At 68.7% G+C, this 54,646-nt stretch carries 59 protein-coding genes (2 of these 59 cut by a window edge); 37 read left to right on the top strand and 22 right to left on the bottom strand.

What is annotated here, in order from left to right; genetic code table 11:
- Positions 1 to 736: the 5' portion of a carbohydrate kinase family protein gene (locus SNE34_RS09670; RefSeq protein WP_332616773.1), read on the bottom strand. The gene continues 197 nt to the left of window position 1, outside the view; the window shows 736 of its 933 coding nt (coding positions 1-736); it begins with the start codon at positions 734 to 736; its stop codon lies off the left edge, out of view.
- A 323-nt stretch (positions 737 to 1,059) separates the two neighbouring features.
- Here SNE34_RS09670 and SNE34_RS09665 point away from each other — a divergent pair, with 323 nt between their 5' ends.
- The 12 genes from SNE34_RS09665 to SNE34_RS09610 all read left to right on the top strand — a co-directional run bounded on the left by SNE34_RS09665 (position 1,060) and on the right by SNE34_RS09610 (position 15,186).
- Positions 1,060 to 2,106, top strand: coding sequence for a rod shape-determining protein (locus SNE34_RS09665; protein ID WP_332616772.1), 1,047 nt, complete (start codon positions 1,060 to 1,062; stop codon positions 2,104 to 2,106).
- 76 nt (positions 2,107 to 2,182) lie between these two features.
- Positions 2,183 to 3,247: a rod shape-determining protein MreC gene (gene mreC / locus SNE34_RS09660; protein WP_425604497.1), complete on the top strand. Its 1,065-nt coding sequence runs from the start codon at positions 2,183 to 2,185 to the stop codon at positions 3,245 to 3,247.
- Positions 3,244 to 3,729 carry a rod shape-determining protein MreD gene (mreD, locus tag SNE34_RS09655; protein WP_332616771.1) on the top strand — a complete coding sequence of 162 codons (486 nt, stop codon included), beginning with the start codon at positions 3,244 to 3,246 and terminating at the stop codon, positions 3,727 to 3,729. Before mreC ends, mreD begins: the two co-directional genes overlap by 4 nt.
- A 3-nt stretch (positions 3,730 to 3,732) precedes the next feature.
- Positions 3,733 to 5,682: a penicillin-binding protein 2 gene (gene mrdA, locus SNE34_RS09650; RefSeq protein ID WP_332616770.1), complete on the top strand. Its 1,950-nt coding sequence runs from the start codon at positions 3,733 to 3,735 to the stop codon at positions 5,680 to 5,682.
- On the top strand, positions 5,679 to 6,797 hold the full coding sequence (gene rodA, locus SNE34_RS09645; RefSeq protein ID WP_332616769.1) for a rod shape-determining protein RodA: 1,119 nt from the start codon (positions 5,679 to 5,681) through the stop codon (positions 6,795 to 6,797). Before mrdA ends, rodA begins: the two co-directional genes overlap by 4 nt.
- A gap of 99 nt (positions 6,798 to 6,896) precedes the next feature.
- Positions 6,897 to 8,048, top strand: coding sequence for a lytic murein transglycosylase B (gene mltB / locus SNE34_RS09640; protein ID WP_332616768.1), 1,152 nt, complete (start codon positions 6,897 to 6,899; stop codon positions 8,046 to 8,048).
- Positions 8,045 to 9,187 (top strand): septal ring lytic transglycosylase RlpA family protein, encoded by a 1,143-nt coding sequence (locus SNE34_RS09635; protein WP_332616767.1) that lies wholly within the window; start codon positions 8,045 to 8,047, stop codon positions 9,185 to 9,187. The genes mltB and SNE34_RS09635 overlap by 4 nt, the downstream gene beginning before the upstream one ends.
- 103 nt (positions 9,188 to 9,290) lie before the next feature.
- Positions 9,291 to 10,511, top strand: coding sequence for a D-alanyl-D-alanine carboxypeptidase family protein (locus SNE34_RS09630; RefSeq protein ID WP_332616766.1), 1,221 nt, complete (start codon positions 9,291 to 9,293; stop codon positions 10,509 to 10,511).
- Positions 10,512 to 10,561: 50 nt separating this feature from the next.
- Positions 10,562 to 10,840 (top strand): DUF493 family protein, encoded by a 279-nt coding sequence (locus SNE34_RS09625; RefSeq protein WP_332616765.1) that lies wholly within the window; start codon positions 10,562 to 10,564, stop codon positions 10,838 to 10,840.
- Positions 10,828 to 11,526 (top strand): lipoyl(octanoyl) transferase LipB, encoded by a 699-nt coding sequence (gene lipB / locus SNE34_RS09620; RefSeq protein ID WP_332616764.1) that lies wholly within the window; start codon positions 10,828 to 10,830, stop codon positions 11,524 to 11,526. The genes SNE34_RS09625 and lipB overlap by 13 nt, the downstream gene beginning before the upstream one ends.
- A gap of 28 nt (positions 11,527 to 11,554) precedes the next feature.
- The gene (lipA, locus tag SNE34_RS09615; RefSeq protein ID WP_332616763.1) at positions 11,555 to 12,565 is read left to right on the top strand and encodes a lipoyl synthase; all 1,011 of its coding nucleotides are present in this window, start codon (positions 11,555 to 11,557) and stop codon (positions 12,563 to 12,565) included.
- Positions 12,566 to 13,041: 476 nt separating this feature from the next.
- On the top strand, positions 13,042 to 15,186 hold the full coding sequence (locus SNE34_RS09610) for a carboxy terminal-processing peptidase (RefSeq protein WP_332616855.1): 2,145 nt from the start codon (positions 13,042 to 13,044) through the stop codon (positions 15,184 to 15,186).
- A gap of 125 nt (positions 15,187 to 15,311) precedes the next feature.
- Here the strand turns inward: SNE34_RS09610 and SNE34_RS09605 are convergent, their stop codons facing one another.
- From SNE34_RS09605 to SNE34_RS09545, 13 genes are all read right to left on the bottom strand, one after another.
- Positions 15,312 to 16,673 (bottom strand): ABC transporter permease, encoded by a 1,362-nt coding sequence (locus SNE34_RS09605; protein ID WP_332616762.1) that lies wholly within the window; start codon positions 16,671 to 16,673, stop codon positions 15,312 to 15,314.
- Positions 16,674 to 16,683: 10 nt separating this feature from the next.
- Positions 16,684 to 17,841, bottom strand: coding sequence for an ABC transporter permease (locus SNE34_RS09600; protein WP_332616761.1), 1,158 nt, complete (start codon positions 17,839 to 17,841; stop codon positions 16,684 to 16,686).
- Between the two features lie 10 nt (positions 17,842 to 17,851).
- Positions 17,852 to 18,544 (bottom strand): ABC transporter ATP-binding protein, encoded by a 693-nt coding sequence (locus SNE34_RS09595; protein WP_332616760.1) that lies wholly within the window; start codon positions 18,542 to 18,544, stop codon positions 17,852 to 17,854.
- A 79-nt stretch (positions 18,545 to 18,623) separates the two neighbouring features.
- Complete coding sequence (locus tag SNE34_RS09590; protein WP_332616759.1) at positions 18,624 to 19,895, bottom strand: efflux RND transporter periplasmic adaptor subunit; 1,272 nt, start codon at positions 19,893 to 19,895, stop codon at positions 18,624 to 18,626.
- A 140-nt stretch (positions 19,896 to 20,035) separates the two neighbouring features.
- Positions 20,036 to 20,332, bottom strand: a complete 297-nt coding sequence (locus tag SNE34_RS09585) for a transcriptional regulator (protein ID WP_332616758.1) — start codon at positions 20,330 to 20,332, stop codon at positions 20,036 to 20,038.
- Positions 20,329 to 20,901: a hypothetical protein gene (locus SNE34_RS09580; RefSeq protein ID WP_332616757.1), complete on the bottom strand. Its 573-nt coding sequence runs from the start codon at positions 20,899 to 20,901 to the stop codon at positions 20,329 to 20,331. The genes SNE34_RS09585 and SNE34_RS09580 overlap by 4 nt, the downstream gene beginning before the upstream one ends.
- 226 nt (positions 20,902 to 21,127) lie before the next feature.
- Positions 21,128 to 22,507, bottom strand: a complete 1,380-nt coding sequence (locus SNE34_RS09575; RefSeq protein ID WP_332616756.1) for a leucyl aminopeptidase family protein — start codon at positions 22,505 to 22,507, stop codon at positions 21,128 to 21,130.
- The gene (locus SNE34_RS09570; protein WP_332616755.1) at positions 22,504 to 23,235 is read right to left on the bottom strand and encodes an HAD family hydrolase; all 732 of its coding nucleotides are present in this window, start codon (positions 23,233 to 23,235) and stop codon (positions 22,504 to 22,506) included. Before SNE34_RS09570 ends, SNE34_RS09575 begins: the two co-directional genes overlap by 4 nt.
- Positions 23,236 to 23,376: 141 nt before the next feature.
- Positions 23,377 to 24,426, bottom strand: coding sequence for an AI-2E family transporter (locus SNE34_RS09565; protein WP_332616854.1), 1,050 nt, complete (start codon positions 24,424 to 24,426; stop codon positions 23,377 to 23,379).
- Between the two features lie 101 nt (positions 24,427 to 24,527).
- The gene (locus SNE34_RS09560) at positions 24,528 to 24,980 is read right to left on the bottom strand and encodes a hypothetical protein (RefSeq protein WP_332616754.1); all 453 of its coding nucleotides are present in this window, start codon (positions 24,978 to 24,980) and stop codon (positions 24,528 to 24,530) included.
- 38 nt (positions 24,981 to 25,018) lie between these two features.
- Entirely contained in the window at positions 25,019 to 25,612 is a 594-nt protein-coding gene (locus tag SNE34_RS09555) for a phage holin family protein (protein WP_332616753.1), read from the bottom strand.
- Positions 25,613 to 25,621: 9 nt separating this feature from the next.
- Positions 25,622 to 26,008 (bottom strand): hypothetical protein, encoded by a 387-nt coding sequence (locus SNE34_RS09550; RefSeq protein ID WP_332616752.1) that lies wholly within the window; start codon positions 26,006 to 26,008, stop codon positions 25,622 to 25,624.
- 61 nt (positions 26,009 to 26,069) lie between these two features.
- A complete protein-coding gene (locus tag SNE34_RS09545; protein WP_332616853.1) occupies positions 26,070 to 27,500 on the bottom strand; it encodes a Do family serine endopeptidase in 1,431 nt (476 codons plus the stop codon).
- Between the two features lie 595 nt (positions 27,501 to 28,095).
- Here SNE34_RS09545 and SNE34_RS09540 point away from each other — a divergent pair.
- The 4 genes from SNE34_RS09540 (at position 28,096) to SNE34_RS09525 (ending at position 32,582) form a co-directional block, all read left to right on the top strand.
- Positions 28,096 to 30,255 carry an adenosylcobalamin-dependent ribonucleoside-diphosphate reductase gene (locus tag SNE34_RS09540; protein ID WP_332616751.1) on the top strand — a complete coding sequence of 720 codons (2,160 nt, stop codon included), beginning with the start codon at positions 28,096 to 28,098 and terminating at the stop codon, positions 30,253 to 30,255.
- 148 nt (positions 30,256 to 30,403) lie between these two features.
- A complete protein-coding gene (locus tag SNE34_RS09535; RefSeq protein WP_332616750.1) occupies positions 30,404 to 31,111 on the top strand; it encodes a histone H1-like repetitive region-containing protein in 708 nt (235 codons plus the stop codon).
- A 98-nt stretch (positions 31,112 to 31,209) separates the two neighbouring features.
- Complete coding sequence (locus SNE34_RS09530) at positions 31,210 to 32,004, top strand: TSCPD domain-containing protein (protein WP_332616749.1); 795 nt, start codon at positions 31,210 to 31,212, stop codon at positions 32,002 to 32,004.
- Positions 32,005 to 32,042: 38 nt separating this feature from the next.
- Complete coding sequence (locus tag SNE34_RS09525; protein ID WP_332616748.1) at positions 32,043 to 32,582, top strand: hypothetical protein; 540 nt, start codon at positions 32,043 to 32,045, stop codon at positions 32,580 to 32,582.
- Between the two features lie 42 nt (positions 32,583 to 32,624).
- On the opposite strand, the gene SNE34_RS09520 is transcribed toward SNE34_RS09525, so the two are convergent.
- Positions 32,625 to 33,014, bottom strand: a complete 390-nt coding sequence (locus tag SNE34_RS09520; protein ID WP_332616747.1) for a hypothetical protein — start codon at positions 33,012 to 33,014, stop codon at positions 32,625 to 32,627.
- A gap of 272 nt (positions 33,015 to 33,286) precedes the next feature.
- Between SNE34_RS09520 and SNE34_RS09515 the strand changes: the two genes are divergently transcribed.
- The 5 genes from SNE34_RS09515 to SNE34_RS09495 all read left to right on the top strand — a co-directional run bounded on the left by SNE34_RS09515 (position 33,287) and on the right by SNE34_RS09495 (position 36,094).
- Positions 33,287 to 34,051, top strand: coding sequence for a TerC family protein (locus tag SNE34_RS09515; protein WP_332616746.1), 765 nt, complete (start codon positions 33,287 to 33,289; stop codon positions 34,049 to 34,051).
- Between the two features lie 101 nt (positions 34,052 to 34,152).
- Positions 34,153 to 34,680 (top strand): DUF1993 domain-containing protein, encoded by a 528-nt coding sequence (locus SNE34_RS09510; RefSeq protein ID WP_332616745.1) that lies wholly within the window; start codon positions 34,153 to 34,155, stop codon positions 34,678 to 34,680.
- Between the two features lie 132 nt (positions 34,681 to 34,812).
- Positions 34,813 to 35,190 (top strand): VOC family protein, encoded by a 378-nt coding sequence (locus tag SNE34_RS09505; RefSeq protein WP_332616744.1) that lies wholly within the window; start codon positions 34,813 to 34,815, stop codon positions 35,188 to 35,190.
- Positions 35,191 to 35,198: 8 nt separating this feature from the next.
- The gene (locus SNE34_RS09500; RefSeq protein WP_332616743.1) at positions 35,199 to 35,519 is read left to right on the top strand and encodes an NAD(P)/FAD-dependent oxidoreductase; all 321 of its coding nucleotides are present in this window, start codon (positions 35,199 to 35,201) and stop codon (positions 35,517 to 35,519) included.
- Positions 35,411 to 36,094 (top strand): NAD(P)/FAD-dependent oxidoreductase, encoded by a 684-nt coding sequence (locus tag SNE34_RS09495; RefSeq protein ID WP_332616742.1) that lies wholly within the window; start codon positions 35,411 to 35,413, stop codon positions 36,092 to 36,094. The genes SNE34_RS09500 and SNE34_RS09495 overlap by 109 nt, the downstream gene beginning before the upstream one ends.
- On the opposite strand, the gene SNE34_RS09490 is transcribed toward SNE34_RS09495, so the two are convergent.
- Both SNE34_RS09490 and SNE34_RS09485 read right to left on the bottom strand, forming a co-directional pair.
- A complete protein-coding gene (locus SNE34_RS09490) occupies positions 36,091 to 37,374 on the bottom strand; it encodes an APC family permease (protein ID WP_332616852.1) in 1,284 nt (427 codons plus the stop codon). The two genes, SNE34_RS09495 and SNE34_RS09490, sit on opposite strands and share 4 nt — an antisense overlap.
- 191 nt (positions 37,375 to 37,565) lie before the next feature.
- Positions 37,566 to 38,099: a porin family protein gene (locus SNE34_RS09485; protein ID WP_332616741.1), complete on the bottom strand. Its 534-nt coding sequence runs from the start codon at positions 38,097 to 38,099 to the stop codon at positions 37,566 to 37,568.
- 245 nt (positions 38,100 to 38,344) lie between these two features.
- Here SNE34_RS09485 and SNE34_RS09480 point away from each other — a divergent pair, with 245 nt between their 5' ends.
- Positions 38,345 to 39,181, top strand: coding sequence for an N-acetylmuramoyl-L-alanine amidase (locus tag SNE34_RS09480; protein ID WP_332616740.1), 837 nt, complete (start codon positions 38,345 to 38,347; stop codon positions 39,179 to 39,181).
- Between the two features lie 121 nt (positions 39,182 to 39,302).
- Positions 39,303 to 39,992, top strand: coding sequence for an EF-hand domain-containing protein (locus SNE34_RS09475; RefSeq protein WP_332616739.1), 690 nt, complete (start codon positions 39,303 to 39,305; stop codon positions 39,990 to 39,992).
- An 84-nt stretch (positions 39,993 to 40,076) separates the two neighbouring features.
- Here the strand turns inward: SNE34_RS09475 and SNE34_RS09470 are convergent, their stop codons facing one another.
- On the bottom strand, positions 40,077 to 41,288 hold the full coding sequence (locus SNE34_RS09470) for a PQQ-dependent sugar dehydrogenase (protein ID WP_425604501.1): 1,212 nt from the start codon (positions 41,286 to 41,288) through the stop codon (positions 40,077 to 40,079).
- Between the two features lie 56 nt (positions 41,289 to 41,344).
- On the bottom strand, positions 41,345 to 41,842 hold the full coding sequence (locus SNE34_RS09465) for a hypothetical protein (protein ID WP_332616738.1): 498 nt from the start codon (positions 41,840 to 41,842) through the stop codon (positions 41,345 to 41,347).
- A 188-nt stretch (positions 41,843 to 42,030) separates the two neighbouring features.
- On the opposite strand from SNE34_RS09465, the gene SNE34_RS09460 reads away from it, so the two are divergent.
- Positions 42,031 to 42,213, top strand: coding sequence for a CPXCG motif-containing cysteine-rich protein (locus SNE34_RS09460; RefSeq protein ID WP_332616737.1), 183 nt, complete (start codon positions 42,031 to 42,033; stop codon positions 42,211 to 42,213).
- A gap of 93 nt (positions 42,214 to 42,306) precedes the next feature.
- Here the strand turns inward: SNE34_RS09460 and SNE34_RS09455 are convergent, their stop codons facing one another.
- Positions 42,307 to 42,468: a hypothetical protein gene (locus SNE34_RS09455; RefSeq protein ID WP_332616736.1), complete on the bottom strand. Its 162-nt coding sequence runs from the start codon at positions 42,466 to 42,468 to the stop codon at positions 42,307 to 42,309.
- 461 nt (positions 42,469 to 42,929) lie between these two features.
- On the opposite strand from SNE34_RS09455, the gene SNE34_RS09450 reads away from it, so the two are divergent.
- From SNE34_RS09450 to SNE34_RS09415, 8 genes are all read left to right on the top strand, one after another.
- The gene (locus SNE34_RS09450; RefSeq protein WP_332616734.1) at positions 42,930 to 43,295 is read left to right on the top strand and encodes an EF-hand domain-containing protein; all 366 of its coding nucleotides are present in this window, start codon (positions 42,930 to 42,932) and stop codon (positions 43,293 to 43,295) included.
- 103 nt (positions 43,296 to 43,398) lie between these two features.
- On the top strand, positions 43,399 to 44,148 hold the full coding sequence (locus SNE34_RS09445; RefSeq protein ID WP_332616733.1) for an HAD family hydrolase: 750 nt from the start codon (positions 43,399 to 43,401) through the stop codon (positions 44,146 to 44,148).
- 89 nt (positions 44,149 to 44,237) lie between these two features.
- On the top strand, positions 44,238 to 44,945 hold the full coding sequence (locus SNE34_RS09440; protein WP_332616731.1) for a hypothetical protein: 708 nt from the start codon (positions 44,238 to 44,240) through the stop codon (positions 44,943 to 44,945).
- Positions 44,946 to 44,949: 4 nt separating this feature from the next.
- Positions 44,950 to 45,603: a helix-turn-helix transcriptional regulator gene (locus tag SNE34_RS09435; protein WP_332616730.1), complete on the top strand. Its 654-nt coding sequence runs from the start codon at positions 44,950 to 44,952 to the stop codon at positions 45,601 to 45,603.
- Between the two features lie 125 nt (positions 45,604 to 45,728).
- On the top strand, positions 45,729 to 46,205 hold the full coding sequence (locus SNE34_RS09430; RefSeq protein ID WP_332616729.1) for a hypothetical protein: 477 nt from the start codon (positions 45,729 to 45,731) through the stop codon (positions 46,203 to 46,205).
- A 130-nt stretch (positions 46,206 to 46,335) separates the two neighbouring features.
- Positions 46,336 to 46,779 (top strand): hypothetical protein, encoded by a 444-nt coding sequence (locus SNE34_RS09425; protein ID WP_425604496.1) that lies wholly within the window; start codon positions 46,336 to 46,338, stop codon positions 46,777 to 46,779.
- A gap of 110 nt (positions 46,780 to 46,889) precedes the next feature.
- Positions 46,890 to 47,663, top strand: a complete 774-nt coding sequence (locus SNE34_RS09420) for a hypothetical protein (protein ID WP_332616728.1) — start codon at positions 46,890 to 46,892, stop codon at positions 47,661 to 47,663.
- Positions 47,664 to 47,686: 23 nt separating this feature from the next.
- Positions 47,687 to 48,178: a GNAT family N-acetyltransferase gene (locus SNE34_RS09415; RefSeq protein WP_332616727.1), complete on the top strand. Its 492-nt coding sequence runs from the start codon at positions 47,687 to 47,689 to the stop codon at positions 48,176 to 48,178.
- Positions 48,179 to 48,205: 27 nt separating this feature from the next.
- On the opposite strand, the gene msrA is transcribed toward SNE34_RS09415, so the two are convergent.
- Complete coding sequence (gene msrA, locus SNE34_RS09410) at positions 48,206 to 48,919, bottom strand: peptide-methionine (S)-S-oxide reductase MsrA (protein ID WP_332616726.1); 714 nt, start codon at positions 48,917 to 48,919, stop codon at positions 48,206 to 48,208.
- 2 nt (positions 48,920 to 48,921) lie between these two features.
- The gene (gene msrB, locus SNE34_RS09405; protein WP_332616725.1) at positions 48,922 to 49,446 is read right to left on the bottom strand and encodes a peptide-methionine (R)-S-oxide reductase MsrB; all 525 of its coding nucleotides are present in this window, start codon (positions 49,444 to 49,446) and stop codon (positions 48,922 to 48,924) included.
- Positions 49,447 to 49,668: 222 nt separating this feature from the next.
- Between msrB and SNE34_RS09400 the strand changes: the two genes are divergently transcribed.
- The 5 genes in view from SNE34_RS09400 to dusA are tightly spaced (at most 53 nt apart) and all read left to right on the top strand, a layout consistent with a single transcriptional unit that may run on beyond the window.
- The gene (locus SNE34_RS09400; RefSeq protein ID WP_332616724.1) at positions 49,669 to 51,825 is read left to right on the top strand and encodes an FAD-dependent oxidoreductase; all 2,157 of its coding nucleotides are present in this window, start codon (positions 49,669 to 49,671) and stop codon (positions 51,823 to 51,825) included.
- Positions 51,826 to 51,837: 12 nt separating this feature from the next.
- Complete coding sequence (locus SNE34_RS09395; RefSeq protein ID WP_332616849.1) at positions 51,838 to 52,542, top strand: glycosyltransferase; 705 nt, start codon at positions 51,838 to 51,840, stop codon at positions 52,540 to 52,542.
- Complete coding sequence (locus SNE34_RS09390; protein WP_332616723.1) at positions 52,539 to 53,216, top strand: TIGR04282 family arsenosugar biosynthesis glycosyltransferase; 678 nt, start codon at positions 52,539 to 52,541, stop codon at positions 53,214 to 53,216. The genes SNE34_RS09395 and SNE34_RS09390 overlap by 4 nt, the downstream gene beginning before the upstream one ends.
- The gene (gene arsS / locus SNE34_RS09385; protein ID WP_332616722.1) at positions 53,209 to 54,183 is read left to right on the top strand and encodes an arsenosugar biosynthesis radical SAM (seleno)protein ArsS; all 975 of its coding nucleotides are present in this window, start codon (positions 53,209 to 53,211) and stop codon (positions 54,181 to 54,183) included. Before SNE34_RS09390 ends, arsS begins: the two co-directional genes overlap by 8 nt.
- Before the next feature lie 53 nt (positions 54,184 to 54,236).
- A protein-coding gene (gene dusA, locus SNE34_RS09380) for a tRNA dihydrouridine(20/20a) synthase DusA (RefSeq protein ID WP_332616721.1) crosses the window boundary here: on the top strand, positions 54,237 to 54,646 show its 5' portion. Its footprint extends 619 nt past the window's final position; only the first 410 of its 1,029 coding nucleotides appear in the window; the start codon lies at positions 54,237 to 54,239; its stop codon lies off the right edge, out of view.

Here is a 54,646-nt window from a genome sequence, read left to right as displayed (position 1 = left end):
CGGTGACCCGGCGCTCGTGCGCCGGCGCCACGTCGAAGGTCTTGCCGTCGGCATGGATCACCGCGCCCTGCGGCCCGCGGGTGGTGACGTAGGCCTTGACCTTGCCGGCGATCTCCTTCTCGCTCCAGCCGGTGCGCTGCTGCAGCAGGTTGGACTCGTAGTCGTTGACGGTGACGTAGTCGGACTGCTCGATGAAGGTGCGCAGTTCGTCGCCGTTGAACAGCGGCATCGCCTGCCCCGGATCGAAGATGAAGGGGATGCCGGCGTCGGCGAACTCGCTGGCGTTCTGCAGCATCCCCTCGCGGCCGTCCGGACTGACGATGCCGAAGCTCACGCCGGCCACGTCGCGCACGTGGTTCTCGTAGCTGCGCATCATCGCGCCGGGGTGGAACGCAGTGATCTGGTTGTTGTCCAGGTCGGTGGTGATGAACGCCTGCGGGGTGAACAGCTCGGGGATCTCCTTGACCTGCGCCAGCGGGATCTCCAGCTCCTCGAAGTACTCGCGGTACGGGCCGAAGTCCTGGCCGACGGTCGCCATCGGGATCGGATCGCCGCCGAGCAGTTTGAGGTTGTAGGCGATGTTGCCGGCGCAGCCGCCGAACTCGCGGCGCATCCGCGGCACCAGGAACGAGACGTTCAGGATGTGCACCTTGTCCGGCAGGATGTGGTTCTTGAACTGGTCCTGGAACACCATGATGGTGTCGTAGGCCAGCGAGCCGCAGATCAGGACGGACATGGACGTGGGCACTCCGGTGACGCCGGCCGTGGGGCCGCGTTGGTCTGGTTGGGAGGGAAATCCGCGCACAGGTGTGCAGGCGGATCAGGCTACGAATACGATGCGCCCCCGGGCGCACGGCGGCTAGGGTAGCGGCTGCCCCGGCCGACCACCAGCCGTGCCCGCCCCGGCCCGGGCATCCCGGCCAGTCGTGACGGCGGTCCCAGCGTCTGACGCGGTGCGGCGGAAAACGCCGAAACCGCGTCGTTCCAGCTTGCCCGGCCGGGGGGCGGTTGCTACGCTAGCCGATCGCTCCCGGCAGCCCTTTCGACGGCAATTCGACGATGTTCAAGAAGTTTCGCGGCATGTTCTCCAACGACCTGTCCATCGACCTGGGCACGGCCAACACGCTGATCTACGTGCGCGGGCAGGGCATCGTCCTCAACGAACCGTCGGTGGTCGCGGTGCGCCAGGACCGGCTGATCGGCGGCAACCGCTCGGTCGCCGCGGTCGGCGCCGAGGCCAAGCAGATGCTCGGCCGCACCCCGGGGCACATCACCACGATCCGGCCGATGAAGGACGGCGTCATCGCCGACTTCACCTACACCGAGGAAATGCTCAAGCATTTCATCCGCAAGGTGCACAAATCGCGCTTCCTTCGGCCGAGCCCGCGGGTGCTGGTGTGCGTGCCGTGCGGCTCGACCCAGGTCGAGCGCCGCGCGATCAAGGAATCGGCCGAGGAGGCCGGCGCGCGCGAGGTCTACCTGATCGAGGAGCCGATGGCCGCGGCGATCGGCGCCGGCATGCCGGTGACCGAGGCGCGCGGCTCGATGGTGGTCGACATCGGCGGCGGCACCACCGAGGTCGCGGTGATCGCGCTCAACGGCATCGTCTATTCGGCCTCGGTGCGGATCGGCGGCGATCGTTTCGACGAGTCGATCATCGGCTACGTGCGCCGCACCTACGGGACGTTGATTGGCGAGGCCACGGCCGAGCGGATCAAGCTCGACATCGGTTGCGCCTACCCGCAGGACGAGCCGCGTTCGATCGAGGTCTCCGGCCGCAACCTCGCCGAGGGCGTGCCGAAGATGATCACCCTGCACGCCAACGAGGTGCTCGACGCGCTGCGCGAGCCGCTGTCGGGGATCGTCACCGCGATCCGCCTGGCGCTGGAGCAGACCCCGCCGGAACTGTGCGCCGACGTCGCCGAGCGCGGCATCGTGCTGACCGGCGGCGGCGCGCTGCTGGCCGACCTGGACCGCCTGATCAGCGAGGAGACCGGCCTGCACGTGCAGGTCGCCGACGACCCGCTGACCTGCGTCGCCCGCGGTGGCGGGCGTGCGCTGGAGCTGGTCGACATGCACGGCAACGAGTTCTTCGCGCCGGAGTAGGGTTGCGATCGGGGTCATCCATGGCCCGACGGGCCACCACGCGCCATCTTTTTCGTAGTCACCAGACCCGCCTTTCGTGCCTTCCTACGCCGGTCCCACCACGCCCAACCGCGGCGGCGATGTCGCCGGGACCCTGCGCCTGCTGGCCTACCTGGCACTGGCGGTGGTGCTGGTGGTACTCGACCACCGCGGCGGCTGGCTGAGCCAGGTCCGCGGGCAGGCCTCGCTGCTGGTGCAGCCGTTGTGGACCATCGCCGGCTGGCCCGGGCGGGTCGCCGAGACCCTGTATGACGACGCCGGCACGCTCAGCCAGCTGACCGAAGAGAACGAGCGGCTGCGCAACGAACTGCTGGTCAACAGCGCCCGGATCGCCCGTCTGCAGACCCTGGCCGCCGACAACGCGCGCCTGCGCGAACTGCTCGGCGCGGCCCAGCGCGGCAACCTCGACGTGCAACTGGCGCCGATCCTCGACATCGACCTGGACCCGACCCGCCAGCGGCTGGTGCTGGATTCGGGCAGCAACGACGGCGTGCGCATCGGCCAGAGCGTGATCGATGCCGGCGGCGTGGTCGGCCAGATCATCGCGGTCAAGCCGACCCACGCGATCGTGCTGCTGCTGACCGACCCGTCGCATGCGGTGCCGGTCGCGGTCGCGCGCAGCGGGGTGCGGCTGGTCGCCTATGGCGATGGCCGCACCGACGTGTTGCGGCTGCCGAGCATCCCGCTGTCGAGCGACATCAAGGTCGGCGACAAGCTGGTCACCTCGGGCCTGGGCGGACGCTTCCCCGCCGGCTTCCCGGTCGGCACGATCATCTCGCTGCGCCCCGACGACAGCCGCGCGTTCCTGCTCGGCGAAGTGCGCCCGGCCGCGCAGCTCGACCGCGGCCGCGACGTGCTGTTGCTGCGCACGGTGCCGGCACGGCCGCCGATCGGCATCGCCGAGCCGCTGGCGGTCGACGATCCGGCGATGACCCTGCCGGCCGGCGGCGACAACGCGTCGGCCGTGCCAGCAGGCGGCGATGCCGCGGCCCCGGTCGTCCCGGCCGAGGTCCCCGCCGCGCCGCGCACCGGCGACGTTGATGCCGATGGCGATCCCGACGTCGATGCCGAGCCCGCGCCACCCGCCGAGGCCCGCCGATGAGCCGCCAGCGCCCATCCTGGTTGTTGCCGGCGAGCGTCGTGGTCGCGTTGCTGCTCGGCCTGCTGCCGCTGCCGCCGGATTTGCAGCCGCTGCGGCCGTACTGGCTGGCGCTGGTGGTGGCGTACTGGGTGATCGAGGACCCCGACCGCAGCGGCCTCGGCTTCGCCTTCATCGTCGGGGTCATCGCCGACCTCACCTTCGGCAGCCTGCTCGGCGAACAGGCGCTGCGACTGGTGGTGATGGCCTTCATCCTGCAGCGGTTCCGCGCGCGCCTGCGGTTCTTCCCGATGTCGCAGCAGGCGCTGGCGATCGGCGGCCTGCTGCTCAATGACCGCATCGTGGTCGCCGCGATCCACGTCGCCCTCGGCATCACGCCGGGGCCGGCGCTGTCGTGGCTGGCGCCACTGGTCGGCATGCTGTTGTGGCCGCCGGTGTTCGTGCTGATCGACGCCTTGCGCCTGGGCCACTGGCGGAGGCGTTGAGCGATGCGCCGCTCGCGCCGCCTGCTGAAGAACACCGTCGCCGAAGCCGAGCAGTTCCGCCGCCGCGCCGCGCTGGCATTCCTTGGCGTGGTGCTGGCGCTGGCCGGGCTGTCGCTGTGGTACTTCCGCCTGCAGGTCTGGCAGTACGACGATTACGCGCTGCGTTCGGAGCAGAACCGGGTCAAGCTGCGGCCGGTGGTGCCCGGACGCGGTCTGATCTACGACCGCAAGGGCCGGATCCTGGCCGACAACGTGCCGGCGTTCCGGCTCGAGGTCACGCCCAGCGAGGCGGGTGACCCGAAGGACTGGTTGCCGGCGCTGGCCGGGTTGATCGAGTTGTCGCCCGAGGAGATCGCCGAGTTCCACGAGACCCGCAAGGTCACCCGCGGCTTCAAGCCGATCGCGCTGAAGCTGCGGCTGAGCCCGGAGGAGGTCGCGCGCTTCGCGGTCGATCGTTGGCGCTACCCGGGCGTGGAGGTCGTGTCCTACCTCAACCGGCGCTACCTGCACGGCCCGCTGTTCGCCCACGTGATCGGCTATGTCGCCCGGGTCGATGCCGGCGATGTCGAGGCGATGGGCGAGGACATCGCCAACTTCAGCCATACCGGCAAGACCGGGCTGGAACTTTCCTACGAGCAGGCGCTGCGTGGCGAGATCGGCTTCGAGCGGGTCGAGACCAACGTCGAGGGCCGGCCGATGGGGCTGGTCGGTCGGGTGCCGGCGGTGCCTGGCGCCGACCTCAAGCTGTCGATCGACCTCGACCTGCAACGCGCGATCGTCGCCGCGTTCGGCGACGCCGACGGCTCGGCCGTCGCGATCGACCCGAAGACCGGGCAGGTGCTGGCGATGGTCAGCAAGCCGTCGTACGACACCAACCTGTTCGTCAACGGCATCTCCCACAAGGCCTACAACACGCTGCTCAACGATCCCTCGCGGCCGCTGTACAACCGCAACGTGCTCGGAGGTGGGCCGCCGGGCTCGACGGTCAAGCCCCTTGTCGGCCTGGCCGGGCTCGATAGCGGCCTGCGCGAGGCCGAGGACGAGACCCTGTCGACCGGCGAGTTCCACATCGCCGGCCAGCGCCGCGGTTACCGCGACTCGCATCGCGGCGGCCACGGCTCGGTCGACCTGCGCGAGTCGATCGCGCAATCGGTCAACACGTACTACTACAAGCTCGCCCTGGAAATGGGCATCGAGACGTTCGCCAAGTACATGCACCGCTACGGCTTCGGCGAGCAGACCGGGATCGACCTGGCCGGCGAGAACGAAGGCGTGGTGCCGTCGCGCGACTTCAAGCGCTCGATCAGCAGCGAGCCGTTCTACCCTGGCGAGACCGTGATCGCCGGCATCGGCCAGGGCTACTGGATCGCCACCGCGCTGCAGCTGGTGCGGGCGACGGCGGCGATCGCCAACCATGGCGACATGCACGAGTTGCGGCTGGTGGAGGCCCGCCGCGACGGTTACCGAGAGCCGTGGCGCGAACTGCCCGGCACCGCCAGCGAGCTGATCAGCGACAACCCCGAGCACCTGCAAGCGATCCACGAAGGCATGGTGATGACCGTCAACGGTCCGCGCGGCACCGCGAAGGCCATCGGCGTCGGCGCGCCGTACACGATCGCCGGCAAGACCGGCACCGCGCAGCGTTCGAGCCGCAAGGGCAACATCAGCGCCGATCCGCATTCGCTGCCGTACCACCTGCGCCACACCGCGTTGTTCGTCGGCTATGCACCGGCCGAGGATCCGAAGATCGCGATCGCGGTGGTGGTCGAGCATGGCGGCTATGGCGGCAGCGCCGCCGCACCGATCGCGCGCGCGGCGTTCGATGCCTGGCTGCTCGGCAAGATGCCCGAGGGCATCGAGGACGTGGACGATCCGACCCCGTTGCCGGCACCGGCAACGGATCCGGCGGTGACCACGGCCGCGAGCCCCGTGGCGACGGAGCCGACCCCATGACGATCATCCTGCGCTGGCTGCTGGACCTGCTGTCGCGCTTCCTGCGCACCCTCGACCTGCCGCTGCTCGGCGCCCTGCTGGCGTTGATGGTGATCGGGCTGGCGGTGTTGTACAGCGCGGGCGGCCAGTCGATGTCGCTGGTGATCGCCCAGGGCGCGCGGTTCGGCATCGGCCTGGCGGCGATGTGGGGACTGTCGCGGCTGCCACCCAACCAGCTGCGCAACTGGAGCCCGCTGATCTACGGCGCCTCGTTGCTGCCGTTGCTGCTGGTGCTGGTGCCGGGCATCGGCCAGGGCCGCCACGGGGCCCACTGGATCAACCTGGGCGTGTTCTTCTTCCAACCGTCCGAACTGCTCAAGCTGAGCCTGCCGATGATGGCGGCGTGGTACCTCAATCGCCAGCCGCTGCCGCCGCGGCTGGCGACGGTGCTGGTCGCCGGGGTGCTGATCGGCCTGCCGACCGGGCTGATCCTGCTGCAACCGGATTTCGGCACCGCGATGCTCGTCGGCATCAGCGGCGCGTTCGTGCTGTACCTCGCCGGGCTGCCGTGGTGGTGGTTCGGCGCCGCCTTCGCCGGGGTCGCCGCGGCCGCGCCCGCCGCCTGGTTCTGGATGCTGCGCGACTACCAGAAGGACCGCATTCTGACCTTCCTCAACCCCGAATCCGACCCGCTCGGCGCCGGCTGGAACATCATCCAGAGCAAGATCGCGATCGGCGGCGGCGGCCTGACCGGCAAGGGCTGGGGCGAGGGCACCCAGGCCCACCTGAACTACATCCCCGAACACACCACCGACTTCATCTTCGCCGTGCTCAGCGAGGAGTTCGGCTGGATCGGCGTGGTGGTGACGCTGGCGCTGTACCTGTTCGTGGTCGGCCGTTGCCTGTGGATCGCCGCGAGCGCCCGCGATGGTTACTCGCGCCTGGTCGCCGGTGCCCTCGGCCTGGCGTTCTGCGTCTACGTCGTGGTCAACGGCGGCATGATCGCCGGCCTGCTGCCGGTGGTCGGGGTGCCGATGCCGCTGCTGAGTTATGGCGGCACCTCGGCGGTGTCGCTGCTGGCAGGGCTTGGTGTGGTGATGGCAGTGCGGGCACATCGGCCGGTGCACGGGCACTAGCGACTTCACCACCCTGAACGACAACGCAACCTGACTCGGATTTTCCCATCGCCGCGCACGCGGTTTTGGGCCTCGCACACGCGTGCTAACCTCATTCGAATGACCCCGACCCACGCCAGACGCGCCCTGATTTGTGCGCTCCCGCTCGCGTTGGTGGCCTGCGCCACGCAGACCCCGCCGCCGCCGACCCCGCAGCCCGAAACCCCCGCGGTCACCGAACCGGCGCCCGCGCCGACCCCGCCACCGGTGTCGACCGCGCAGCCGATCGAGGACGCCCGCGCCGAGTTTGTGCGCACCACCGCGGCGCGTTATGACATCGAACCCGAGACCATCGAGTCGGTGCTGGCCCAGGCCGAGATCCGCGACAGCATCGTCAATGCGATGTCGCGCCCGGCCGAAGCCAAGCCGTGGAGCGAGTACCGGCCCATCTTCATCAGCCAGGCCCGGATCGACGGCGGCCGCGCGTTCCTCGCCGAGCACCGCGAGGCGCTGGCGAAAGCCGAGGCCAACACCGGGGTGCCGGCCGAGATCATCGTCGCGATCCTCGGGGTCGAGACCAGCTACGGCGGCAACATGGGCAGCTACCCCGTGGTCGACGCGCTGTACACGCTGGCGTTCGCCTACCCGCGCACCAACGAGCCGGAGAAGATCGCCCGCGAGAACCAGCGCGAGGCGTTCTTCCGCGACGAGCTGGCGCAGGTGTTCGCGCTTGGCAAGGAGAACGACTTCGACATCACCACGCTCAAGGGCAGCTACGCCGGGGCGATGGGCTGGGGCCAGTTCATGCCGTCGAGCTACCGCGACTACGCGGTCGACGGCGATGGCGATGGCAAGGTCGACCTGTTCGACAACCTCGACGACGTGTTCGCCTCGGTCGCCAACTACTTCGTCAAGAAGGGTGGCTGGCAACGCGGCGGCCTGGTGACGGTGCCGGCGGTGCGTACCGACGATGCCGCCGATTTCGATCCCGACGGCCTGGAGCCGCGCTACACGCTGGAGCAGCTGGCCGCGCGGGGTTATCGCCCGGCGGCGCCGCTGACGGCCGAGACCGGCAGCGAACCGCGGCAGGCGACCCTGTTCACCCTCGACGGGGTCAATGGCAAGGAATACTGGCTCGGGTTCCAGAACTTCTACGCGATCACCCGCTACAACAACTCGCGGCATTACGCGATGGCGGTGTACGAGCTGGCCGAGGCGATCGCCGGCCGCGAGATGCCGCTGGCCGCCACTGACGACCCGTCGGGCGCATGAGGCGGCTGCTGGCCGCGACCCTGGTATTGGGCCTGGCGGCCTGCGCCAGCGCCCCCGACAAGCCGGAGCCTGCACCGGCGGCTGCCGACGGCGTCGCGGCGGCTGAGGGCGAACGCAAGGTCTCGCCATACGCGCCTGCCAAGGAAGACCCGAGCAAGCGCGGCAATTACACCGCCGGTGGCCTGTACGCGCCCGGTGTCGCCGACTCGGCGCCGACCGGCGGGATCGACGTCTCGCTGATCCCCGAGCCGGAGATCGTCGCCGAGCCGCGCTCGCGTTACGGCAACCGTTCGACCTACAGCGTGCTGGGCAAGAAGTACCACGTGCTCGACAGTGCCGAGGGTTATGTCGAGGAAGGCCTGGCCTCGTACTACGGCAAGAAGTTCCACGGCCGCCGCACCTCCAACATGGAGGTCTACGACATGTACGCGTTCACCGCCGCGCACAAGTCGCTGCCGCTGCCGAGCTTCGCCCGCGTCACCAACCTCGACAACGGCAAGTCGGTGGTGGTCCGGGTCAACGATCGCGGGCCGTTCCACAAGGGCCGGATCATCGATTTGAGCTACGCCGCGGCGGTCAAGCTCGGCATTACCCGCGCCGGCACCGGCCGGGTCGAGGTGCGCGCGCTGCTGCCGGGCGAGGCTGCGCCGGTGCTCGCCGGTTCCGACGAGGACAGGTCCGACGAAAGCCGGTCCGACGAAAGCCGGTCTCCGGCAGCGGTCGAGACCCGCATCGCGGCCGCCGTTCCGGCCAGCCGCATGGACAGCCTGGTCGCGGCGTTGCCGCTGGACGGCGCCGGTGCCGGCGCGTTGCAGCTGCCGCCGGGCGTGCGCATCGCCACCGGCAAGCCGACCCGGCTGGATGCGGCCACGGCGCCGGCAACACCCGAGACGCCGGCCACGAGCACCGGCGGCATCATCCTGCAGGTCGCCAGCTTCTCCACCCGCGACAACGCCGATCGCGCGCTGGCGAAGCTGCATGGCGCCGGCATCGATGCCGCCCGGCTGCACGACGCCACCGCCAACGGCGAGCAGGTCTGGCGTCTGCGGGTCGGCCCGCTCGATGCCGCCGCGGCGCCGGCGCTGGCCAGCCGCATCGCCGGCCTCGGCCTCGGCACCCCGCAGCGCGTCAGCGAATGAACGTAACGCGCGCCACCGAATTTCCCGGCATCCCCGGTTTCCCGACTTCCTGTTTTCCAGCACCAACAGTTACCGGCCCAGCGCCGGCCCGGAGTTTTGAACGATGAAATACCCAGCTGTCTTCCGCTCGATTGGTCTTGCCGCGCTGACCACCTTCGCGCTTGGCGTCGCCGTCGCCCAGACCCCGGTGCCGCTGCCGACCCCGGGCGCGCAGCCGGCGGCCAGTGACGCGCTGCCGGTGCCGCCGCCGCCGGAAACCGAGGCCGCCGCGTGGATCGTGATGGACGCCGCCAGCGGCAACGTGCTGGCCGGCGAGAACATCGACCAGCCGCTGGAGCCGGCCAGCATCACCAAGGTCATGACCAGCTACGTGATCGCCGCCGAGATGGCCGCCGGCAAGATCAAGGAAGACGACCAGGTGATGATGACCGAGCACGCCTGGCGCACCGGCGGCGCCGGCACCGACGGCAGCTACTCGGGCTTCGAGGTCAACAAGACCGCGCCGCTGATCCAGATGGAGAAGGGCATGGTGGTGCAGTCCGGCAACGACGCCGCGATCGCCCTCGCCCAGCACGTCGCCGGCAGCGTCGATGCGTTCGCTGCGCTGATGAACATGTATGCCGAGCGCATCGGCATGAAGAACAGCCACTTCGTCAACCCGACCGGGCTGCCGGCCGAGGGCCACGTGTCGACCGCGCGCGACCTCGCGCTGCTCGGCCGCGCGCTGATCCACAACTTCCCCAAGGCCTACTCCTACAACAAGATCAAGGAGTTCACGGTCGGCCCGATCACCCAGCCCAACCGCAACGTGCTGCTGTGGCGCGACAAGAGCGTCGACGGCATCAAGACCGGCCACACCTCCGGCGCCGGCTACTGCCTCATGGCCTCGGCCCAGCGCGGCGACCAGCGCCTGATCACGGTGGTGCTCGGCTCGGGCTCCGAGGAGCAACGCGCCGACCAGAGCCAGGCCCTGCTGAACTGGGGCTTCCGCTTCTACGAAACCCACAAGCTGTACGACGCCGGCAAGCAGATCGCCGCGCAGAAGGTCTGGAAGGGCGCGGTCGACCAGGTCCAGCTCGGCGTCGCCGCGCCGTTGCTGGTCACCGTCCCGCGTGGTCGCTACGAGCGCCTGAAGCCGATGATGGACGTGCCCAAGACCCTGGTCGCGCCGATCGAGAAGGGCCAGGAGATCGGCATGGTCAGGGTCATGCTCGACGACAAGGTGGTCGCCCAGCGGCCGCTGGTCGCGCTCAACGCGGTCGAGGAGGGCGGCTTTTTCAAGCGCCTGTGGGACGAGTTCTGGATGTGGTGGGAGTCGGTCTGATCGGCGCCTGACCGCTTGGGTTGGTCGGGTGCCGGACCCATAATTGGTCCATGGAAATCAAATCCGACAATCCCGAGCACGGCTTCCAGTTTCCCGGCGAGTTCCAGCTGAGCGCGCTCGGCCCGGCCGGCGCCGGGCTTGAGAACGACCTGTCGCAGCGGCTGATCGACGCCGGCATCGACGTCAAGACCGAGCAGGTCGAATGGAAACACTCGGCCAACGGCAAGTACGTGTCGGTGCGGATCGCGTTTCGCGCGGCCAGCCGCGAACAGTACGACCTCGCCCACCAGGTGCTGCGTGACCATCCGGAAGTGAAGTGGACGCTGTAACCAGCGCCGCTGCCGCCTCTCCCGTGAAAGCGGCGCTGCCACCGGCGCAGCTGCGCGACCTCGTCCGACAGCCGTACGAGCCGGTCTGGCGCGCGATGCAGGCCTTCACCGACGCCCGCGACGAAGCCACGCCCGACGAGCTGTGGCTGGTCGAGCACGAGCCGGTGTTCACCCTCGGCCAGGCCGGCAAGCCCGAGCACGTGCTCGCCCCGGGCGACATCCCGGTGATCCACGTCGACCGCGGGGGGCAGGTGACCTACCACGGCCCCGGCCAGATCGTGCTGTACCCGCTGCTGGACCTGCGCCGGCTCAAGCTCGGCGTGCGCGAGTACGTGTGCCGGATCGAGCAGTCGATCATCGACACCCTCGGCGACTGGAACATCGAGGCGGTCCGCCGCGAAGGCGCGCCCGGGGTCTACGTCGCCGGCGCCAAGATCGCCGCGCTTGGCATCCGGGTGCGCCGCGGCTGCACCTTCCACGGCCTCGCCTTCAATATCGCGATGGACCTGTCGCCGTTCCTGCGGATCAACCCCTGCGGTTACGAGGGGCTGCGGGTGACCTCGATGGTAGACTTGGGCGGCCCTTCCGGGCTCGACGCGGTCAAGCCGGCGCTGGTCGGACACGTCGCCGCGCAGTTCGGCCTGGACGTCGAGAACGCGCCGCCGCCGAGCCTGCCGACGCCCTGATGCCCCCCTCCTTCCGCAAGCTCTCGCCATGACCGATACCGCCACCAAGACCATTCCGCTCGCGGTCGTGAGCGGCGATTCGCCTGCCTCGCTGCAGCCGGGCGTGAAGCAGGTCGCCGGCGACAAGATCAGCCGCTCGCCGGTGCAGTTCGCCGACGCCCCGGTGCTGCGCAAGCCGTCGTGGATACGGGTCCGGATCCCGTCCGGCAACGCCGTGCAGAAGCTCAAGGAAAAGCTGCGCGAGAACCGACTGGTCACGGTCTGCGAAGAGGCCAGCTGCCCCAATATCCACGAGTGCTTCAGCCACGGCACCGCGACCTTCATGATCCTCGGCGAGGTCTGCACGCGCCGCTGCAGCTTCTGCGACGTCGCCCACGGCCGGCCCAAGCCGCCGGACCCGGCCGAGCCGCTGACGTTGGCAAAAACCGTCGCCGACATGGCGCTCAAGTACGTGGTGGTGACCTCGGTCGACCGCGACGACCTGCGCGACGGCGGCGCCGCCCACTTCGTCGACTGCATCGTCGCGATCCGCGAGTTCAGTCCGCGCACCAAGATCGAGATCCTGACCCCGGACTTCCGCGGCAAGGGCCGGATGGAGCGCGCGCTGGAGATCCTTGCCCACAGTCCGCCGGACGTGTTCAACCACAACCTCGAGACCGTGCCGCACCTGTACCGCAACGTGCGTCCCGGCGCCGACTACCAGTGGTCGCTGACCCTGCTGCAGAAGTTCAAGGCGCAGCATCCCGAGGTCGCGACCAAGTCGGGGATCATGCTCGGCCTCGGCGAGACCATGGAGCAGGTGCAGGACACCCTGCGCGACCTGCGCGCGCACGACGTCGACATGATCACCATCGGCCAGTACCTGCAGCCCAGCGCCCACCACCACCCGGTGATGCGCTACTGGACGCCCGAGGAGTACAAGCAACTGGAGGAGTTCGGCATGGCGCTGGGCTTCAGCCACGTCGCTTCGGGCCCGCTGGTGCGCTCGTCGTACCACGCCGACCGATCGGCGATCGAGGCCGGCTACGCCAGCGCCTGATGACCGTCTTGGCGCGGTCTTCGCGTCGACCATGGTGTGATGCCGCGTGCGGATTCATGGGTGAATGCGCGGCAAGCTGAACCGCAACCCCGACGACGGCCGGAAACCCGCCGGTTTGTGCGCTGTCGACGTGACAGCCGCCGCAACTTTCGGCACTGTCGGGTGGTCCAAGCTTGCTGCAACCCTGACCCAGTCCTCACGTCCCAGCTCCAATGCGTGGCTCTCCCTCGACGCATCCCGGACCGCGGCCGGCACCCTTCCTCCGGGCCCGCCGTGACCCCCAACGCGCACCACCTGTCGCGACCTATCCCATGATCAAGAATCCCCTGTTCGCCCTCCTGCTCACCGCCCCGCTGGCCCTGCTGGCGCGTGCCGACACCGGTGCCCCCGTCGGGCAGGCCGGCGCGGCCGACGCGCAGGCCCAGGTCGAGGCCCCGGCGCCGAAGAGCTCCGAGCTGCCGCCGGCAACCCTGCGCATGCCGGTCGAACCAGCCAAGGCGGACGAGGCGAAGGTGCCGGCCGAACTGCCGAGCGGGCCGACCGAATACCAGACCACCGCGGCCAAGTTGGTCTACGGCCTGCTGTCGGACAGCCGCTACGCCTACCGTCCGCAGGCGCTCGACGACGCACTGTCGGCCGACATGTACACCCGTTACCTGGAGGCGCTGGACGGCGGCAAGCAGTTCTTCACCGCGGCTGACATCGCCCGCTTCGATCGCTACAAGACCCGCCTCGACGACGCGATCAAGAGCGGCGAGCTGGACCCGGCATACGCGATCTTCGCGACCTACCGCGAACGCGTGAACGAGCGCGTCGCCTATGCCCGCAAGCTGCTCAAGCAGGACATCTTCGACTTCACCGGCGATGACGAATTCCACTACGACCGCGAGGACGCGCCATGGGCGGCCGACACCGCCGCGCTCGACAAGCTGTGGAAGCAGTCGGTGCGCAACGACTGGCTGCGCCTGAAGCTGGCCGGTAAGGAGCCCGACAAGATCCGCGAGACCCTCGACAAGCGCTACGCCAACCTCGCCGAGAACACCGCCGAGCTGGAAGGCCAGGACGTGTTCCAGACTTTCCTCAACGCCTACGCCGCCGCGATCGACCCGCACACCAACTATTTCACCCCGCGTTCGGCGGAGAACTTCAACTTGGCGATGTCGCTGTCGCTGGAAGGCATCGGTGCGGTGCTGCAGAAGCAGGACGACATCGTCGCGATCCGCGAGATCGTCCCCGGCGGCCCGGCCGACAAGTCCGAGATCCTCGCTCCCGGCGACCGCATCGTCGGCGTCGGCCAGGGCACCAGCGGCCCGGTCGAGGACGTGATCGGCTGGCGCATCGACAACGTGGTCGAGCTGATCCGCGGGCCCAAGGACTCGCAGGTGCGGCTCGACGTCATCCCGGCCGAGGCCGGCCTCGACAGCAAGCCGGTGCGGGTGGTGATCACCCGCGACGAGGTGCGGCTGGAGGACCAGGCCGCCAAGTCCGAGATCCTGACGATTCCCGGCAACGGCGATGCCCCCGACCAGCGCATCGGCGTGATCGAGCTGCCGGGCTTCTACCAGGACTTCGAGGCGCGCCGCCTCAACAAGGAAAACTACGCATCGGCCACCCGCGACGTCGCCAGGCTGCTCAAGCAGCTCAAGGCGCAGGACGTCGACGGCGTCGTGCTCGACCTGCGCAACAACGGCGGCGGCTCGCTGAACGAGGCGATCGAACTGACCGGGTTGTTCATCGACCAGGGCCCGGTGGTGCAGGTGCGCGAATCCGGTGGCCGGGTCGTCGTCAATGGCGACGAGGACGCAGGGGTGGCCTGGGATGGGCCGCTGGCGGTGCTGGTCAACCGTGGTTCGGCCTCGGCCTCGGAGATCTTCGCCGGCGCGATCCAGGACTACGGCCGCGGCCTGATCATCGGCGAGACCACTTTCGGCAAGGGCACGGTGCAGAACCTGGTCGACCTCGACCGCTGGCCGGCCAACGAGGAGGAACGCTTCGGCCAGGTCAAGCTGACCATCGCCCAGTTCTTCCGCGTCGCCGGCGGCTCGACCCAGAACAAGGGCGTGGTGCCGGACATCGCCTTCCCGGCGTCGGTCGACGCCACCGAGTACGGCGAGAGCACCTACGACAACGCACTGCCGTGGACCAAGATCGCGCCGGTGCCGCACATCAACTACGGCAATTTCGCGCCGCTGCTGCCCAAGCTCGAAACCCTGCATACCGATCGGGTGGCCGACAACCGCGAGTTCCAGTGGTGGAAGGAAGACGTCGCGCGCTACCGCGAGGAAGCCGCCGAGACCTCGATCTCGCTGAACGAGGCCGAGCGCCGCGCCGAGCGTGACGCCAACGAAGCCCGTCGCAAGCAGCGCCAGGAAACCCGCGAGGAGCTCGGCCTCGCCCTCGACCCGCTGGCCGCGGCGCAGCTTGACGACGGCCTGACCGCCAACGAGCGCGACATCGTCGAGGACGCCGCCCGCGAGAAGGCCGCCGAGGACCGCCCCGACCCGCTGCTGCGTGAATCGGCCGCGATCCTGGCCGACGCGCTGTGGCTGCTGAGCAACGACGAGCAGCTGTCGGCGGCGGTGCTGCCGGGTTCTGGTACGGCGGGGCACTGGGCCGACTGAGGCAGGCCATTCCGATCGTAGAAACAACACGGGCGCCAAAGGGCGCCCGTGTTGTTTTTGGGGTTTTTGCGCTTTTTGTAGGAGCGGCTTTAGCCGCTCCTACAGGGAGCACGGCGCTTTTGCGACTAAGCTGCCCGCAACGCCGTGGTCACCGGCAACCGCGCGGCCCGCAGCGCCGGGAACAGCCCGCCGACCAGTCCGATCCCGAGCGCCCACTTCAATCCCTGCCACAGCAACTCCGGCGAGACCTTGAACTGGAACACCACCTGGCTGAAATTGTTGCCCAGGGTCGACACCGTGTAGCCGTTGAACACCAGCCACGCCAGCCCGGCGCCGAGCAGGCCGCCGAGCAGCGCCAGCAGCATCGTCTCCAGCATCACCGCCACCACCACCGGCAGCCCGCGGAAACCGAGCGCGCGCATCGTCGCGATCTCGCGCGCGCGGCCGGCGACCGCCGCGTACATCGTGTTGAGCGCGCCGAACACCGCGCCGATCGCCATGATCGTGCCGATCACCGTGCCCAGGATCGTGATGAGCTTGGTCAGGCCCTCCGACTGCTTGGCGTAGTAGTCGTGGGTGGTGAGCACGTCGAGCTTGAGCCGCGGGTCGGCGGCGAGCGCCGCCTTGAGTTGGTCGAACCCGTCCTTGCCGGCCAGCTTGACTGTCACCGACTGGTAGGCCGAACGGTTGTAGCTGGAACCGACAACTTCGGCGTCGGCCCACAGTTCCGAGTCGTGCGAGTTGCCGCTGGCGAACTTGCCGACCACCGACCAGACCTGGTTGCCCAGCTCGACCTGCTCGCCGACCTCGAGCCCGGCGAACTGCTCCTGCGCGCCCTTGCCGACCACCAGTTCCCGCAGGCCGGGTTCGAACTTGCGGCCTTCGACGATCGCCACGTCCGGCCGCAGCTGCCACGCCCGCGGTCCGACCCCGCGCAACTGCACGTTGGCGTCGTTGCCGTCGGCCTTGGTCGGCAGGTTGACCACCTGCGACAGTTCCGGCGAGACCAGCGGCCGGCCCTCGGCACCGGTCGCGATCCCGGCCAGCGCCGAGATCAACGGCACCTGGTCGCGACTGATCACCGAGTTGGTCTCTGCCTGCGAGCCGCCGCGCAGGATGATCGCAGTGTCCTCGCCGCCGGTCTGGTTGAGCGTGGCCTGGAAGCCCTTGCCCATCGCCAGCATCGCCACCAGCACCGCGACCACGCCGGCGATGCCGACCACGATGACCGTCGATGCGCCCCAGCGTTGCGGCAAGCCGGCGATGCCGACCGCGGCCACCGCCAGCGTCTGCCGGCCGCGCCGGGTCAGGCCCAGCCACGCGGCCAGCGCCAGCACCAGGGCCAGCACCGCGTACCACGGCAGCACGATCCACGCCGCCAGCATCACGGCCACCAGCAGCACGATGCCGAGGTTGCCGAGCCAGCGCTTCAGGCGGCCGCCGGTTCGACGGGCGGTACGCGGCTGCTTGTTGTTCGAAGTTTTCATGATCCTGTCCTCAGCGTCCGGCCAGCGCATCGACGATCTTCAGGCGCATCGCACGCAGCGCCGGCAACAGGCCGACCACAACGCCAAGCACCAGTATCAGCACCGCCGCAACCCCCCAGGTCTCGGCGGGGATGCCGGCGCTGGGCAACATGCCCTGGCTGTAGGCGCTGACCGCGCCGACCACCACCTGCGCCAGTCCCATCCCGATCAAGCCGCCAATGCCGATCAGCAGCACCGACTCGGCCAGCACCAGCAGCAGCACGCTGCGGTCGGTAAAACCGATCGTCTTGAGCACCGCCAGCTCCGGGATGCGCTCACGCACCGCCTGGGCCATGGTGTTGCCGGTCAGCAGCAGCAGGGTGAAGAACACCGCGCCCATGATCGCGGTGACGATCAGGCCGATGTCGGCGAACTGTTTCATGAAGGCCTGTTGCCACGCCGACTCGGTCTGGGTCTTGGTCTCGTGGTCGGAGTTCTCCGACAGCGCGTCGATCGCCTGCGCCACCCGGCTGGCCTGGTCGGCGTTTTCCAGTTCGATCATGAACCAGCCGATCTGGTCCTGCATGTAGTCGTTGGATTCGTCGAAATACTTCCAGTGGAACATCAGCTGGCGTTCCTGCTGCTCCAGCGCCGGGTCATCGACGTGGAAGATGCCGCGCAGGGTGAACACCCAGTCGTTGCTGCCGTCCTTGGGAAAGATCGTCGCCTGCAGCGGGATGGTGTCGCCGATCTTCCAGCCATGCTGCGTGGCGAGCGCCTCGCCGACGATCGCGCCGGTGCGGTCGGCTTGGTAGGCCTCCAGCTGTTCGGGCGGGATCTTGAACTCGGGGTAGACGTCGAAATAGCCCGGGCCGATCGCGAAGTTGGGGAAGAAGTTCTTCGGGTCGCGGTAGATGCCGCCGAACCAGTTGGCGTAGGCGACCTTCTCGACTCCTGGTACCGCCTCGATCTGCGCCAGCAGCCGGTACGGCAGGGTCTGGGTGATCGACAGCCGCGACGACACCACCAGCCGGTTCGCCCCGGCGACGCTGTTGCCTGAGGTGAACGCGACGCGGACCGAGTCGAGCATGCCGAACAGCAGGAACGCCGCCACCACCGACAACAGCGTAAGCGCCGTGCGGGTCTTGCTGCGGAACAGCGAGGCCCAGATCAGGTGCAGGTATTTCATGTCTGCCTCCTCAGGCGGTGACCGCCAGCTCGCTGTCGACCAGCGTGCCCTTGTCGAGGTGGATCGTGCGCTGCGCGTGGTCGGCGGCCTTGGGATCGTGGGTGACCATCACGATGGTCTTGCCGTGGTCGCGATTGAGCGATTGCAGCAGCGCCAGGATTTCTTCGGCGGACTGGCGGTCGAGGTCGCCGGTCGGCTCGTCGCAGATCAGCAACGTCGGGTCGGACACGATCGCGCGGGCGATCGCGACGCGCTGCTGCTGGCCGCCGGACAGTTCGTTGGGCCGGTGCTTGCCGCGGTCGGCCAGGCCGACCAGCTGCAGCGCGATCTCGGCGTTGCGCTTGCGCTGCGCGCCCGACAGTTTGGTCAGCAACAGCGGCAGCTCGACGTTCTTCTGCGCGCTCAGCGTCGGCATCAGGTTGTAGAACTGGAACACGAAGCCGACGTGCTGGCTGCGCCAGTGCGACAGCTGGCCGGAACTCATCTGGTCGATGCGTTGGCCGCTGATCTCGATCTCGCCGCCGCTGGGCGAATCCAGCCCGCCGATCAGGTTGAGCAGGGTGGTCTTGCCGGAGCCCGACGGCCCCATCAGCGCCACGAAATCGCGCTCGGCGATGTCGAGGTCGACGCCATGCAGCACCTCGACCTTCTCGGGGCCGCGCTGGTAGGTCTTGGTGAGGTTGCGGATCGATACCAGTGCCATGCGAACGTCCTCGTTGTGCGTTGTTCGGTGATCGACGGATCCGGCAATCGCTGCGGATCCGTCCTGCCAATGTCCGGTACTACTCGCTGTCGCCGGTCCCGGCCTCGGCGATGCGCACGCGGGCGCCATCGACGAGGTCTTGCGGCGGGTCCAGTACCACTTCATCGCCGCCATCGAGGCCGGCGGTGACTTCTCGGTCGTCGCCGAGGCTGCGCCCGACGGTGACCACGTGTTGTTCGACTTCGCTTTTCCCGGCGTCGGGCTCGACGAGAGTGAACGCGAGCTGCTTGCCGTCGCGATCGACAATCGCCGCTGCCGGCACCAGCACGCCGGGTTTGGATTTCGGCGCGTCGGCCGGCTGGGCCTTCTCCATGAAGCTCACCCGCACGCCCATCTCCGGCACGATCCGCTCGTCCTTCTCGTTGAGCGCGATGCGGACCTTGACCGTGGCCTTGCCGCGATCGGCGGTCGGAATGATCGCGATCACCTCGCCCGGGATCTGCCAGTCGGGATAAGCATTGAGCGTCGCCTCGATCGGCATGCCCGGCTTGACCCGACCGATGTACGACTCGCCGACGTCGACCTCCACTTCCAGCGAGTCCATATCGACGATCGTACCGATGCCGGTACGGGTGAAGCCGCCGCCGGCCGACAGCGGCGAAATCATCTCGCCCGGCTGCGCCGCCTTGGCGATCACCACGCCGGCGAACGGCGCGCGCACCACGGTGTTGTCGACGCCGTTGTCGGCGACCGCGAGCTGGTCTTCCGCCACCTGTGCCTGGCGCTTGGCGGTCAGCAGTTGCGCGCGCAGGGCATCACGCTCGGCGACCGCCTGGCCGTACTGCGCCTGCGACACCAGTTGCTGCTTGACCAGCGGCCCGAGCCGCGCGGCGTTGGCCTCGGCCTCGTCGAGCCGCGCCTGGGCGCCGCCGATCTGGCTGCGCGCTGCGGCGAGCTGGGCCGCGGCGAGGTCACGTTGGGCGGCCGCGTCGACCGGGTCGAGCGTCGCCATCACCTCGCCGGCCTCGACGTGCTGGCCCTCCTCGATCAGCACCTCGCGGACCTTGCCGGTGACCTTGGCCGACACCGTCGCCATGCGTCGCGCGACCACGTAGCCGGTCGCGTCGAGCACCGAGGCGCTGCCGCCGTTGCCGCCGCCGATCGCCACCACCGACGCGGTCTGCACCACCGGCGCATCGTCGCGGCCGAACAATGCCCAGCCGGCAAGTGCCAGCAACAACACGGCGGCGGCGATGGCCAATGCGATCCAGAGTCCCCGCCGCGAAGGTGCGGGTGGCGGGGCGCTGCGGTCGATGCGAAGTTCCTTCAACAGGTCGGTTTGTGCAGTCATATGCAACCCAGGACGCAGGACAGCGCCGAGTGTGACGGCAGATTGGCGCGGTCGCCAACCTGCCGGAAGTCCCTCGGGTCGGTGGGATTGAGTTTCCCGTAGCGTTCGCGACGCGTTGGCGGTCGCGTGTCGGCCCGCACTCAACCGGCCGCGGCGATCACCGCCTGCAACGCCCGCAGGTGGCGGTCGAGCGCCTTGCGGCCATCCTTGGTCAGGCGATACCAGGTCACCGGTTTGCGCTCGACGAAATCACGCCGCAGGTCGATGCAGCCGGCTTCCTCGAGCTTGCGCAACTGCGCGCCGAGGTTGCCATCGGTCAACTCGAGCTGCTGCTTGAAGCGGGCGAAACTGATTTCGCCGTGGCGCGCCAGCAGCACGCTGATCGCCAGCCGCGCGCGGCGCTCGAACACCGGGTCGAGGCCATCGAGCGCTTTCATGGGTGCACGGCCGGTTCGCGGGTCTTGCGGCTGGCAAGGCCGGCCCACGCCAGCGACGCGCCGATGACCACGCCGGTGATGGTCCAGGTGTAGGGCGGCGCGAACACCGACAGCACCACGTAGGCGGCCAGCATCAGCAGCCCGCTCCACAGCAGCGGCCGCTCCAGGTGGACGCCGGCGAAGCTGTAGGCCAGGCCGGCGACCAGCAGGAAGTTGCCGGCGACCGCCTCGATCGGGGCGCCGCGCAGCACCGGCAGCCAGCAGATCAGGAAGCCGACGCCGGCGACCAGCCAGTGGTAGCCGTGGCGACGGCCGAGTTCGCGATCGAGCGTGCCGCTGCGCCGGTCCTCGCGCGCGCCCAGCCACCAGCTGGCGAGACCGCCGCCGATGCCGCAGACCAGCCAGAACGGCCCGGCCAGTCGCGGGGCGAAGTCGGGCAGGGCGAAGCCGATCGCGATGATCGCGGCCCACATGAAGTAGATCGCCGGGACGCCGCTGCAACGGTCGCTGCGGCGCACGGCGCGAGCGACGTAGTCGAGGTCCTGACGGAGATGGTCGGTGCTGGTCATGGCGGGACTCCGTGGAAGGGATAAATTGCAAAGTACTCTAAAAAACAGAGTTGTCAAGACTGTTGATTGCATCCTCGACGAACGGCGGGTGGGCTTTTGTAGGAGCGGCTTTAGCCGCGATCGGAAACCGTTCGCCCGCGCCGACTCCCGATCGCGGCTAAAGCCGCTCCTACAGGAAGCCGCCGATCGCCCAAGAGCCGGTCGCCGGCGGATGCTTGGACGCGCGTCAGCGCCCGGCGCGCGCCTGCAGCATCGCGAACGCGGCGCGCAGCCCCTGCGCCTCGCCGCCGGCCGGCCGGCCGGGGCGGTCGGCGTCGTTCCAGCTGTAGACGTCCAGGTGTGCCCACTTCTGCGCGGCCGGCACGAACCGCTCCAGGTACAGCGCGGCGGTGACGCTGCCGGCCATCCTCGACGGCCCGCCGTTGGCGATGTCGGCGATGTTGCTGGTCAGGTAGCGCCAATACGGTCGCCACAGCGGCATTCGCCACAGCGGGTCGCGCTGCTGCGTTCCGGCGTCGAGCCAGGCGTCGGCGAGGGCATCGTCGTTGCTGTAGAGCGCCGGCAGGTCGGGGCCGAGGGCGATGCGGGCGGCGCCAGTCAGGGTCGCGAAGTCGAGAATGAAGTCCGGCGACTGCTCGCCGGCGTAGGTCAGTGCATCGCACAGCACCAGCCGGCCCTCGGCGTCGGTGTTGTCGACCTCGACGCTGATGCCGGCGCGGGTGTCTAGCACTTCGCCGGGGCGGAACGCGTTGGGGCCGACCGAATTCTCGACCGCGGCGACCAGCAACGTGACTCGCAGCGGCAACTGCCGCGCCATCACCCATTCGGCCAGCGCGATCGCGTGGGCGCTGCCGCCCATGTCCTTCTTCATGTTGCGCATGCCGTCGGCGGGCTTGAGGTCGAGGCCGCCGGTGTCGAAACACACGCCCTTGCCGACGATCGCGACGTGCGGGTGCGCCGGCTCGCCCCACGTCACGCAGATCAATCGCGGCGCGCGGTGGCTGGCGCGGCCGACCGCGTGGATCGCTGGGAAGTTGCGGATGAGCAGGTCGTCGCCGCTGATGACTTCGATGTTGCCGCCGTGGCGCTCGGCGATCTCGCAGGCGACCTGCTCCAGCTGGTCCGGGCCCATGTGTTCGGTCGGGGTGTTGACCAGGTCGCGCACCCGCACGCAGGCGGCGAGCGCGGCGCGGACATCCGGGCAATCTTCATCGACCTGCAGCAACGCCGGCGCGCGCGATGGCTGCTTGTAGCGGCTGAAACGATAGGCGCCCAGGCCCCAGCCCAGTTGCAGCGTGGCGAGGGTGGCGGGGTCGTGTTCGCCGGCCAGCCGGAACGCGCGCGGCGGCAGCGCGAGCGGGGCGTGGCCGTAGCTGTAGGGATCGAGCGGATCACCGATGCCGATCATCGCGCCGCTGGCGCCATCGTCGCCGGGCAGCAGCAACGCGCTGCCGGGGGCGCCGTCGAAACCCTGCGCATCGAGCCAGGCGCCGGTCGCGGCCGGTTGGCTGGCGCGCCAGTCGGCCAGCGACTCGCGGCTGACCACGTGCAATGGCAACGCGTCGGTGGCGGCTTCGGCGGTGATGAAACCGGATGGCAGGCTCATGCGGACAGCGACTCCTGGGGATGCACCGCGTCCAGCCAGTCGGCCAGCGCGGCAAGGGTGGGGAACGTGAGGTCGGGACGGATCTCGGTGTGCGGCCAGCGCCGGCTCGCGCCGGACGCGTCGGGACGATTGATCCAGCAGGTGCGTAGGCCGGCGCGATGGGCGCCGAGCACATCGGTGCGGGTGTCGTCGCCGACATGCAATACCTGCGACGGCGGGCAATCCAGGCGCGCGCAGGCGGCATGGAAGATGCCGGCGTCGGGCTTGGCCGCGCCGTGCTCGCGCGCACCGAGCTGGAAGCGGAACAGCGGCATCAGTCCGATCGTGCGCAGGCAGGCGTTGCCGTTGCTGAGCGCCGCCAGTGGCACTTTTGCGGCAAGACGCTGCAGCGCATCGAGGCTGTCGTCGTAGTGCTCGACCTCGCAGCGCGCGGCGAAGTAGGCGTCGTAAGCCGGTTGCGCAAGGGCGACGTCGTCGCCGGCCTGCTCGAACATGCGCTCGAGCATCCAGCGGCGTTGCGCGGTCATGTCGTGGGCGAGGTGCGGGCGTTCGCGGTCGACCTGCTGGCGCAGTTGCCGGCGCGCCTCGAACGGCCAGCGCGCGGCGGTGCGCGGCGCGTGCCGATCCAGCCAGTCGCCCAGCGCCTTTTCCGCGCGCGCGATTGCCGGAGCGACCGGCCAGATCGTGTCGTCGAGGTCGAGGGTGATGGCGCGGACCGGGAACTGCACCGGGCCATTCTAGCGCCGCAGGTACAAGTGCGCTTCAGTGCTGACTGTAGGAGCGGCTTTAGCCGCGATCTGGAATTGTTCGCCCGCGCCGACTCCAGATCGCGGCTGAAGCCGCTCCTACAAAATGCCCATTGCGGCGACCTATTCCAGCAGGGTCGCCCAGCCTTCCAGGCCCTCGATCCGCGCCAGCACGATCTTCACGCAGACCAGCAGCGGCACCGCCAGCAGCAGGCCGATGATCCCCCACAGCCAGCCGAACAGCATCAGCGCCAGGATCAGCACCAGCGGCGACAGCCGCATCTGCCGGCCGAGCACGATCGGGGTCAGGATCTGCCCCTCGAGCGTGTGCAGGCCCAGGTAGATGCCCGCCGGCAGCAGCGACATCCACAATTCGTCGAAGGCGACGAAACCCATCATCAACATGATGATGATGCCGATCAGCGGGCCGACGTACGGCGCGAAGTTGAGGATCATCGCCATCGTCCCCCACAACAGCGCCTCCGCCAGCGGCACCCCGAGCAGGTAGAAGATCCCGGCCAGGAGCAGGCCGAGCAGGGCGTTGATCACGCTGATGGTCAGTACGTAGCGCGATACCTCGCGCTCGATCGACTGCAGGATCTCGACAGTGACGCGCTTTTGCTGGCGCGTCGGCAGCAGCGACAGCGCGTTGCGTTGCAGGTTCTGGCCGTAGACCATGAAGAAGAACGTCAGCAGCACCACCGCCAGCACCGAGGCGATCATCATCGGGGTGGTGGTCAGCGACTTGTACGGGTCGTTGACCTCGGTGCGGACCACTTCGACCGGCTGTGCGTCTTCGCCATCGGTGGCGCGGGCGAAGTCCTGCGCGGCCTCATTGGCTGCCTTGACCGGCTTGGTCAGCTCGCGCAGCTTCGGTGCCAGGTCGCGCATCTCGCGCGGCACCTGTCTGGCCCATTCCGCGGCCGGCTCGACCAGTTGGCTGCCAAGCGCGACTGTGCCGGCCAGGCCCAGCAGCAGCACCAGCATGGCGCCGATCGCGCGCGGGATGAACACGCGTTGCAGGCCGCGGATGATCGGGTTTCCGATCATCGCGAAGAACATCGCCAGCAGTACCGGCAGGATCACGTCCTGGGCAACCCACAAGGTGTAGCCGACCGCCAGCGTCGCCAGCACCACCAGCGCGGTGGACGCGCGCGGGCGCAGCGGCGACAGCGGCGGCTCGGCGCCGGAACTGGCGTCGGCGGCCGGGGTGGCCGTGCCGGGGCCGCTTCGCGGGTGTCGGGCGTCCGCGTCGCCGTCGGTCGGCGTGGCCACTAGTCGATCGCCTCGGCATTGGTCCGGCGCGCCGCGGCCGCCGCGCGCAGCAGGCGCTCGTGGGCGACGCGTTCGTTGGCCGCGGTAATCGTCGCGGCGGCGGCATCCGCGGTGGAAGCCGCGCCCGGGACTGCGGCCGCGACCGCCGTTTCGGCGTCGTCCGCGGCATGCTCGGCTTCCTCGGCCGCGTGGCTGGCGGTGCCGCTGGCGAACACGCCGGTCAGCAGCGACACGATCCGCACCAGGCCGCCACCGCGCGCGGCGCTGCGCAGCGGTTCGGCGCGGCCGACCAGGAACCCGCCGACCACGCCGGCGATCACGATCCGCGTCGGCGTCCAGGCTGTCTTCCATGAATGCTTGAGCTGGCGCAGGTCGGCACCGACCCGGCGCTCGTGCGCCTCCAGTGCGTTCTCGGCCTGCGTGACCTTGGCGATGAGTTTGTCGAAGCTCATGACGCGGTGACTCTCCCCTGTATGTGACCGCCGGCCCGTCAGGGCGGAGTTACGTCGACGCCCTGCTCGTCCTTCGCCGGTGCGCCATGGCCGTTGCTTGGCGGGTTGCGCGCGGACGCGGCGCGCGCCGACACCGGCGAGTCCGGATCGGGCATGAACTCGGCCAACTCGCCGATGCCGAGCCGGGCCAGCTGGCGCCGGGTCGCCTGCAGCCGGGTGTGTTCGAAATAGCGCATCGCCAAGACGCCGGCGACGGCGGCGGCGACCAGGCTCAGCAGCGCCGGCACCAGCATCGCCACCGACCACGACCAACCCAGTTGGCGGCTGAGGAACACCACCAGGGTCGCCATCAGCAGCAACCAGGCCGAGGCGCCGAACGCGGCCGCCATGCCGCCGAACGCCAGGCTGCGACCGGCGGCGCTGCGCGCCAGCGCCACGTCGGCGACCACCAGCGTGCGCAGGGCCTTGGCGGTATCACCGGCGGCGCCGAGGCTGGCGCGACCGGTGGCGCCGATCTGCCGCATCGCTTCCAGCAGGTCCGGCGGCAGTGCGTCGAAACCCTCCGCCGATTCGCGTGCCTTCCCGGCGTGCCGGTCGGGATCGCGGTTGTCGCCTGCGCCGGTCGCGCCCATGGCGATGGCTTACTTGTCGCCGCTGCGGGCGAGCTTGGCGATGATCCAGCCGGCCGCGAAGGCGGCGCCGAACGAGGCGATCGGGCGTTCGCGGATCAGCTCGGCGGCGCTGTCGATCAGGTCGCGACCCTTGTCCATCAACACGTCGGCCTGCTCGCGCGCGGCGGCGCTGGCATGTTCGGCGGCGCTGATACCGGCCAGTGCGCTGTCGGCGAGGTCGGACTTGACGTGGGCCTTGCCGACCCGCAACTCGTCGCCGGCGGCACCGGAGGCGCCCTTGATCGCATCACCGGCGTCGCGCGCCGCCTGCTTCAGGTGGCTGCCGGCTTCGCCCAGGCTGTTCTTCAGCGGGCTGGCTGCGGCGGGGCCGTTGTGCGTGGTGTCGGTCGGGCTCATGTGGTGGTACTCCTGGCGGGGGCTGGCGAAGTGGAGCGGTTGGGGTAAACCGCGCGTCGCGTCACTGCATCGGCAGGATGCCCTGCCGGTTGCCGCGCACGATACGCAGGACCAACTGTGCCGGAGCCTGTGTGAAGCCCGCGCGGAAGCCCGCGAGGTCGTCGAACTCGCCGGCGCTGGCGGCCACCACCACGTCACCGACCCGCAGGCCGTTGCTGTCGGCGCGGCTGCCGCGGGCGATCGACTCCACCACCACGCCGCTGACGCCGGACTGGCGCAGGCCCTCGGGCAGTTCGGCGAAGGTCGCGCCGGTCAGCCGCGGGTCGAGCTGGGCGCCGGGGAACACCCGCGGCTGTTCGCGCACCACCACCGTCAGCTGCATCGGTGCGCCGTCGCGGCGGATGTCGAGCACGACCTGGCTGCCGACCGGCTGCAGGCCCTCGAAGTTGTGCAGCGCGTCCGGGCCGTCGATGCGCTCGCCGTTGGCGGCGACGATGACGTCGCCCGGCTGCAAGCCGGCGTCGTCCGCGGCCAGGCCGTCGTAGACCCGGTTGACCACCGCGCCGCGGGCATCGTCGAGCTTCAGCGCTTCGGCCAGCCGCGCGGTCAGCGCCTGCGACTCCAGCCCGAGGCTGCCGCGGCGGACCTCGCCGGTGGCGACCAGTTGGGTCATCACGTTGCGCGCGAGGTTGGCCGGGATCGCGAAGCCCAGTCCGATGTTGCCGGCCATCGAACCACGCGGGTTGAAGCTGGCGGTGTTGATGCCGACCAGCTGGCCGTCGAGGTTGACCAATGCGCCACCGGAGTTGCCCGGGTTGATCGAGGCATCGGTCTGGATGAAGTTCTGGTAGCCGAGCCCGCGCAGGCCGCTGCGACCGACCGCCGAGACGATGCCGCTGGTGACGGTCTGGCCGATCCCGAACGGGTTGCCGACCGCGACCACGAAATCGCCGACCCGCAACGCGCCCGAATCGGCCAGCGGGATCTCGTGCAGGTCCTGCGCCGGGATCTTCATCACCGCGACATCGGTGTCGGGATCGGAGCCGACGAACTCGGCGTTGAGGGTGCGGCCGTCGCTGAGCGTCACCGTGACCTCGTCGGCGCCCTCGATCACGTGGTGGTTGGTCAACACCAGCCCGCGCTCGGCGTCGACGATCACGCCCGAGCCCAGCGACTGCTCGATCCGCTCGCGCGGCACGTTGGGGAACATCCGCCGGAACATCGGGTCGTTGGCGAACGGGTTCTGGATCCGCACCCGCGACTTGGTCTGCACGCTGACCACCGCCGGGGTGACCCGCGCCAGCATCGGTGCCAGCGATGGCAGCGGCTGGCCGGCGACCGCGGCCGGCAGCTGGCCCAGTGTCGGCGCCACAGCGGCGACCGCCGGCGAGGCTTGCGCCGGGGCGAGGCCGTCGCGGATCGCGGTCGCGGCAAAGCCGCCAAACGCGGCGGCGAGGATCAGGGCGAGCAGGGTCTTGGTCGGGGTCGACATCGTGGGCATGCGGGCTCCGGAATTGCACTTGGACAACGCTGTCGGCGCGGGGTTCGGCGTGGCCGGCGCGGCGCCCGGCCGGTCCCCCGCCGGCACGAGAGCCAGTGTGCGCGATGCCCACCCAATCGTCGATGAAGCCCCGAGTCCGGCGGCAAAAACGCATTCCGTCAACCGTTGCGGCCACGGTTCCAGGCACACCGCGGATGCACCGATTCGACACCAGAAATGCGTTGACTTCGCCGGGGTCGGGCGGTAGTTTGGCCACTCGCCTCGCACACTACATGTTGTGGTTTGCGGGGTCGTCGAAACCCAAGCAGTGGGGTTCGCTTGGGCAAGTTGAGCGCTTGGAACCGCAAGGATTGCGGCTCTTCGGCGTCTGACGGAGCAGGGCCTTGGCGACCGCTCGAACCACCACCAAACCTGTGCCTGACGCGGCGCGCATGACGCAGCCGCGGGCATCGGCGTCGGCGGCTGGCGGCAACACCCGGCGGCAACACCGGCAACAATCAGAACAAGCAACGAACCGGGCCACACCCGGTCCAGCACAACCCGGCCGCGACCCCATGCGCGGCCATCACGAGGAGAAAGGGCAGGCATGAGTACGGTGCGCCTCGAGGCAGTGAACAAGAGCAGCGACAAGTCAGGCATGGACATCCCGATGCAGCCCGCGTCCCAGGACATCTGGGACAAGAAGTACCGGCTCAAGAGCAAGGGCGGCGACGCGATCGACGCCGACATCGACGCGACCTACCAGCGCGTCGCCCGGGCGCTGGCCGAGGCCGAGCCGACCCCGGAGCTGCAGCAGTACTGGAACGAGCGCTTCACCTGGGCGCTGCGCCGCGGGGCGATCCCGGCTGGCCGCATCACGTCCAACGCCGGCGCGCTCGAGCACAAGCCGGCGACCAGCACGATCAACTGCACCGTCAGCGGCACGATCGAGGACTCGATGGACGGCATCCTCGAGAAGGTCCACGAGGCCGGCCTGACCCTGAAGGCCGGCTGCGGCATCGGCTACGAATTCTCGACCCTGCGCCCGCGCGGCGCGTTCGTCGCCGGCGCCGGCGCGTACACGTCGGGGCCGATGTCGTTCATGGATATCTACGACAAGATGTGTTTCACCGTGTCCTCGGCCGGTGGCCGCCGCGGCGCGCAGATGGGCACGTTCGACGTGTCGCACCCGGACGTGAAGGACTTCATCCGGGCCAAGCGCGAGGACGGCCGCCTGCGCCAGTTCAACCTGTCGCTGCTGATCACCGACGGCTTCATGGAAGCGGTGGCCGACGACGCCGACTGGCCGCTGGTGTTCCCGATCAACATCAAGGAAAAGGGCGACATCGACCTCGATGACGCCGCCACCGTGGTCTGGCGCGACTGGCCGACCCACAAGAACTACATCGCCCGCGAAGACGGCCTGGTCGCCTGCAAGATCTACGGCCACATCAGGGCGCGGCACCTGTGGGACATGATCATGGTCTCGACGTACGACTACGCCGAGCCGGGCTTCATCCTGATCGACCGCGTCAACGAGATGAACAACAACTGGTGGTGCGAGAACATCCGCGCGACCAATCCCTGCGGCGAGCAGCCGTTGCCGGCCTACGGCGCCTGCCTGCTGGGCTCGGTCAACCTGACCAAGTTCGTGCGCAACGCCTTCACCGACAAGGCGACGTTCGACTGGGACGAGTACAAGGAAGTCGTGCGCGTGTTCACCCGCATGCTCGACAACGTGGTCGAGGTCAACGGCCTGCCGTTGCAGCAGCAGCGCGACGAGATCATGCGCAAGCGCCGCCACGGCATGGGCTTCCTCGGCCTGGGCAGCACCGTGACCATGCTGCGGATGAAGTACGGCTCCAAGGCCTCGACCGAGTTCACCGAGCGCGTCGCCCGCGAGATGGCGGTGGCCGGCTGGGAAATGGGCCTGGAGCTGGCCCGCGAGAAGGGCCCGGCGCCGATCATGGTCGAGAACTTCCAGGTCGACGCGGAGATGCTGCGCAAGCGCCCGGAGATGGTCAAGGACGGCTGGAAGATCGGCCAGAAGATCCCCGGCAAGACCCTGCACGCCAAGTACAGCCGTTACATGCAGCGCATCGCCGAGGTCGCCCCGGAACTGGTCGCCGAACTGGCCGAGACCGGCGCCCGCTTCACCCACCACAGCTCGATCGCACCCACCGGCACCATCTCGCTGTCGCTGGCCAACAACGCCTCCAACGGCATCGAGCCGTCGTTCGCCCACCACTACAGCCGCAACGTGATCCGCGAGGGCAAGAAGTCGAAGGAGAAGGTCGACGTGTTCTCGTTCGAGTTGCTGGCCTACCGCGCGCTGGTCAACCCGCGGGCGATGCCGTTCTCCGAGGACGATGCCGAGAAGCTGCCCGAGTACTTCATCGCCGCCGACGACGTCACCCCGAAGCAGCACGTCGACGTCCAGGCCGCCGCGCAGAAATGGGTCGACAGCTCGATCTCCAAGACCGCCAACGTCCCGACGGATTACCCGTACGAGGACTTCAAGGACATCTACACCTACGCCCACGCGCAGGGCCTGAAGGGCTGCACCACGTTCCGCTTCAATCCTGCCGCATTCCAGGGCGTGCTGGTCAAGGAAGCCGACCTTGAGAACACCACCTACCGCTTCGAGCTGGAGGACGGCCAGGTGGTGGAGGTCAAGGGCAACGAGCAGATCGAATACGACGGCGAAATGCACACCGCCGCCAACCTGTTCGACGCCCTCAAGGAAGGGTATTACGGCAAGTTCTGACGGCCGGGCCGCGGGCTTCGGCTCGGGGCTGAATCCAGGCCGGTTCCAGTGTGTTTTGGGCGCGATGCGGAGTTACGATCCGCTTCGGTGACACAACGGTTTCACCGCGTTACCCGCATCGCCAACAAGACGCCCGTCAGGAGGGCACATGAGCAACGGTAATGGAGTGACGGCAACCCTTTCCCAGGCCGCCGACAGCATCAAGGAAACCGCCGGCAACATCGGCAGCAGCATTGCGTCGAGCGCCGAGGGCGCCGCCGCCACGGTCCTCAGCAGCGCCAGCCGCGTCCGCAAGGCCGCCGCCAAGAAGGTCAGCAGTACCAAGAAGAAGCTGGCCAAGGCCAGCGCCGACGGCAAGAAGGAAGCCGACAGCCTGGTCCGCAAGAGCGCGGCCAGGAAGACGGCCGCGGCCCAGAAAACTTCCGCGAAGAAGACTTCGGCGAAGAAGGCGACTGCCAAGAAGGCGACTGCCAAGAAGGCCGCGCCGAAGAAGGCAGCCGCCAAGAAGGCAGCCGCCAAGAAGGCAGCCGCCAAGAAGGTTGCGCCGAAGAAGGCTGCGACCAAGAAGGCTGCGACCAAGAAGGCTGCGACCAAGAAGGCCGCTCCGAAGAAAGTCGCTCCGAAGAAAGCCGCTTCGAAGAAGGCCGTCCGCAAGTCCGCGGCCAAGAAGGCGCCGGGGAAAAAGGTCGCGACCAAGAAGTCCGCTGCCAAGAAAGTCGCCGGCAAGAAGACTGTTGCCCGCAAGCCGGTCGGCCGGAAGGCGGCAGTGAAGAAGGCCGCGCCGAAGAAGACCGCCGTTCGCAAGGCACCGGCCAGGAAGACCGCCGCCCGCAAGACCGCGCCAACCAGGAAGTAGGTCGCGCCGCTCTCCTCCCCCTCCCGTCCGGAGGGGGCAGGACGAGGCGCCCACGAACACGCACCACCGAACAGACCAGCGAAACAGGACCAGAGCCGATGGCCGTCAAGATCGACAAGAAAATCAAGGGTTACAGCGTGGTCAGCGCCGAGGACCGGAGCAAGGCCGCCAAGGCCGACGCGGTCGCGCGCGAGGCCGCCGACGCGGCCGCCCAGCCCGGCACCAACGTGATCCAGATGCACGAGAAGATCGAGCGTCCGGAAACCCTCGTCGGCTCCACCTACAAGCTCAAGACCCCGCTGTTCGAGCACGCGCTGTACGTGACGATCAACGACATCGTGCTCAACGCCGGCAGCGAGCACGAGCAGCGCCGGCCGTTCGAGATCTTCATCAACTCCAAGAACATGGACCACTTCCAGTGGATCGTGGCGCTGACCCGGATCATGTCCGCGGTGTTCCGCAAGGGCGGCGACGTGACCTTCCTGGTCGACGAGATGAAGGCCGTGTTCGACCCCAAGGGCGGCTACTTCAAGGCCGGCGGCGTTTACATGCCCTCGCTGGTGGCCGAGCTGGGCAGCATCGTCGAGGACCACCTCAAGGCGATCGGCCTGTTGCACGACCCGGAGATGAGCGCCGAGCAGCGCGCGCTGATCGCCGAGAAGCGCGCCGCCTATGCCGCGCTCGACTCAAAAAAAAACTCTGACGTAGGCGCGGATCTGTTCGCCGAGCCGAAGGTCCGCGACACTCCGCGCAGCGAGGACGTCGAGGTCACCGGCGACGGCGCGTCGTTCCCGCCCTCGGCGACCATGTGCCACAAGTGCAGCACCAAGGCGGTGGTAATCATGGACGGCTGCGCGACGTGCCTGAATTGTGGGTATAGCAAATGCGGTTAGGGATCTGACGTCGTAGCGACCGCAAAACGGGGGTGACAATGGCAAAGTATGCGCTGTGCGTGGTCGCACTTCTGCTGGGTGGATGCGCTACCGACATGTCGCGCTTCAATGTCGAACGCGAGGCGATCTTTGTGGTGCGTGTCTTACCTACAGATCGCCAGGTTACCGTGTTCCCCGGCAGCGTCGTCGATGGTGAGTTCAAGAGCTCGCTATTCACACCGGCCCGTTTTACTGGCATGCCAGCCGCCGGATACGTTGTCGGCAAGGCCAAGGCCGGCGAGACCATCGCCATCACGACTCTCGGCAACCGTTGGGTATGTGCCGATGGCAGCACCGTGGTGTTCCAGCTGGATGCTGGCGAGGTCGCTTATGTTGGTGATGTCGTCTACGAGCCCACCGAAGAAAGCTTCAAGGTCGTAGAGCACGAGATGCAACTCGAGGCCGCGCGCGAGTTCATGGGACGCTGGCATCCGCAATGGGTCGGACGACTGGGGCCGATCGAGCATCAAGTCCTGCCGGCCCCGCCCGGCGAATGTCCGACCCCAGGGCCCACCTATATCTACATTCCCGTCGGATAGCGCCTGGCTTTTCGACCTGCACCAGCGCATCCGCGGCGAGAATCAGACGACGGCGGCCGAACGGCTGCGACGCGAAGCTATTTCAGCGTAACTCGGATCGGCGAGACGACCCGGGAACCGCTGTTCCATCGCGTGTCCCGACCACTGCACCGCGAGGATCGCCGAGCACATGTCGGTGGCCGCCTGCGGGAATGCGCCGTGATTGCCCAGGAGCGATTTGGCGACCTTGGCCATCGAGCCGGCAGTGTCGAGGAAGCCGCGCAGGTCGGCGTGATAGCCGGCGATCGAGTCGTCCCGGAGCGTGCGGCCTCCGCTCTCGATGCGCGCGCCGGTGACGACGATGTCGGCCGCATTGCGGTTGCTGAAGCGCAGCTCGTTGCTGCTGGCGGGGCCGTGGCGTTCGCGTGCAATCGGTCGCCCAACTTGTGGCATGAACGCAAACAACCGCGACCCGCGTGCATGGCCCCTCGTGCATGCTAGGATCGCCGCCGAAGGGGAGTAGCTCCCAAGCGCTGTCGCCGTCATTACGAGCATCAAAGCTCCGGTGCAGCAGCAGGCCCGTCCGTCCATGAACGGGGGCCTGCGAGCAAGACCTTCCCGTTCCACGGCGAAGGCGCGTCTGTTCGATGCATCTGGCCATGGCCCTGTTCCCGGCGCACTCATGCGCTGCGGGACGCTGCGCAATACCTATCGAAGAGACCCTCATGGAAGCCCTGGCCAACCCCGAAATCTGGATCGCACTCGCCACCCTGACCGCACTGGAACTGGTACTCGGGATCGACAACATCATTTTCATCTCGATCCTCGCCGGCAAGCTGCCGCCGGAGCAGCGCGACGTCGCCCGCCGCGTCGGCATCACCCTGGCGGCCGTCACCCGCCTCGGGCTGTTATTGGCGATCGCCTGGATCATCGGCCTCACCGCGCCGCTGTTCTCGCTGTTCGGCCACGCGTTCTCCTGGCGCGACCTGATCCTGATCGGCGGCGGCCTGTTCCTGATCGGCAAGGCGACGCACGAGATCCACCAGAAGCTGGAGGGCGCCACCGAGCACGTCACCGCCGGCGCCGCGACCGCCACGTTCGCCAGCGTGATCGCGCAGATCATGGTGCTCGACATCGTATTCTCGCTCGATTCGATCATCACCGCCGTCGGCATGGTCGACGAGCGCTGGGTCATGGTCACCGCGATCCTGATCTCGATTGGCTTCATGCTGGCGTTCGCCAAGCCGATCGGCGATTTCGTCGAGCGCCACCCGACGGTCAAGGTGCTCGCCCTGAGCTTCCTGATCATGATCGGCCTGGTGCTCATCGCCGATGGCTTTGGCCAGCACATCCCGAAAGGCTACATCTATGCCGCGATGGCGTTCTCGGTGTTCGTGGAAGTGATCAACCTGTGGATCCGCCGCCGTTCGAACACACCGGTCGCGCCGGTCGCGCTGCACGAGAAGTATTCGGATGACGGGTCTGCATGACCCATCGGTCGCGCTGTCGGGACACGTCGTCCCGCCAGCGCGACTACCGCGAGGCCGATGGCAGGGCTAGCCTGTGGCACCCCCACTTCCGGAGCCCTGCCATGGCCAGCGCCGTCTCGATGTATTCCGCCTCGATCCCCGGTTTCATCCGGGCCCTCAATGGCCTGGCGCACGTGCTGGGGCTCGGCGAGGCGCATGCACGCGGGGACGGCATCGCCCCCGATGCGCTGCTGCAGTTGCGCCTGATCGAGGACATGCATCCGCTGGCGCGGCAGGTGCAGATCGCCACCGACATGGCCCGCAACGGTGCCTCGCGACTGGCCGGCCGGGAGGTGGTGTCGGTGATCGACGACGAGACGACCCTCGGCCAGTTGCAGGCACGGATCGCGCGGACGATCGCCCACCTCGAGGCGTTCGCGCCGAGCCAGTTCGACGGTTCCGAATCGCGCCCGGTCACGGTCAGGGTCGGCGACGGCACGATGGATTTCTACGGCCACGACTACCTGTTCGGCTTCGTGCTGCCCAACCTGTATTTCCACGTGACCACCGCCTACGCGATCCTGCGCCAGGCCGGCGTGCCGCTGGGCAAGCCGGACTTCTTCGGCCGGTCGATGCCGACACGGAGCTGAGCGGGGACGCGGTCCACCGAAGGAATCGTGCCTCGCCGTTTCGTGCCGCGCCGTTAACAGGTGGCTGGCGAGACTGCAGACGCGCCACAAGTTCGCCCAATCGGCCGGGCAGGCGCGCTGGAGGGCACCACAATGTTGGCAGACACCAATGCCGTCGCGAACATCGCCGTCCGCGACCTCGACGTCGCACGCAGGTTCTACGAAGGCACGCTGGGGATGACCCCGGTCGGCCGCGAGGGCGACGACGTGGTCGCCTATGGCAGCGGCGACTCGGAGTTCTTCGTGTACCGCTCGGACTTCGCCGGAACCAACCAGGCCACCGCGATGACCTGGGTGGTCGGCGACGGGCTCGACGACGTGGTGCGGGCGCTGCGCGACAAGGGCGTGGCGTTCGAGCACTACGAGATGCCGGACATGACGCTGGAGGGCGACGTCCACGTCAGCGGCGACCTGCGGGTCGCATGGTTCAAGGACCCCGACGGCAACATCCTCAACGTGGTCAACGGCTGACCGCGCGGATGCGGGAGCCACTGGACTGCGCCATCATCGGCGGCGGCCCCGGCGGGTTGACCGCCGCGGTCTACCTCGCCCGGTACCGGCGCTCGGCCGTCCTGCTGGATGCCGGCGACAGCCGCGCGCGGTGGATTCCGGAAAGCCACAACTGCCCGGGTTTTCCGTCGGGTGTCGGCGGCCGCGACTACCTCGCGCGCTTGACCGTGCAGGCGCGGTCATGCGGTGCGCGGATCGAATCCGATGCCATCAAATCGATCGAACCGACCCGCGACGGCGGTGCCTTCGTGCTCACGGCAAGCGGGACGAGTTCAGCGCACGCAAAGTGATCCTTGCGACCGGTTGCCAGGACGTGATGCCCGACTTGGCCGGGTTGGAGGACGCGGTGGGTTGCGGCGCGATCCGGCTGTGCCCGGTGTGCGACGGCTACGAGGCCATCGACCACGACATCGCGGTCCATGGACCGTTGGCGTCGGCGGCCGACCACGCCGTGTTCATCCGCACGTTCTCGCGACGCGTTGCGGTCGTTCCCACCGACGACAGCACCGATGCGGCGACCCGCGCGCGCCTGGCCGATGCGGGGATCGCCATCACCGGGGTCGGCCGGGAGTTGTCGTTCGATGGCTCGCGCTGCAGCTTCCTGATCGAGGGCCAACGGCGGCCGTTCGACGTCGTCTACTCGATGCTCGGGACGCGGCAGAACTCCGGGCTGGCCATCTCGCTGGGCGCGGCAACCGACGAGGAAGGCGCGCTGCGGGTGGACCGCGACCAGATGACCAGCGTGCCGGGCCTGTATGCCATCGGCGACGTGGTCAGCGCGCTGAACCAGATCGCGGTGGCGACCGGTCATGCCGCGATTGCTGCGACCCATGTCCACAACGCGCTGCCGACGAACCTCGCCTAGGCGCTGGCGACCGGCTTGCGCCGGAACCGGTAGATCACCGCGCCGATCAGCAGCGCGATCGCGCCGGCGATGAGGTTCTCGATCTTCGCGCTGGCCAGCAAACCGATCGACAGCAGCAATGCGACCACCGGGATCAGCGGCCCGCCCGGCAGCTGCATCGCCCCGGGCTGGTTGCCGTAGCGCTTGTGCAGCACCAGCACCGACACCGTGGTGCCGATGTAGGTGAACAGCCGCGCGACCACCGACAGCAATGCCAACTGCACGAACGAACCCGACAGCGCCAGCACCAGCGAAAACGCGCCGAGGGTGAGGATCGCCACGGTCGGCGTGCGGAAGCGCGGGTGGATCGACGCCAGCGCACGCGGTCCGTAGCCGTCCATCGCCAACGCATGCAGGTAACGCGGCCCGAGCATGATGGTGTTGCTGTTGGTGCCGAGGATCGACACCGTCGCCCCGACCGTCAGCACCAGCGCCAGCCAGCCGCCGCCGAAGCGCGCCGCGGCGTCGGCCAGCGGCGTGGCCGACTCGGCCAGCCCCGGCAGCGTGCCCAGCGCGACCCACTGCACCGCGAAGTAGACCGCGGTGACGGTGGCGATCATCGACAGCAGCGCGAACGGCACATCGCGGCGCGGGTTGCGGTACTCGCCGGCGGCGGCCGGCAGGTTCTCGAAGCCGGCGTAGGCGAACAGCAGCAGCAACGCCGCCTGGCCGAGGTCGCCCAGCGGCAGGTCGAACACCGAGCCCGCCGCCAGCGGCGCCGCCATTGCGGTGTCGACGAACATCGCGCCGATGCCGATGAACATCAGCAGCGGCACCAGCTTGGCGATCGCCAGGAACACGCCGGTACGCGCGGCGGCACGCACGCCGACCACGTTGACGCCGACCAGGAAGGCCAGCGAACCGACCACGATCGCGATCCGGATCGCGCCGCTGGCGGCGCTCGGCCAGAAATGGGTGACCGCCTCGGCCAGACCGTTGCTGAGCGCGGCGGCGCTGGCAATGCGGGTCAGGAACAGCATCCAGCCGACCTCGAAGCCGACGAACGGGCCGAACGCCTCGCGCGTGTAGAGGTAGCCGCCGCCCGGATCGTCGAAGTAGCTCGATGCCTGGGCGTAACACAGCACCAGCAGGCTGACGGCGACGCCGGCGAGCAACACCGCCCACAGGCTGGATGGGCCGAGCAGCGCGGCGGCCGCGGCCGGCAGCAGGTAGATGCCGCTGCCGATGACGTCGTTGATCGCCAGCCCGAACAATTGCCAGCGGCTGACCGCGCGGACCATGCCGGGCTCGCCGGCGGGGACGGGTGCGGGCGCGACGGGCGCGGTGGAAGACGTCGATGGGCTCACGCATGTTCCCCGGGCGGATGGCTGCGGGCCAGATTGCATGATCGGGCGGCCAGCGTCCAACCATCCAGAAAAAAGCCGCCGGACGGGCCGGCGGCTTCGGGTTGCAACACCGTTGCGGCGCGCGATCAGAAATCGAAGCGCAGCGCCAACTGGGCCAGGTCGACTTCGCTGTCGTCGATCTCGAAACGGCTGTACTCGCCACGCAGCGCGACGTTGTCGGTGAAGCGGTACTGCAGGCCGAGGCCGTAGGTCGGGTCGTTGCCGCTGTCGTCGGCAAGCAGGCCGGGGACCGAGGCGTCGACGTTCCAGTCGTTGATGCCGGCCTTGGCGTAGCCGGAGAAGCTGTCGGTGAACGGCACGGTGCCGACCGCGACCAGGTAGGCCGCGTCACCTTCCAGCTTCGGGCCGGCCGAGCCGAGCGGCTCGATCTCGCCGAAGTCGGCGTAGCCGGCTTCCAGGCCGAAGTAGCGGTTGAACTGATAGCCACCGAACGCCGAGAACGCGGTGTCCTCGTCGTCCAGCGCGCCGTCGTCGATCATCGCCTGGCCGGCGCCGGCGCCGACGTAGAAGCCGGGACGCTCGTCGGCCTGCGCGCCGAGCGCGACGGCACCGAGGGCGACGGCAAGGATGCTGCGGGTAAGGATGTTGCGCTTGCTCATGTTGGACTCCTGCTTCGGACATCGCGACGTGGGGGAGGGTGCTGCGATGTTCGTGCAACGGGCCCCGGCGACATGCCTGGACAGCCGTTGCTGCAGACAAGACGTGGGGTCGCGATCGCGCCCGCAAAGGCCGGGATGCGGGGACGCAGCGTCCCGCGACTGGAACATTCGGTGCGGCCTGCAGACTCTGCCGGTTTCGCTTACGGTGTGCCCAACTCGACAGTCGGTCCGAAATCCGGGTGACCATGAAGCCATTGCCTCTCGCCATCGCCGCGTTGCTGATTGCCGTGTTGTCCGGTTGCGCGAGTACCCTGCCGCGCAACCCGTTGGCGCAGTGGCATGCCTCGCCCAATTTCCAACCGAGGCGACCGCGGGTGATCGTGCTGCACCACACCGCGATGGACAGTGCGCAGGCGGCATTGCGCGTGCTGCAAACCGAAAACTCGGGTGGCCCGGTCAGCTCGCACTACCTGATCGGCGACGACGGCCGGCTGTACCAGCTGGTATCCGAGCAATCGCGCGCCTGGCACGCCGGCGGCAGCCGCTGGGCCGGCATCAGCGACCTCAACTCGACCTCGATCGGGATCGAACTCGACAACAACGGCCACGAGCCTTTCAGCGAGGCGCAACTGCAATCGCTGCTGGTGCTGCTGGCGGACGTCAGCGCGCGCAACGGCATCCAGCCGCACCTGGTGATCGGCCATGGCGACATCGCGCCGACCAAGAAGGACGACCCCAGCGTGCTGTTCCCGTGGCAACGGCTGGCCGACGCCGGCTTCGGGCTGTGGCCGCGCGACATTCGCGCCGCGCCGCCGCCGGGCTTCGACCCGTGGGCGGCGTTGCGCCTGGTCGGCTACGACCTGCGCGACCCGGCCGCCGCGTTGGCCGCATTCCACAGGCACTTCCGCGGCAGCGAAGAGCGGACGTGGCAGCCGGGCGATGCGGAGATCCTGTACGACCTGCAACAGCAGTTGATGGAGTTGCCGACGACCGCGACCAAACCCGCGCAGGACGATGCTGCGTCGCGACATCCGGCGCCGGCCGCCGGCGATTTCCCGCCGATGAACAGCCCGGTTCGATAAGCCGCCGCCATGGCGTGATGAAGCTTGCGTTATCCCGTGCGATCGTCACCGCGCGTACAGCCGCCATGGGCGAAATGTGCGCTTACCACGCGCGCCCGCGCGGGCCGTACAGGAGACACCCATGAACACCCGCAACCGCAATCTCCTGGTGGTCGCACTGGCGACTGCCCTGGCCGCGCCGATCGCGGCCGCCAATGGCGCGGACGGCGCCACTCCGCTGGCGTCGGCGCAGAGCGAGACCACCCAGAGCGAACTCGACGAAGCCGAAGCCACCGAAGCACTGCCGCCGCAGGTCAACCCGACCGAAGCCGGCGAACAGGAACTCGATCCGCGCGCGCCGCCGGTCGATGACGCCCAGGATCCGGTCGGCGAGGACCAGTTGGGCGAAGACTCGCTGAGCGAGGACCCGATGGATACGGTTCCGCCGCCGCCGATGCAATCGCAGGACCCGATGCCGCCGGCTGATCCCGCCGATCCGGCCGAGGTCGCCCGCGATCCCCGCTGGGCCGAACTGGATGCCAACGGCGATGGGCGGATCGACGCCCAGGAAGGCGCTGCCGATGCCGACTTCAATGCCGGTTTCGCGATGATGGACGGCGACGGCGACGGCTTCGTCACCGAGGCCGAGTTCCGCGCGCATGCGCAGCACGACGGCATGCAGCACGACATGGATCGCGGCACGGATGACGACGACGGCATGAAGGACATGGACGATGACGCCATGGACGACGACATGGACGACACCATGGATGCGAGCGATCCGGTGGACGATGCCACCGACGACGGCATCGACGATCCGGTCGACGGCTGAGTCGCGATCCAAGATCTACGCATTGGGAGCACCGGTACCACGGCGCCGGTGCTCCATCTCGATCGGGGGTGCCGCGGCCGCCGCTCAGGCGGGTGGAGTCAGCCGCAGCAGCCGTGCGTCGTCGCCGTCTTCCAGCAACCAGATATCGCCATCGGGTCCCTGCTCGACTTCGCGGATGCGCTCATCCATCTCGAAGCGTTCGGCCTCGCGCGCGCCGTCCCCCTCGAATTCCACCCGCACCAGCGCCTGCCCGGACAGTGCGCCGATCAGCGCGTCGCCGCGCCATTCGGGGAAGCTGGCACCGTCGTAGATCACCAGTCCCGCCGGCGAGATCACCGGGGTCCAGCCGACCACCGGGGCGATGAATTCCGGGCGGGTGTCATGGTCGGGAATGGGGCGGCCGTCGTAGTGGTCGCCGTTCGACACGATCGGGTAGCCGTAGTTGCCGCCGCGCTCGACCCGGTTGAGTTCGTCGCCGCCGCTGGGACCCATCTCGTGGTTCCACAACTGCCCGTCGGCATCGAAGGCCAGCCCCAGCGGGTTGCGATGGCCGAGCGACCAGATCTGCGCGGTGACGTCATTCGCTTCGGCATCACCGGCGCCGGCGGCCTGATCGACGAACGGATTGTCGGCCGGCACGCTGCCGTCGGCGTTGAGGCGGATGATCTTGCCGAGGTTGGACTGCATGTCTTGTGCGGGGTCGAACTTCTGTCGTTCGCCCGAGCTGATCCACAGGTAGCCGTCGGGGCCGAAGGCGAGGCGATGGCCGTAGTGGCCGCGACCCTTGACCTTGGGCACCTGTCGCCAGATCACCTGCAGGTCCGACAGCTTGCCGCCGCCGTTCTTGTCGAGCGTCAAGGTGGCGCGCGCGACCGCGGCGCCGCGGGTGTCGCCTTCGCCGGCCTCGGCGTAGCTCAGGTAGACCATCCGGTTGTCGGCGAAATCCGGATGCGCGATGACGTCGCCGAGGCCGCCCTGGCCGCCGTAGTCGACCGCCGGCACGCCGCTGATCTCGCTGACCTTCGGCGTGCCGGATGCGTCCAGGACTAGCCGCTTGAGCGTGCCACCGCGTTCGGTCACCAGCAGCTCGCCCGAGGGCAGGAAGGTCATCGCCCAGGGTTCGTCGAAACTGGCGACCTCGGCGATCGCGAACGGCTTGCCGTCGGCCGCGGCGGTGGTTTCGGCGGGCACCTGCGGCATGGCGGCGACGTTGGCCTCGCCGTTGCCGGGACTGCAGGCGCACAGCAGGGCGACGCACGCGCTTCCCAGCAGGCGCGACGAGCGCCGGTTCAACATCGCACGGTTCAACGTCCGGTGGTTCAACACGACCCAGTTCTTCATGGCAACCCGACTCACGACATGGCCTTGGTGGCCTCGAACGGTAACGGTGCGGCCCCTGCGCTGACAATGCGCGGTTCGGCCGCGGTCAGCAGTTCCTTGTCGCCATCGACCACCACCAGGATGTTGCCGGCCTCGATCTCGTCGTGGAACTTGCGACGGATCGGATCCGGCAATGACGAGCCGACCAGCGCCGAGGCCCAGCAGCCGACCACCGCGCCGGCGACGGTCGCGGCGGCGGCGCCGGCAATGGTGACCCCCAGCGGCGGGATCGCCACCGCGACCAGACCGGCGACCAGGCCCGCGCCGGCGCCGTAACCAGCGCCACGCACGGCGGCCGGCATCAGGTCGGTGTCGGCTTCCTTGCGTTCGTTGGGAATCGAATCGACCTCGATGTCCGAGCGCGCCACCAGCAGGATGTCGTCGTCGGGGATCCCGGCCGCCCGCGCCGCATCCATCGCGGCCTCGGCGGAAGGCAGGTCGGGCGTGCTGAATACGTGTCGCAGCTTCATGGGCTCGCTCCTAGCATCGAGGCGGTCGACGATGCCGGCGACGGTCGACGGAGTTGCGCGGCGGCGTCTGCATTCAGCTTTGCGCCAGAGCGGTTATTCAGGCGTGATGAGGCACGGCACCACGTTCACCCCCACGACGCTAGCGTCGAACCCGGCCTGAGACCGGTCCTCGCGCCCAGGAGGTTCCAATGCTGCCCGGCGTCAGCGTGCAATGCCCCTACTGCGGCGAAACCATCGAACTGCTGGTCGACGATTCGGTCGACCAGCAGCACTACGTCGAGGATTGCCCCGTCTGTTGCCGGCCGATCGAGGTCACCGTGGCGCTGGAGGCGGACGGGCCGCGGCTGCAGGTGGCGGCGGACTCGGACTAGCCAAGGTGCAGGCTTCACTGGCCGGACTGCACTCCGTCGCCACCACATGGAAGAAGGGCGCCGTGATGGCGCCCTTCCTCGTCTGCCGCCCGCTCAGTGCTGACGCGGGGTCTTGTTGGTGTCCTGCTGGCGTTGGCCCGTAGCGGGTTTCGGCTGTTCCTTCTGACGGTCCTTCGCACCGGCCTGCTGGCTCCGGGTCTGATCCTGGCCGGGTTCCTTCTGACCTGGCTTCTGGTTTTGCTGGTCGTGACGCATGAAGTGACTCCTAGCTCAATGATCCGGCGCGACGGCTGTCGACCGGTTGCGTTTCCGCAAGACGAAGGTGCGCCGCGATCGGTTAGCGGCGCGGGCAATAAACGTGAAAAGGAGCGAAAGCGGCCACGACCGATGAACCGTTCATCGGGGCCGCCTGCCTGAGCAAATCCCAAGTGCGCGTGAAGGTTGCGTTCGCGTTCATTCTCCCGACGCCGCCGAGGCGGGCGATTTCGCCGCGCGGGTCACGGTTTAGCGGATGTTCGCGCCACGCCTAGCGGGATCGGCAGACGCGCGGGTTAAACCAACGTTGTCGTAACGATTGCCAGCCGGAAATCGTTCATGCCGCCCCCGGCAAGGTGCGGGTCGTGCGGAATCGACCCTCCCCCAATCGTCCGTGCAGCAACACTCCTTGCAACCCTTTCCGCCGGTTCCATCGGAACCGGCATTCCAGGAGAAACCCCATGAACAAGCTTTCCCGCAGCACGCTCGCCTTTGCCTTCGTCGCTTCGCTGGCCGCCCCGCTGGCATTCGCCCAGGACGCCAGCACCGATGTCGGCACCGATGTCGGCACCGACGCCGCCGCGCAGGCCGCGCCGACCGAGCAGATGGCCGACCCGGCCGCCGCCGCCCCGCAGGCGCTGAGCTGGAACGATGTCGATGCCGACAAGGACGGCGCCCTGAGCCAGGCCGAAGCCGGCTCGGTGCCGGAACTGGTCACCGTGTTCGCCGACGCCGACGCCGACGCCGACGGCTCGCTGACCGCCGATGAGTACCAGGCCTATGTCGCGAAGGTCCAGGCCGAGGGTTCGGCCGGCAGCGGCGGCTGATCAATCAACCACGCCGAAGGATCGGACCAGAGGACAGGAAAAGGGCGGCCGGTCGGTCGCCCTTTTTCTTTGCGCGTGCATGGGTGCCCGGCATACTGCGCCGATGGACGACACAGAGCGAATCGCGATGGTCGGCTTCGACGCCGACGACACCCTGTGGCGCAGCCAAGACTATTTCGACGCCGCCCAGCTGGAGTTTGAACGCCTGCTGGCGCCCTACGTCGACCTCGCCGACAGTCGCGCGCAGCAGCGGCTGTACGAAGTCGAGAGCCGCAACATCGCGGTGTTCGGCTACGGCGTCAAAGGCATGGTGCTGTCGATGATCGAGGCCGCGGTCGAGCTGACCGACGCCCGCATCAGCGCCAGTGACCTGCACCGCATCGTTGGCCTCGGCAAGGAATTGCTGCGCCATCCGGTCGAGTTGCTGCCGGGCATCCGCGAGGCGGTCGAGGCGATCGCCCGCGACTTCGAAATCGTGCTGATCACCAAGGGCGACCTGTTCCACCAGGAAGCCAAGGTCCGCGACTGCGGCCTCGCGGACCTGTTCCGCCGGATCGAGATCGTCAGCGAGAAGGACAGCGCGACCTACGCCCGCCTGCTGGCCGAATTCGAGCTGCCGGCGCGGCGCTTCGTGATGATCGGCAACTCGCTGCGTTCCGACATCGCCCCGGTGCTGGCGCTGGGCGGGTGGGGCATCCATGTGCCGTACCACACCACCTGGGCGCACGAGAACGCGGTCGAGATCGACGCCGGCTCGCCGCGGCTGCGGACGGTCAGCGCGGCCGACCAACTGCCGGCGGCGATGGCCGAACTGGCCCGGGTCGCCGCTGGCGGGGTCGCTGGGACGTCGTAATAATAGCTTTACACATGGCTGCTTTGAGTTATGGTGGAGGCCGCACAGACTGATGCCGCCGCACATTCGCGGTGTCACCGGATTTCGCCATGAAAACCCTCACGCTTGCGCTCGCGGCGAGCCTTGCCACCAGTCTCGCCCTCGCCACCGCCGCCTGCGACGCACAGTCGCCGACCGACCCGGCCGCGACCACGCCGGCGACCACACCGGCCCATGCTCCGGCATCCGCGCATGCCGCCAACAGCACTGCCGCCACGCCCGCGGCGCCAAAGCTGCAGGCCGACCTGCGCGCGCTGTGGAACGACCACGTGGTCCAGACCCGCGCCTACGCGATGGCGGTGAACGCCGGCGACAGCGGCGCCGCCGCCGAGGCGGCCGATGGCGTGGTCGCCAATGCCAAGACCCTGTCCGGCGCGGTCGCCGGTTTCTATGGCGAGGCCGCCGGCGAGCGGATGATGGAACTGCTGGGCGGCCATTGGGGGGCGGTGAAGGCGATGACCGACAGCGGCCATGCCGACGACGCGGCCGCCAGCCAGGCGGCGATGACCACGCTGCTGGCCAACGCCGACGAGATCGCCGCGTTCCTGTCGGGCGCCAACCCGAACCTGCCCGCGGACGCGGTGCGCGGCCTGCTGGTCGCCCACGGCGCCCACCACGCCGCGCAGATCAAGCAGATCATGGCCGGCGACATGGCGGCCGAGGTCGAGACCTGGGCGGCGATGCAGGCGCACATGGACGTGATTGCCGATGCGCTGGCCGGCGCGATCGCCAAGCAGTTCCCGGACAAGGTCGCCTGACCGCATGGGCCGCCTGCGCCAATTCGGGAGCAGCCGGCAGAAGCTGCTGCGCGTGTTGTTGCAGGCGCCGCAGGGGAGCACGGTCGGACAGATCTGCGACGCCTTGCGGCTGACCCACAACGCGGTGAGGCAACACCTCGCCGCGTTGATTTCGATGGGGCTGGTCGCGCACGGCCACAGCCGCGCTACCGGCGGCCGACCGCAGGCGTGCTACCTGCTGACCGCGGCCGGTCGCGACCTGTTTCCGCGCAATTACGATTTGATCGCCGGCAAGGTGATCGAGCATCTGCTCGCGAGCGCCGGCCCGGCGAAGGTGCAGGAGTTGCTCGCCGTGATGGGCCGCGAACTCGGCAGTGCCGCGGCCGCGGCGACGGTCGACGGCGGCGATGCCGGCGACGACGCGGTCGCCATCTCGCTGGCGGATCAACTCGAGGCGCTCGGCTACGAGGCCCAAGCCGTGCGCCACGGCGACGAGTTGCAGGTGGAAGCGCACAACTGCGTGTTCCATGCACTCGCGCAGCAGCATCCGGAGGTCTGCCACTTCGACCTGGCGTTCATGCAGGCCGCCAGCGGCCGGCCGATCCAGCACATGGAATGCCTGGTGCGCGGTGGCCGCGCATGCAGGTTCCGGATCGGGCCCAGGCAGCTTCCGGAATGAACGGGCGATATACCGTTTCGCCGCAACCGGCGCTTGCGGGGATTCGTTAAAAACCCGTTCACCCGGGCCGCCGCAGTGTAGGGGTGTGCCTGCAATCTCGCGGGCCTGGAAGAAGGAGAAGTGCCATGGCCCTGCTGTCCCGCTTGCTCGCTCCCGTCGTATTCGCTGCCGGACTCGGCATGGCGGCGCTGTCGCCGATGCCGGCCCAAGCGCAAAGTGGCGACGACCTGGTCCGCGTGCTGGTCGACGTCGCCGACGTGATGTTCCGCAGTGGCGCGCCGTACTACCGCCACGGCAACTACGGCCACGACGATCGCCTGATCGTGGTGCGCGACCGTTACGGCCGGCCGGTGTATTACCGCCAGGTGCGGCGTGGCCATGACGGCTACGACCGCCATCGGAACTACGGCCAGTACCGCAGCCAGCAGGTTCGCAGCCGCAAGTGCAACAAGCACGGCAAATGCAAGGTGACCTACTACGATCCGCGGCATGACCGCGACCGTTACAGCCATTACGACCGCCATGACCGCAACGACCGCTACCGCTGGCAGGCGCGTCAGTGGCGCGACCGCGACGACGACCGTGACTGGGATGACGACTGATCGCACCGGCCGCGCCTGATCGACCCGACGGCACCGCTACCGCGGTGCCGTCGTCGTTTGCGCATCGCAGCATGGGCTGCCGACGGATCGGGTAGCCTTCGCCTCCGGTACCCCAACACGAGCCGACCGCATGAACCTCCGCCCGACCCTGCTGATCCCCGCGCTGGCCGCCGGCCTGCTCGCCGTTGCCGCCATGCCTGCCCACGCGGCCGGACCAATCGATTGCAAGCTGCGCTTCGACCTGTCGGGCTGGTCGGTGTTCTACAAGACCGGCAAAGGCAGCGGCACGGTCAGTTGCGACAACGGCCAGAGCATGCCGGTGCAGATCCGCACCAAGGGCGGCGGCCTGAGTTTCGGCAAGACCGAGATCAAGGACGGCACCGGCGAGTTCTCCGGCCTGTACCGGATCGAGGACGTGCTCGGCACCTACGCCACTGCCGAAGCGCATGCCAGCGCCGGTACCGCGACCAAGGCCCAGGTAATGACCAAGGGCGACGTCTCGCTGGCGCTGGCTGGCAAGGGCGAGGGCTGGAGTGTCGGCGTGGCCTTCGGCAAGTTCGTGATCGAGCGCTGAGCGCCGACGCCGGCTGAACGGGCGCGGCCGGATTACGGACGGGTTCACCGCCGCGCCCCGACCATGCTCGTGTAGCCGGCTCCGTCCGGCCTGTTAACCGGAGATCGACGATGCCCCTCAAGCCACGGATATTCGCGCTCGCCGCCGCGGTGGCCGCATTGACCGGCGTCCCGGCGTTTGCCCAGGACTTCAGCTTCGGCTGGAACCCGCGTAGCGGCGATGTCTGGGTCGACTCCCAACTCAGCGATGTCAACCGCTACGGCAGCCGCTACCGGCAACCGTTCGTCGACGAAATGGTGCGCTACTACGGCGCTCCGCGTGACTTGGTGAGCAGCCTGCTGGTCGAGCGTCACTGGGCCCCGGGCGATGTCTACTACGCCTGCGCCATCGCACAGATCCTCGGCCGCCCGTGCCGCTACGTGGTCGACATCTGGGAGCGCGACCACGAGCAGGGTTGGGGCAACGTCGCCAAACAGTTGGGAATCAAGCCCGGCTCGGACGAGTTCCATCGGCTCAAGCGCGGTTTCGTCTCGACCTACGACCGCTGGGCGCGGCCGATCCGGATCGACGAGGACCTGTACCCGCATTACCCCGACCGCGCCCGCGCGATACGCGCCGAGGCTGCGGCCGAGCGCGCGCCTAGCCATACCGCGGGCCATGGCAAGCGTGGCAAGGGCGAGGACAACCGCGCCGGCAAGGGCAGCAACGACCGCAAGGGCAGCGACGCCAACAAGGGCAATGGCCGGAACAAGGGCAACAGCAAGAGCAACAACAAGAGCAACAACAAGAGCGACAACAAGAGCGACAACAAGAGCGACAACAAGAGCGACAACAAGAGCGACAACAAGAGCGACAACAAGAGCGACAAGGGCGACAAGGGCTAGTTCGCGCGGCATATCATGCGGCCATGAATCCACACGCCGCTCCGTTTCGCATCGTCGATTTCGACCCGCGCTGGCGCGCCGACTTCGCCCGACTCAACCTCGAATGGTTGCAACGCTGGTTCGTGGTCGAGCCGGTCGACCACCAGGTCCTGCACGACCCGGAAACCCACCTGCTCGCCGACGGCGGCCGGGTGCTGTTCGCCGTCGATGCCGATGACCGCGCGGTCGGTACCGTCGCACTCAAGCGCGAAGCGGCGGGTGTCTACGAACTGACCAAGATGGTGGTGGAGCCGCGAATGCGCGGCGCCGGCATCGGCCGATTGCTGATGCAGGGCGCGCTCGATGCGTTCGTCGCGCTCGATGGGCGCGAGCTGTTCCTGGAGTCCAGCCTCAAGCTCGGGCCGGCGTTGAAGCTCTACGAGAGCGTCGGCTTCGTCCACCACCCGGCACCGCGTCCGGGTTCGCACTACGCCCGCGCCGACGTCTACATGGTGTGGCAGCCGACCGGCGGTTGACGGTCACGGGCCGGCCGGACACGGCCTTCAGTCGGCGCTGCCCCAGAGTTCCTCGAGCCGCCCGTCGCGACCGCAGCTGAAGCGGTAGTACTTGTAGCGAATGGGGTTCTTCTCGTAGTAGTCCTGATGGTAACCCTCGGCCGGGTAGAACGTGGTTGCGGTGGCGATTTCGGTGGCGATCGGGCGCTCGAAACGCCCCGAGGCCTGCCACTTGCGCTTGCTCGCCTCGGCCAGTTGCCGCTGTTTTTCGCCGATGGTGAAGATCGCGCTGCGGTACTGGTCGCCGACATCGCAGAACTGGCGGTCGACCGCGACCGGGTCGATGTTGCGCCAGAACACCTGCAACAGTTTTTCGTAGCTGACCTGGCGCGGGTCGTATTTGACCTGCACCGCTTCGGCGTGGCCGGTGCCACCGGCGGAGACCTGCTCGTAGGTCGGGTTGGCGACGTGGCCGCCGATGTAGCCCGAGGTGGTGGAAACCACGCCGGGCAACTTGTCGAACGGCGGCTCCATGCACCAGAAGCAGCCGCCGGCGAACACCGCCGTCGCGGTGTCGGTCGCGCCGGTCGCAGGTGTCTTTGCCGCGCTGGTCGTGCTGGTTTGCGCCTTGGTGTCGGGCGCGGCGTCGCCGCCGGACTGGGCGCAGGCACCCAGCGCGGTCAGCAACGGCAACACGCCGAACACGGCGGCGCGGCGCAACGACTGCGCACGCGATCGGATGGAAGGGTGGGAAGTGCGCATGGTCAACCTCGCAGTGCGGGAAGGGATTGGCCGCGTGGCACGAAGCGCAGCGCCAGGCCGTTATTGCACCAGCGTTCGCCGCGCGGCGGCGGGCCGTCGTTGAACACGTGGCCCTGGTGTCCGCCGCAGCGCGCACAGTGGTACTCGGTGCGTGGGATCAGCAGCACCAGGTCGCGCTTGGTGCCCATCGCGCCTGCGATCGGCCGGGTGAAGCTGGGCCAGCCGGTGCCACTGTCGAACTTGTGCTTGCTGTCGAACAGCGGCAGGTAGCACGCCGCGCAGACGAAGCTGCCGTCGCGCTTCTCGTCGTCCAGCGGACTGCTGAACGCCGGCTCGGTGTTCTCCTCGAACAGCACCTCGAACGCCGCCTCACTGACCTTGTCGCGCCAGAACGCGTCGGGATGGTCGAGCGCGACCACCGGCGCGCTGCCGGCCTTCGCGGGCGGCGCCGGGGTCTGCGAGCAGGCCGGCAGCCACGGTAGCGCCAATGCGGCGCCCAGCCCCTGCAATACGCTGCGTCGGTTCATGCCTGTCTCCGGTAGTGGGCAACGGGATGTGTTGTCGGTTGTTGGACGCCTGCTACGCGGAATAATTCCATGTCGCATGCGTCCCACGTGTGCAGTGGGCGGATGGACACCGGTTTCGGGTACGTTCGGTGGGGACCGGTCCGCCACCGTTGCGAACTTTCGCCTGCCATCCTGCCTCCAATGCAGGCCTTGAACCCGCACTCCCCATTGCCGGAATCGTCCATGAGCCAATCCCGAGTCACCTCCGCCTGGCGCTGGGCGCTGCTGTTCGCGCTCGTCGTAGCGGTGGCGTGGGCCTGGCAGTCGGGCGCGGCCGATGCACTGACGCTGGACCACCTGAAGTTGCGCCAGGCCGAGTTGCTGGCGTGGGTGGCCGCCAACCGGTGGCTCGCAGCGGGGGTGTTCTTCGCGGTCTATGTCGCGGTCGCGGCGGCGTCGATCCCCGGCGCGGCGGTGATGACGGTGGCGGCCGGCGCTTTGTTCGGCTTGCTTGAAGGCACCTTGCTGGTCTCGTTCGCCAGCAGCATCGGCGCCTCGCTGGCGTTCCTGGCCGCGCGCTTCGTGCTGCGCGACAGCCTGCGCGCGCGTTATGGCGAACGCCTGAAGAAGATCGACGCCGGGATCGAGCGCGATGGCGCGTTCTATCTGTTCACCCTGAGGCTGGTGCCGGTGTTCCCGTTCTTCCTGGTCAACCTGTTGGCCGGGCTGACCTCGCTAAGATTGCGCACGTTCTACTGGGTCAGCCAGCTCGGAATGCTCGCGGGCACGCTCGTCTACGTTTACGCGGGGACCCAACTGGTGCGGATCGACACCTTGCGTGACGTGCTGTCGCCGGGCCTGCTGGGCGCGCTGGTACTGCTCGGCGTCCTGCCGCTGCTGGCCCGGTGGCTTGCGCGCTGGCTGGCCGCGCGCCGGGTGTATCGCGGCTTCAGACGGCCTTCGAAGTTCGACTACAACCTGCTGGTGATTGGCGCCGGCTCGGCCGGGCTGGTGTCGGCCTATATCGCCGCGACGGTCCGGGCCAAGGTCGCGCTGGTCGAGAAACACAGGATGGGTGGCGACTGCCTCAACACCGGCTGCGTGCCGTCGAAAGCCTTGCTGCGCACCGCGCGTCTGCTGGCGCAGGCGCGCGACAGCCAGCGGTTCGGGGTGCGCGCGATGCAGGCGGATTTCGATTTCGCCGACGCGATGCAGCGGGTGCAACAGGTGATCGCGAAGATCGCGCCACACGATTCGGTCGAGCGCTACACCGACCTCGGGGTCGACGTCGTGCGTGGGGAGGCGAGGCTGGTGTCGCCGTGGGAGGTCGAGGTCGACGGCCGTCGGATCAGCGCACGCAGCATCGTGCTGGCGACCGGCGCGCGACCGCTGGTGCCGGAGATCGACGGGCTGGAGGGCGTCGGCTACCTGACCAGCGACACGGTGTGGAACCTGCGTGAGTTGCCGCGGCGCCTGCTGGTGCTCGGCGGCGGTCCGATCGGCTGCGAGCTGGCGCAGGCGTTCGCGCGTTTCGGCAGCGCGGTGACGCTGGTTGAAATGGCGCCGCGGCTGCTGTCGCGCGAGGATGCCGACGCCGCCGGACTGGTAGCCGCCGCGTTGCAGGCCGAAGGCGTGCGACTCGCCACCGCGCACGCCGCCGTGCGGGTCGAACCGGATGCCACCGGTGGTGGCCGGCTGGTCTGCGAGCACGACGGCGGCGAGGTCACGCTCCAGTTCGATGCCTTACTGCTGGCGCTCGGCCGCCGCGCCAATGTCGAAGGCTTCGGCCTGGAGCCACTGGGCGTGCGCCTGCGCGACAACGGCAGCATCGACGCCGATCCGCTGCTGCGCACCAATTTCCCCAACATCCATGTCTGCGGCGATGCCACCGGGCCGTACCAGTTCACCCATGTCGCGTCGCACCAGGCCTGGTACGCCGCGGTGAATGCGCTGGTCGCGCCGTTCTGGTCGTTCGATATCGACTATCGGGTGATCCCGTGGGCGACGTTCACCGAACCCGAGGTCGCCCGCGTCGGCCTGTCGGAAGACGAGGCAGGCGAGCGCGGCATCGAGGTCGAGGTCACCCGCTACGGCATCGACGACCTCGACCGCGCGATCGTCGATGGCGTCGACCGCGGCTTCGTCAAGGTACTGACCGCACCGGGCAAGGACAGGATCCTCGGCGCCACGATCGTCGGCGAGCACGCGGCCGAGCTGCTGGCCGAGTTCGTGCTGGCGATGAAGCACGGCATTGGTCTCAATAAACTGCTCGGCACCATCCACATCTATCCGACCTTGGCCGAGGCCAACAAGTACGCCGCCGGCAACTGGAAGCGCGCGCGCGCGCCGGAGAGGGTGTTGCGCTGGGCCGGTCGCTTCTTCGACTGGCGCCGGGGCTGAGTGGTGGAGACGATGCTGGCGCGGGTGACGGCGGTGGTACCGGTGGGGCCGGGCGATGCGGTCGCGCCGTCGCTGCGCGAACAGTTGCTGGAGTTGCCGCTGCAGGTCCACGAGGTGCGCGCGAGCGATCCGGCGACGGGCGCGAGCGGGGTGCGCGCCGGACCGCGGCCGCAATGGCGGATCAGCCACGCGCCGCCTGGCCGCGCGCGTCAGCAGAACGCCGGCGCGCGCGATGCAGCCGGCGACTGGCTGTGGTTCCTGCATGCCGATTGCGAGTTGGCGCCGGACACCGTGCTGGCGCTGTCGCGGTTTGTGGCGAGTGCGGTCGGACGCGCCGGCAATGTGGCGCCGATCGCCGGCTATTTCGACCTGCGCTTCCTCGATGACGGCCCGACCATGACCCGGTTGAATGCTGCGGGCGCCTGGCTGCGCAGCCACTGGCTGGGCCTGCCATTCGGCGACCAGGGGTTGCTGCTGCCGCGACGGCTGTTCGAGCGAATGGGCGGTTTCGACAATGCACTCGAACGTGGCGAGGACCACGACCTGGTCTGGCGCCTGCGCCGCGCCGGAGTGTCGTTGCAACCGGTCGGCGCGCCGCTGCTGACCAGCGCGCGCAAATACGCCGAACGCGGCTGGTGGGCCACCACTACCGGCCACCTCGGTGAAACCGCGCGGCAGGCATGGCGGTTCTCGCGTCGCGGAAGCGCATCGCGATGAACGGCGGTGTCGCGATTTTCGTCAAGACCCCGGGCCGGTCCGCGCTCAAGACACGCCTTGCGGCCGATCGCGGCGAGGCTTATGCGAGTGGCTGGTATCGGCGCGCGGCGGCTGCGGTCGCCTCGGTGGCGCGGCAGGCGCAGGCGCGCCACGGACTGGTCGCGTACTGGGCGGTGGCCGAGGCCGATGCGCGAGACGCCTGGCCGGACCTGCCGACCTTGGCGCAAGGCGCGGGCGGCCTCGGCGAACGGATGGCGCGGGTGCATGCGCAACTGGTCGAGCGCCACGGCTTCGGCCTGCTGCTCGGCGCCGACAGTCCGCAACTAACCGCCGAATTGCTCGGCGAGGCGATGGATTGGCTGGCCGCGTCGGCCCCCCGGCTGCTGCTCGGACCGGCCAGCGATGGCGGCTTCTGGATATTCGGCGGCAACCACGCGTTGCCGGTGGTGCGCTGGACCGGCGTGGCCTACAGCACGGCCGACACCGCCGCGCGCCTGCGCGATTCACTGTGCGATGCCGGCGACTGGCGCACACTGCCGACATTGACCGACGTCGACCACGCGAGCGACTTGCCCGCGGTGCGCGACGCCCTCCAGCGGCTGCAGAACCCGACCCCGGAGCAACGCGCGCTGGCGGCATGGATGGACCGGCACGAGGACTCCCCGCATGCATGACACCTGGCCAATGCTGCGCGACAGCGACTTCCCGCGGATCCAGCGCGATCGCCTCGACACCCTGCAGCTCAACCTTGGCTACCTGTGCAACCTCAGTTGCATCCATTGCCACGTCAACGCCGGCCCTCGCCGCACCGAGCTGATGGACCGCGACACCATGATGCTGGCGCTGCAGGTCGCGCAGCGACACCGCGCCGGCACCCTCGACGTCACCGGCGGCTCGCCGGAGATGAACCCGCATTTCCGCTGGCTGGTGACCCAGGCCCGCGACGCCGGCCTGCACGTGATGGACCGGCTCAACCCGACGATCATGGAGGAGCCCGGCTACGAATGGGTCGGCGAATTCCTCGCGATCCATCGGGTTGAAACGATCGCCTCGCTGCCGTGCTACAGCCAGGCCAACGTCGACGAACAGCGCGGGCAGGGCGTGTTCGACGCCTCGATCCGCGCGTTGCAGGCGCTCAACGCGCTCGGCTACGGCCGCGACGGCAGCGGCTTGGTGCTCAACCTGGTCTACAACCCCAACGGCGCGTTCCTGCCGCCCGGCCAGCAGCAGTTGCAGGCCGACTACAAGCGCCTGCTCGGCGACAACTTCGGCATCGTGTTCAACCAGTTGTACGCGCTGGCCAACATGCCGATCCAGCGCTATGGCTCGTGGCTGCTGTCGAAGGGCCATTTCGCCACCTACATGGCGACCCTCAAGGGCGCCCACCGCGCCGACAACGTCGACGGTGTGATGTGCCGCTCGTTGGTCAGCGTCGACTACCAGGGCTACCTGTACGACTGCGACTTCAACCAGATGCTGCGCCTGCCGCTGGGCGCCGCCGAACCCGTCGCGGCGGGCGCCGCGCGTCCGCACCTGCGCGACTTGCTGGACGGTCCGCTACCGCACCGGATCGCAACCGCGGAGCATTGCTACGGCTGCACCGCCGGGCAGGGCTCCAGCTGCGGTGGCGCGTTGCATTGAGCATCGGCTAAGGCTACGGAAGCGCCCGGCCGACGCCCGTACAATGGCCACCGATGATCCATGCGCCCGCCATTCCACCCGCGCAGTTGCGTCTGTCCGTCGCCCCGATGATGGACTGGACCGACTCCCACTGCCGCGTGTTCCACCGCCTGCTCGCGCCGCACGCGCGGCTGTACACCGAGATGGTCCACGCCAACGCGGTGATCCATGGCGACCGCGAGCGCCTGCTGGCGATGGATCCGGTCGAGCATCCGGTCGCGTTGCAACTCGGCGGCAGCGAACCGGAGCTGCTGGCGCAGGCGGCACGGATCGGCGCGGACACCGGTTTCGACGAGATCAACCTCAACTGCGGCTGCCCGTCCGACCGGGTCCAGGCCGGGCGCTTCGGTGCATGCCTGATGCGCGAGCCGACGCTGGTCGCCGCCTCGGTCGCGGCGATGGTCGAAGCCTGCTGTTCCGAAGC

It is taken from the genome of Novilysobacter erysipheiresistens, assembly GCF_036663935.1.
Lineage (GTDB): Bacteria > Pseudomonadota > Gammaproteobacteria > Xanthomonadales > Xanthomonadaceae > Novilysobacter > Novilysobacter erysipheiresistens.
Note: the sequence above shows the minus strand (reverse complement) of the source record. Positions and strands in the feature narration are given on the sequence as shown.

Bases quoted from the DNA above. Each gene is read 5' to 3' on its own strand.
- SNE34_RS09605 (WP_332616762.1), bottom strand. From the start codon at position 16,673: ATGAAAACTTCGAACAACAAGCAGCCGCGTACCGCCCGTCGAACCGGC.
- mreD (WP_332616771.1), top strand. From the start codon at position 3,244: ATGAGCCGCCAGCGCCCATCCTGGTTGTTGCCGGCGAGCGTCGTGGTC.
- SNE34_RS09420 (WP_332616728.1), top strand. From the start codon at position 46,890: ATGCCCCTCAAGCCACGGATATTCGCGCTCGCCGCCGCGGTGGCCGCA.
- SNE34_RS09455 (WP_332616736.1), bottom strand. From the start codon at position 42,468: ATGCGTCACGACCAGCAAAACCAGAAGCCAGGTCAGAAGGAACCCGGC.
- SNE34_RS09505 (WP_332616744.1), top strand. From the start codon at position 34,813: ATGTTGGCAGACACCAATGCCGTCGCGAACATCGCCGTCCGCGACCTC.
- SNE34_RS09490 (WP_332616852.1), bottom strand. From the start codon at position 37,374: ATGGTCCGCGCGGTCAGCCGCTGGCAATTGTTCGGGCTGGCGATCAAC.
- mltB (WP_332616768.1), top strand. From the start codon at position 6,897: ATGACCCCGACCCACGCCAGACGCGCCCTGATTTGTGCGCTCCCGCTC.
- SNE34_RS09540 (WP_332616751.1), top strand. From the start codon at position 28,096: ATGAGTACGGTGCGCCTCGAGGCAGTGAACAAGAGCAGCGACAAGTCA.
- msrA (WP_332616726.1), bottom strand. From the start codon at position 48,919: ATGCGCACTTCCCACCCTTCCATCCGATCGCGTGCGCAGTCGTTGCGC.
- SNE34_RS09465 (WP_332616738.1), bottom strand. From the start codon at position 41,842: ATGAAGCTGCGACACGTATTCAGCACGCCCGACCTGCCTTCCGCCGAG.
- SNE34_RS09550 (WP_332616752.1), bottom strand. From the start codon at position 26,008: ATGAGCCCGACCGACACCACGCACAACGGCCCCGCCGCAGCCAGCCCG.
- arsS (WP_332616722.1), top strand. From the start codon at position 53,209: ATGCATGACACCTGGCCAATGCTGCGCGACAGCGACTTCCCGCGGATC.
- SNE34_RS09480 (WP_332616740.1), top strand. From the start codon at position 38,345: ATGAAGCCATTGCCTCTCGCCATCGCCGCGTTGCTGATTGCCGTGTTG.
- SNE34_RS09440 (WP_332616731.1), top strand. From the start codon at position 44,238: ATGAAAACCCTCACGCTTGCGCTCGCGGCGAGCCTTGCCACCAGTCTC.
- SNE34_RS09395 (WP_332616849.1), top strand. From the start codon at position 51,838: ATGCTGGCGCGGGTGACGGCGGTGGTACCGGTGGGGCCGGGCGATGCG.
- lipA (WP_332616763.1), top strand. From the start codon at position 11,555: ATGACCGATACCGCCACCAAGACCATTCCGCTCGCGGTCGTGAGCGGC.
- SNE34_RS09510 (WP_332616745.1), top strand. From the start codon at position 34,153: ATGGCCAGCGCCGTCTCGATGTATTCCGCCTCGATCCCCGGTTTCATC.
- SNE34_RS09530 (WP_332616749.1), top strand. From the start codon at position 31,210: ATGGCCGTCAAGATCGACAAGAAAATCAAGGGTTACAGCGTGGTCAGC.
- SNE34_RS09400 (WP_332616724.1), top strand. From the start codon at position 49,669: ATGAGCCAATCCCGAGTCACCTCCGCCTGGCGCTGGGCGCTGCTGTTC.
- SNE34_RS09525 (WP_332616748.1), top strand. From the start codon at position 32,043: ATGGCAAAGTATGCGCTGTGCGTGGTCGCACTTCTGCTGGGTGGATGC.
- SNE34_RS09635 (WP_332616767.1), top strand. From the start codon at position 8,045: ATGAGGCGGCTGCTGGCCGCGACCCTGGTATTGGGCCTGGCGGCCTGC.
- SNE34_RS09560 (WP_332616754.1), bottom strand. From the start codon at position 24,980: ATGAGCTTCGACAAACTCATCGCCAAGGTCACGCAGGCCGAGAACGCA.
- rodA (WP_332616769.1), top strand. From the start codon at position 5,679: ATGACGATCATCCTGCGCTGGCTGCTGGACCTGCTGTCGCGCTTCCTG.
- SNE34_RS09590 (WP_332616759.1), bottom strand. From the start codon at position 19,895: ATGACTGCACAAACCGACCTGTTGAAGGAACTTCGCATCGACCGCAGC.
- SNE34_RS09435 (WP_332616730.1), top strand. From the start codon at position 44,950: ATGGGCCGCCTGCGCCAATTCGGGAGCAGCCGGCAGAAGCTGCTGCGC.
- SNE34_RS09390 (WP_332616723.1), top strand. From the start codon at position 52,539: ATGAACGGCGGTGTCGCGATTTTCGTCAAGACCCCGGGCCGGTCCGCG.
- msrB (WP_332616725.1), bottom strand. From the start codon at position 49,446: ATGAACCGACGCAGCGTATTGCAGGGGCTGGGCGCCGCATTGGCGCTA.
- SNE34_RS09425 (WP_425604496.1), top strand. From the start codon at position 46,336: ATGAACCTCCGCCCGACCCTGCTGATCCCCGCGCTGGCCGCCGGCCTG.
- SNE34_RS09575 (WP_332616756.1), bottom strand. From the start codon at position 22,507: ATGAGCCTGCCATCCGGTTTCATCACCGCCGAAGCCGCCACCGACGCG.
- mrdA (WP_332616770.1), top strand. From the start codon at position 3,733: ATGCGCCGCTCGCGCCGCCTGCTGAAGAACACCGTCGCCGAAGCCGAG.
- SNE34_RS09610 (WP_332616855.1), top strand. From the start codon at position 13,042: ATGCCGGTCGAACCAGCCAAGGCGGACGAGGCGAAGGTGCCGGCCGAA.
- SNE34_RS09585 (WP_332616758.1), bottom strand. From the start codon at position 20,332: ATGAAAGCGCTCGATGGCCTCGACCCGGTGTTCGAGCGCCGCGCGCGG.
- SNE34_RS09450 (WP_332616734.1), top strand. From the start codon at position 42,930: ATGAACAAGCTTTCCCGCAGCACGCTCGCCTTTGCCTTCGTCGCTTCG.
- SNE34_RS09475 (WP_332616739.1), top strand. From the start codon at position 39,303: ATGAACACCCGCAACCGCAATCTCCTGGTGGTCGCACTGGCGACTGCC.
- SNE34_RS09665 (WP_332616772.1), top strand. From the start codon at position 1,060: ATGTTCAAGAAGTTTCGCGGCATGTTCTCCAACGACCTGTCCATCGAC.
- SNE34_RS09470 (WP_425604501.1), bottom strand. From the start codon at position 41,288: ATGTTGAACCGGCGCTCGTCGCGCCTGCTGGGAAGCGCGTGCGTCGCC.
- SNE34_RS09430 (WP_332616729.1), top strand. From the start codon at position 45,729: ATGGCCCTGCTGTCCCGCTTGCTCGCTCCCGTCGTATTCGCTGCCGGA.
- SNE34_RS09460 (WP_332616737.1), top strand. From the start codon at position 42,031: ATGCTGCCCGGCGTCAGCGTGCAATGCCCCTACTGCGGCGAAACCATC.
- SNE34_RS09495 (WP_332616742.1), top strand. From the start codon at position 35,411: ATGCGGTGCGCGGATCGAATCCGATGCCATCAAATCGATCGAACCGAC.
- SNE34_RS09445 (WP_332616733.1), top strand. From the start codon at position 43,399: ATGGACGACACAGAGCGAATCGCGATGGTCGGCTTCGACGCCGACGAC.
- SNE34_RS09630 (WP_332616766.1), top strand. From the start codon at position 9,291: ATGAAATACCCAGCTGTCTTCCGCTCGATTGGTCTTGCCGCGCTGACC.
- SNE34_RS09600 (WP_332616761.1), bottom strand. From the start codon at position 17,841: ATGAAATACCTGCACCTGATCTGGGCCTCGCTGTTCCGCAGCAAGACC.
- SNE34_RS09515 (WP_332616746.1), top strand. From the start codon at position 33,287: ATGGAAGCCCTGGCCAACCCCGAAATCTGGATCGCACTCGCCACCCTG.
- SNE34_RS09520 (WP_332616747.1), bottom strand. From the start codon at position 33,014: ATGCCACAAGTTGGGCGACCGATTGCACGCGAACGCCACGGCCCCGCC.
- SNE34_RS09500 (WP_332616743.1), top strand. From the start codon at position 35,199: ATGCGGGAGCCACTGGACTGCGCCATCATCGGCGGCGGCCCCGGCGGG.
- SNE34_RS09415 (WP_332616727.1), top strand. From the start codon at position 47,687: ATGAATCCACACGCCGCTCCGTTTCGCATCGTCGATTTCGACCCGCGC.
- SNE34_RS09555 (WP_332616753.1), bottom strand. From the start codon at position 25,612: ATGGGCGCGACCGGCGCAGGCGACAACCGCGATCCCGACCGGCACGCC.
- SNE34_RS09545 (WP_332616853.1), bottom strand. From the start codon at position 27,500: ATGTCGACCCCGACCAAGACCCTGCTCGCCCTGATCCTCGCCGCCGCG.
- SNE34_RS09535 (WP_332616750.1), top strand. From the start codon at position 30,404: ATGAGCAACGGTAATGGAGTGACGGCAACCCTTTCCCAGGCCGCCGAC.
- SNE34_RS09595 (WP_332616760.1), bottom strand. From the start codon at position 18,544: ATGGCACTGGTATCGATCCGCAACCTCACCAAGACCTACCAGCGCGGC.
- SNE34_RS09625 (WP_332616765.1), top strand. From the start codon at position 10,562: ATGGAAATCAAATCCGACAATCCCGAGCACGGCTTCCAGTTTCCCGGC.
- SNE34_RS09580 (WP_332616757.1), bottom strand. From the start codon at position 20,901: ATGACCAGCACCGACCATCTCCGTCAGGACCTCGACTACGTCGCTCGC.
- SNE34_RS09485 (WP_332616741.1), bottom strand. From the start codon at position 38,099: ATGAGCAAGCGCAACATCCTTACCCGCAGCATCCTTGCCGTCGCCCTC.